Origin of the sequence: Castellaniella sp. S9 (assembly GCF_027257175.1) — a bacterium.
GTDB lineage: Bacteria > Pseudomonadota > Gammaproteobacteria > Burkholderiales > Burkholderiaceae_B > Castellaniella.
On record NZ_JAPFGD010000004.1, the window covers coordinates 337,585 to 392,345 of the forward strand.

A 54,761-nucleotide genomic window follows, 5' to 3' on the forward strand; every position below is an offset into this window, starting at 1 on the left:
TGCTGCACAACGGCACCTCCACCACCCGCGGCCGCTTCGACGTCGTCGAGGGCCGGGTATCCTACGATCCCGCCGCGCGCAGCGGCCAGGCCGATATTCGCATCGACACCGCCTCGATCGACAGCGGCTCGGATCCGTTCGACGAGCATCTGCGCAACGCCGATTTCCTGGACGTCGGCAAATTTCCCGAGGCGCGCTTCCAGTCCACCGCCTTCGTCTTCGAGGGCGAGCGCCTGGCCGCGGTCCAGGGGCGCTTGACCCTCCTGGGTGCGACGCACGAGGTCGAACTGCGCGCCGAGCGCTTCAATTGCTACCGGAACCCGCGCATCGACCGCGAGGTCTGCGGCGGGGATTTCCAGGCGGACGTCCAGCGCAGCCACTGGGGCATGGACTTCGGCCTGCCCGGCATCCCGGACGCCGTGCGCCTGGTCGTCCAGATCGAGGCCATCCGCCAATAGGCCGTCCGCCTATGGGATGATGCGCGGCCGGCCATCCGGCCGACGGCGTGACGGTTTGCTTTTTTGTTAAAATGGTGTGTTTTGCTTTCACGACCGTATTCAAATCCAGGAGATCCTCATGGCAGAAATCAAACGCACGCGCCGCAACACCCTCGAGCGGCGGTGCCTGGGCAAGGCTTTCAAGCGCCTTTTCGTGCGCTCGCCCAAGGGCGTGTTCAAGATGTTGGAAAAGGTCAAGCGCGCCTGAGCGTTTCGTTTTCATACAATTGAGCATCAGGGAAAACCACGGGCCGGCGGCCCGTGGTTTTTCTTTATGGCTATCATGGGACCAGCTCCAAGAGGGATTCTTTGGTATGGTCGGCTGGCGCCATCTTTTTTCCGTTGTCACACCCACGTTCAACCGCGCGCACACGCTGGCGCGCGTCTATCATTCGTTGCGCGAACAATCCTTCCAGGACTTCGAATGGGTGGTGGTGGACGACGGCTCCACCGACCAGACCCGGGCGCTGATCGAGGGCTGGCAGCAGGAGGCCAGCTTTCCCATCCGCTATGTGTGGCAGCCCAACCAGCACAAAAAGACCGCCTTCAACAACGGCGTGCGCCACGCCCGCGGCGAATGGCTGGTGGCCCTGGACAGCGATGACGCCCTGGATCCCAATGCCCTCTACAACATGGCGCGCGCCTGGGAGGACATCCCGCCGGCGCAGCGTGGCCGCTATGTGGCCATCACCGGCCTGTGCGCCCACCTCGACGGCCGCATCGTGGGCGACATGTACCCCGAGGACGCCCTGGATGCGACCTCGCTCGACATGACGTTCCGGTACCACGTGCGCGGCGAGAAATTCGGCTGCCTGCGCACCGACGTCCTGCGCCAGTTTCCCTTCCCCGAGGACATCCCGGGCTTCGTGCCGGAAAGCCTCGTCTGGCGCGCCATCGCCCGCGCGGGCTACCTGACGCGTTTCGTCAACCAGGTGTTTCGCGTCTATCACGACAGCGACGACAGCCTGTCGCGCCAGGGCCGCGGTGCCGAAAGCGCGCGCCATGCCCTGGGGTTGTGGCTGCTGGCCTACGATACCGTCGAATTCTGCCTGGCCTGGTTCCGCTACCAGCCCGGTTCTTTCTTCCTGGCCGCGGCGCGCTATACGCGATTCGCCCTGCACATGCGCGCCAGCGGCCAGCCGCGCCCCCAGGGCCGGCGCCTGACCCATACGGCCTCGCGGCTGCTGGTCTGCCTGATGTGGCCGGTGGGCGCGGGCCTCTATCTGCGCGACCGGCTCAGTGTCGTGCGCCGCGCCACCGCTACCTGTTGACCTGATCGCCGGGCGCGGCCGTCGCGCCGCCCGATGACGGCGCGTCAGTGCCGGACGCCGTCGTCATCCTCGTCCCAGCCGTCCTCATCATCGTCCTCGTCATCGGCGTGATCGTCGTCGTCCCCGTCCTCATCGTCGTCGTCCGCAGCGGACGGCGCCTCGTCCATGGCGAAGGGCAGCACATCGGCCAGGGTGTCCGTCCAGGCGACTTCCTCGCCGTCGCCGTCCACCTTGATGAAGCGCACGCCCTCGAGGCCGCACAGCTGGATCGCCCACAGGAATTCGCATTCCAGGGGCTGGTCGTCCTCCAGCGCCAGGCCGCCGCGGCTGCCCAGGAATCGCGCCCCGGGGCCGCCGGCCTGGACCACGCGCCGCTCGGCGGCGTCTTCGCCCGGCGCCAGCGGCACCGCGAACAGCACCCATTCGAACCCCTCCTCGGCCTCGGCGATGATCTCGGCGATGACCGGCTTGCCCATGTAGGCGCTAAGGGCGTCGGCGGTGCGGCCCAGGAGGCCGGCTTCGGTGTCGGTGAAGGTGAGGGGTGGCGTCATCGGGGCTCTTGTGCGAAAAAGGCGAGGAACTTCTTATTTTAGAGGCTCGCGCGGCGCCGCGCCGCGGACACCGGCTCCCAGGATGGCCGCTGGCCTACAATCGGGTGTTCCCGCGGCCGAATGGTTCGGCCCGCATTTTTGCAAGGTCACTTCACGATTCCCCTATGGCTCAGTACGTCTACACCATGAACCGGGTCGGCAAGATCGTGCCGCCCAAGCGCCAGATCCTGCGCGACATCTCGCTGTCCTTCTTTCCCGGCGCCAAGATCGGCGTGCTGGGGCTCAACGGCTCGGGCAAGTCCACGCTGCTCAAGATCATGGCCGGCGTCGACACGGACATCGAGGGCGAGGCCATCCCGATGGCCGGCATCCGGATCGGCTATTTGCCCCAGGAACCGCAGCTCGATCCCGAGCACACCGTCCGCCAGTCGGTCGAGGCGGGGCTGGGCGAGGTCTTCGACGCGCGCCGGCGCCTGGACGAGGTCTATGCCGCCTATGCCGAGCCCGATGCGGATTTCGACGCCCTGGCCGCCGAGCAGGCCGAGCTCGAGGCCGTGATCGCGGCGGCCGCCTCCAGCGGCAGCGACGACATCGAGACCCAGATGGAGATCGCCGCGGACGCCCTGCGCCTGCCGCCCTGGGACGAGAACGTCGGCCACCTGTCGGGCGGTGAAAAGCGCCGCGTCGCCCTGTGCCGGCTGCTGCTGTCCAAGCCCGACATGCTGTTGCTGGACGAGCCCACCAACCACCTGGACGCCGAGAGCGTCGAATGGCTGGAGGTGTTCCTGCGCCAGTTCCCCGGCACCGTGGTCGCCGTCACCCACGACCGCTATTTCCTCGACAACGCGGCCGAGTGGATCCTGGAGCTGGACCGCGGCCACGGCATCCCCTGGAAGGGCAACTACAGCTCGTGGCTGGAACAAAAAGAAGACCGCCTCAAGCACGAGGAGGCTGCTGAATCCGCCCGCCAGCGCACCATCAAGAAAGAACTCGAGTGGGTGCGCCAGAATCCCAAGGGCCGCCAGGCCAAGGCCAAAGCCCGCCTGGCGCGCTTCGAGGAGCTGTCCTCGCACGAATACCAGAAACGCAACGAAACCCAGGAGATCTTCATCCCGGTGGCCGAGCGCCTGGGCAACGAGGTCATCGAGTTCCGCAATGTGTCCAAGGCCTATGGCGAGCGCCTGCTGATCGACGATCTCAGCTTCAAGGTGCCGCCCGGCGCCATCGTCGGCATCATCGGCCCCAACGGCGCCGGTAAATCGACCCTGTTTCGCATGATCGCCGGGCGCGAGCAGCCCGATTCGGGCTCGGTCGACATCGGCCAGACCGTCCAGCTGGCCTACGTCGACCAGTCGCGCGACGCCCTGCCCGACGACCGCACCGTATTCGATGCGATCGCGGACGGCGCCGACCTGCTGACCGTGGGCCGCTTCGAGATGCCGTCGCGCGCCTACCTGGGCCGCTTCAACTTCAAGGGCGGCGACCAGAACAAGCTCGTCGGCAAACTGTCCGGCGGCGAACGCGGGCGCCTGCACCTGGCCAAGACCCTGATCGCCGGCGGCAACGTCTTGCTGCTGGACGAACCCTCCAACGACCTCGACGTCGAGACTCTGCGCGCCCTCGAGGACGCCCTGCTCGAATTCGCGGGTTGCGTCATGGTCATCAGCCACGACCGCTGGTTCCTCGACCGTATCGCCACCCACATCCTCGCCTTCGAGGGCGATTCCAAGGTGGTGTTCTTCGACGGCAACTACCAGGAATACGAGGCCGACAAGAAGCACCGCCTGGGCGAGGAGGCCGCCAAGCCGCGGCGCCTGCGCTTCAAGGCGCTGCGCTGATCGCGGCGGCCCGTCGCGGACGACCGCCCGCGACGGGCGCTGAACAGGAGACGCCATGAACACCCACGCCACGCTGGAAGCCCGCCATTGCATGCTGCTGGTGATCGACATGCAGGACAAGCTCCTGCCCGCCATCCACGACGCCGAGGCATTGCGCGGACGGGCCGCCCGCATCGCCCAGGCGGCGCGCCTGCTCGAGGTGCCGGTCTGGGCCACCGAGCACTGGCCCGACAAGATCGGCCCCACCCATGCCGACCTGGCGCCGCACATCGACCACATCGTCGCCAAAACCCATTTCGACGCCTGCCGCGAGCCCGGCTTCACCGACGATTTGCCTCGCCACCGTGACCGCGTGTTGCTCATGGGCACCGAAGCACACATCTGTGTGTTACAAACTGGCCTGGGCCTGGCCGCGGCCGGTTTGCGCCCCGCCTTGCTGGCCGATGGCATCGGCTCGCGCCGCGAGTCCGATCGCCTGGCCGCCTGCGAGCGTTGGCGGCACCACGGCCTGGAAATCCTCACCTCTGAAATGGCCTTGTTCGAATGGCTGCGGACGCCGGCCCACCCACGTTTTCGCGACGTCCTGGCTCTCGTCAAGTCATCCTGACGACGGATACAACTGTAGCGTCGGCTCACAGACCCTGGCGGGCATCTGGTTTATAAAAGAAGCATCGTTGTTGAATCGAGCTCGCCACGGGCCTTGAAGGAGAACGCAACATGAACATCAAGACACTCGGGAAGTATGGGGCGGCCGGCCTCATGGTCATCGCCATGGCCGGATGCTCTTCGTGGGACAACATGAGCCATCGCCAGAAATCCGCCGTGACCGGTGCCGGCATCGGCGGGGTGGCGGGTGCCGTCGTCACGGGCGGTGGCGTCCTGGGCACGGTCGGGGGGGCCGCCATCGGCGGCGTGATCGGCGACCAGGTCGGCAAGAACAAGTAATCGCACGGAGCCACGCCGCCTGCCGGCGGGGCTCTGACCGCAACGCGCCCCCGCACGGGGGCGATCGGAAACGCGCCCCCGCACGGGGGCGATCGGAAACGCGCCGTTCATGGCGCGTTTTTCGTGGGCGCGGGCAATACGCTTGTCGTGGCGGTGCGACAGTTCCGTTCGAGACCATCGGCTGCGGCCTGGATCCGCGCGTCGATCACTACATCAAGCCGGTCGAGCGCCACTGGCTGCGCCATATCGTGTTCGCCGACCTGCGTCCCTATGCCCACGTCCTGTTGGCGTCGCTGGTGTCGAACCTGATGGCGCTGGCGAGCATCATCTTTTCCATGCAGGTCTATGACCGGGTGTCCGCTTTCCGATGTATCCGGACGTGCAGATGGAACTGCCCGACTATGACGAGCCGTTCCAGCGCGACGGGGTCATGTCGCAGCCGCAGCGCTTCCGGCAGATCGTCCCGGGCCTGCCGGCGGCCGAGGTGGTGCGCCTGATCGGCCGGCCGCTGGAGAGCGGCGCGGCGGACGGCGCCTGGAACTACAACTTCACGTTCCGGCTGCCGCGTTCGCAGAACTACATGGTGTGCCAGTACAAGGTGGTGTTCGACGCCGATCAGCGGGTCGAGGAGGCCGCCTGGCGCCGCCATCAGTGCCTGGACATCGTGAACGGGGCGCAATAGGGGGGGGCGGGCATTCCCGGCTGCACCGGCGCGGCGCCCGCCGGCGCGTACAGGCTCCAACGGCCGCGAGGGCAATCCCGTGGCCCCACGACCATTATGGTCTCCGTCGAATAGTCAATATTAAGCAGGGGTTTTCCATAAGCCCATAATGTTGACACTTATTGTGCACAAAACATACGATCCTCTGACCGATACGCGACCTGGGGGCGGTCGGTCACGAGGGTCCATCCTCCGGCGCACGCCTGAAATCCCCCGCACAAAAAGAATCCGCAGCGCCTTGCGGATCCATTCGGAGACAAGCATGACGACAAGTCGCAGGACCGTCCTTCTTTCGCTGGCGGCCATGGCCGCCGCCCCCCGCGTGTATGCGCAATCCTCCAAGCCGCTGGACGTCGTCTTCCTGTACGACAACCCGATCGGCGACGTGGGCTGGGTGCGGCAACATGAAAACGGCCGCCTCGCCCTGGAAAAAGCCCTGGGCGGCAAGATCAAGACCCGCTACGTGCAGGTGGCCGCCGGCGCCGATTCCGAGCGCGTCATGCGCACCCTGGCGCAGGGCGGTGCCGACCTGATCTACGGCGTGACCTTCGGCTACATGACGCCCATGTCCAAGGTCGCCAAGCAGTTCCCCAAGACCATCTTCATGAACTGCCAGGGCTTCATGACCGGCAAGAACATGGGGGTGTACGCGGCGCGCACCTACCAGGGCTTCTACATGAACGGCTATCTGGCCGCCAAGATGAGCAAGACCGGCGTCATCGGCTTCATCGCCTCCATGCCCGTCCCGGAAGTCATCCAGGACATCAACGCCATGATGATCGCCATGCGCAGCGTCAACCCCGAGGCCGTGGCCAAGGTCACCTGGCTGAACACCTGGTACGACCCGGGCCGCGAGCGCGAGGCGGCCAATGCGCTGCTGTCCGACGGCGCCGACATCCTGATCTCCGAGCTGTCCTCGCCCGTGGCGGTCCAGGTGGCCCAGGAAAAAGGCGTCTACGCGGCGACCTTCCAGAGCGACATGTCCAAGTACGGCAAGTCGCAGCTGAGCTGTGCCTTGCTCGACTGGTCCCACTTCTATATCCGCAACACCCAGGCGGTCCTGGACAAGACCTGGACATCGCACAACGACTGGCTGGGCGTCAAGGATGACGCGGTCCGGATGATCGCGCTGCATGACGACATCCCGGCGGACGTCAAGGAACAGGTGCTCAAGCTCGAGGCTGGCTTCGCGGACGGCACGCTGCAGCCCTTCACCGGCCCCATCGTCGACCAGGACGGCAAGGAACGCGTCCCCGCGGGCACGACGCTCACCGACGAGCAGAAGCACAAGATCGACTGGCTGGCCGCCGGCATCCAGGGACGCCTGCCGTCCTGAGCAACCCGCCTTCCAGTGAGGGACGATCCGCATGACAGCAAACCTCGTACCCCCGGTGTCGGGCCCGCGGCTTGAAATCCGCGGCCTGACCAAGGCGTATCCAGGCATCGTGGCCAACGACCGGGTGGACTTGACCGTCCAGCCCGGCGAGATCCACGCCGTGCTCGGCGAGAACGGCGCCGGCAAGAGCACCCTCATGAAGAGCATCTACGGCGTGGTGCGGCCCGATGCCGGCGAGATCCGCTGGGAGGGCAAGCCGGTCACGATCCACAGCCCAGGCCACGCCCGGGAACTGGGCATCGGCATGGTATTCCAGCATTTCTCGCTGTTCGAGACGCTGACCGTGACCGAGAACGCGGCGCTGGCGCTGCCCGGCAAGCCCGACCTGAAGGACCTGGCGGCGCGCATCGAGGCGGTCTCGCGCCGCTATGGGCTGGCCATCGATCCGCGCCGCGCCATCCACACCTTGTCGGTGGGCGAGCGCCAGCGGGTCGAGATCATCCGCTGCCTGCTGCAGAATCCGCGCCTGCTGATCATGGACGAACCCACCTCCGTCCTCACGCCGCAGGCGGTGGACAAGCTGTTCGATACCTTGCGCCAATTGTCCGAGGGCGGCTGCAGCATCCTGTACATCAGCCACAAGCTGCACGAGATCAAGGCCTTGTGCAATGCGGTGACCGTGCTGCGCGGCGGCCGGGTGATCGGCACCTGCGATCCCCGGCAGGAAACCACGGCGACGATGGCGCGGCTGATGGTGGGCGCCGAGGTCCAGACCTGCGAAGCCTCGGAATCCAGCGTGGTGGGCGCCCCGGTGCTGGTGGTCGAGGGTCTGTCCAAGCCGGCCGACGATATATTCGGCACCGACCTCGAGGACGTGTCCCTGACGGTCCATGGCGGCGAGATCCTCGGCATCGCCGGGGTCTCGGGCAGCGGCCAGCAGGAACTGCTGGGCCTGCTCTCGGGCGAGGTCCAGGCGCGCGCTGCCGCCTCGATCCGGCTGCTGGGCGTGGATGCGGGGCATCTCGATGCCGCGGCGCGGCGCGGGCTGGGCCTGGGTTTCGTGCCGGAGGAGCGCCTGGGGCGCGGCGCCGTGCCCGGCATGTCGCTGCTGGAAAACACGCTGCTGACGGCGTTCGGCCAGGGCATGGTGGCCCACGGCCTCATCGACGAGCCGGTGGTGGACGCGTTCACGCGGCGCTGCATCGACGAGTTCGGCGTCAAGTGCATCGGCCCGCAGGCGCTGGCCGACAGCCTGTCGGGCGGCAACCTGCAGAAATTCATCGTGGGCCGCGAAATCCTGCAAGGCCCCAAGGTCCTGGTGGTCGCGCAGCCCACCTGGGGGGTCGACGTGCAGGCCAGCGCCTTCATCCGCCGTTCGCTGGTGGCGCTGCGGGATCGGGGGGTGGGCATCCTGGTCGTCTCCGACGACCTGGACGAATTGTTCGAGATCAGCGACCGCATCGCGGTGATCGCCGCCGGCAGGCTGTCGCCGGCCAAGCGGCGGCTGGATACGGACACCGAGGAAGTGGGACTCTGGATGAGTGGACTGTGGCCCGACGGCGGCGATGCGCGCGCCCCGGGCAAGACTGGCGAGGCGCGGCATGTGGCTTAAATTGGAACGCAGACCCCAGCCTTCGAAGGCCATGCGGTACGGGTCGCCGCTGATCACGCTGCTGTTGACGGCGGTCATCGGGACGGCCCTGTTCATTTTCCTAGGACGCGATCCGCTCGAGGCCTTCCACGCCTTGTTCGTCACGCCGCTCAGCAGCCTGTTCGGCATCGGCGAATTGCTGATCAAGGCCTCGCCGCTGATGCTGATCGCCATCGGCCTGACGATCGGCTTTCGCGCCAACGTCTGGAACATCGGCGGCGAGGGCCAGCTGGTCATGGGGGCCATCGCGGGCGGCGGCCTGGCCATTTATTTCCACGACAGCGACAGCCTGTTCCTGCTGCCGGCGATGGTGCTGGCCGGGGCGCTGGGCGGCGCGCTGTGGGCGGCGATCCCGGCGTTTCTGCGCACGCGCTTCAATGCCAACGAGATCCTCACCACCTTGATGCTGAACTACATCGCGCTGCTGTTCCTGGGCTATCTGGTCTATGGTCCCTGGCGCGATCCGGCCGCCTTCAACCTGCCGCAGTCCCGCGTGTTCGAATCCGCGGCGCTGTATCCCATCCTGATCGAGGGCACGCGGCTGAACGCCAGCCTGTTCGTTGCGCTGGCCGCCGTCGCCGCGGGCTGGTTCTTCATGCGCCGCTGCTTCCTCGGCTATCAGATGCGGGTCGCCGGCCTGTCGGATCCCGCCGCCCGCTACTCGGGCATCAAGTCCAGGCGCATCGTCTGGGTCAGCATGCTGATCGGCGGCGTGGCCTCGGGCGTGGCCGGCATCGGCGAGGTGGCCGGCCCGGTCGGCCAGCTGCTGCCGGTGGTCTCGCCGGGCTACGGCTTTGCCGCCATCATCGTCGCCTTCGTCGGGCGCCTGCATCCGGTGGGCATCGTGCTCGCCAGCCTGCTGATGGCCCTGCTGTACCTGGGCGGCGAGGCCGCGCAAATGAGCCTGAACCTGCCCGCGGCCATCACCGGCCTGTTCCAGGGCATGCTGCTGTTCATCCTGCTGGGCACCGAAGTCTTCATCACTTATCGGCTGCGCTTCACGGGCTTTCCCGCGCGCCGTACCGTCCAAGGAGCGACCGCCTGATGGAACTGCTGCTTCCGATCCTCATCGCCACGATTCCCGCGGGCACGGCCGTCCTGTTCGCCGCTCTCGGCGAACTCGTGGTGGAAAAATCCGGGGTCCTGAACCTCGGCGTGGAAGGCATGATGCTGGTGGGGGCGATCGCCGCCTTCGCCGTCGCCTCCACCACCGGCAACCTGTGGCTGGGCGTCAACGCCGGCATACTGGCCGGCATGGTGATGGCGCTGCTGTTCGCCTTCCTCACCCTGACCCTGATGGCCAACCAGATTGCCTGCGGGCTGGCGCTGACGATATTCGGCGTGGGCCTGAGCGCCTACGTCGGCCAGTCCTACCTGAACATCGTGCTGCCGGTCCAGCCCGAGATCGAGATCCCCTTGCTGTCTGACCTGCCGGTGGTGGGCCGGCTGCTGTTCGCGCACCAGCCGCTGGTGTACGTGTCCTGGTTCGTGTTCGCGGGCATCTGGTGGTTCCTGTATCGCAGCCGCTCGGGCCTGACCCTGCGCGCGGTCGGCGAGTCGCCGTCCTCGGCCCATGCGCTGGGCTATTCCGTGATCGGCATCCGCTACCTGGCGATCCTGTTCGGCGGCGCGATGGCGGGCCTGGGCGGCGCCTTCCTGGCCACGATGTACACCCCCATGTGGGTCGAGGGCATGACGGCCGGGCGCGGGTGGATCGCGCTGGCGCTGGTCGTCTTCGGCACCTGGCGGCCCGGCCGGGTCATGCTGGGCGCCTACCTGTTCGGCGGCATCACGGTGGCCCAGCTGTTTGCCCAGAGCCGCGGCGTGGCGGTGTCCTCGCACCTGCTGTCCATGCTGCCTTATATCGCCACGGTCGCGGTGCTGGTCGCGATCTCCAGCAACCCCGTGCGCATCCGCCTGCACACCCCGGCCTCGCTGGGACGCTTGTTCGAACGCACCTCGTAAGGCGGCGCTGACCCCGCCGTTCACATAGGAACCGCCATGAATACCGACATCCGCGACCTGCCCGCCGAAAGGACCGCCCCCACGCGGGAACAGATCATCCGCCACCTGCTGCGCAGCAACGAGGTCGCCAAGCGCGCCATCGGCCTGGGCTGCCATCCCTTCGGCGCCATCCTGGTCGCACCCGACCATGAAACCGTGCTGATCGAGCAGTGCAACATCGACACCGTGCACCATGCCGAGGCGGAGCTCGCGCGCATCGCCTCGCGCAACTTCCGGCCCGAATACCTCTGGCATTGCACCCTGTACACCTCGGTCGAGCCCTGCTGCATGTGCGCCGGGACCGCCTACTGGGCCAATATCGGCCGCGTGGTCTTCGGCCTGACCGAGGCCGAGCTGCTGCAGGCCACGGGCGACCACGACGAGAACCCGACGATGAGCGTGTCCTCGCGCTATGTCTACGACCACTGCCAGAAGGACGTCGAGCTGATCGGTCCGGTGCCCGAGGTGATTCCCGAGGTCGGCGCCTTGCAGCGTGAATTCTGGGCCAGCCGCTGAACGTTCAAAAACCGGATCGACGCATGAAATTCTTTCGTCCCGCCCACCTGTCAGAGGCCTTGAGCATCAAGGCGGAGTTCCCCGATTGCGTGCCGATCGCCGGCGGGACGGACCTGATGGTGATGATCAATTTCGATCGGCGCCGGCCGGCCGCGCTGATGGACCTGGGCGGCATCGCCGAACTGCGCGCCATCGACGAGGGCGCCGACGGCCGCCTGCGCATCGGCGCCGGCGTGACCTGCCGGCGGCTGCACGAGGACTATGCGGACGCATTGCCCGCGCTGGCCACGGCGGCCGGCACGGTGGGCTCGCCGCAGATCCGCAACCGCGCCACGATCGGCGGCAACCTCGCCACCGCATCGCCCGCCGGCGACACGCTGCCGCCGCTGGTGGCCGCCGGCGCGGTGGTGGAGCTGGCCTCGACCCGCGGGACGCGGCGCCTGCCCCTCGAGGAATTCCTCGTCGGCCCCAAGCGCAGCGCCCTGCGGCCCGACGAACTGATCGCGGCCATCGAGGTGCCGCGCCGCAGCGGCCCGCAGCTGTTCTCCAAGGTCGGCACGCGCAACGCCATGGTGATCTCGATCTCCAGCCTCGCCCTCGAGCTGCGGCCGGCGGCGCGCGAGATCCGCTGCGCCATCGGATCCGCGGCGCCCAAGGTCCTGCGGGTCGCGGGGACCGAGGCGCTGGCGGCGTCCTTGCCCTGGCCGGCGGACGGCGAGCCGGCGCGCGCCCTGGGCGGCGACCTGCTGCACGCGTTCGGCGAACTGGTGGGCGGGGCCTGCTCGCCGATCGACGACGTGCGCGGATCGGCCCGCTACCGGCGGCGTTCGCTGGAGGTGCTGGCGCGGCGCAACCTGACTTGGGCCTGGCAATCCCTGGGAGGAACATCATGCAACTGACATGCACCGTCAATGGCCGCGCCTATGCCGCCGAGGACGTCTGGGAGGGCGAATCCCTGCTGTACGTGCTGCGCGAGCGCTTCGGGCTCTACGGCTCCAAGAACGCCTGCGAGCAGGGCGAGTGCGGATCCTGCACGGTCCTGATCGACGGCGACCCCGTGTGCGCCTGCCTGGTCGCGGCCGGCCAGGCCGAGGGCGCGCACATCACCACGGTCGAGGGCGTGGCCGATGGCGGCGGATTGGCCGCCGTCCAGGCGGCGCTCACCGAAACCGGCGGCGTCCAATGCGGGTTCTGTACGCCGGGGATCGTGGTCGCGGCGCACGAGCTGCTGTCCCGCAACGCCGCGCCCAGCCGCCTGGACATCCGCGAGGCGCTGGCCGGCAACCTGTGCCGCTGCACGGGCTACGAACAAATCATCGAGGCGGTCGAGCGGGCGGCCGTGCGCATGAAGGCCGGGGCCTAGGCCAGTGCCGCGTCCCGCGCTATTTTCAAGGTAGAGAACCCATGGGCACATTTTCCAAGCAGGGGGCGGTCGACGCCCCGTCGTCCCGCCGCGGCCGGATCGGCGATTCCCCGGTGCGGCCCGACGCCGCGCCCAAGGTCACGGGCGGATTCGAGTACGCCTCCGACTTGACCGCGCCGGACATGCTGTGGGGGGCGACGCTGCGCAGCCCGCATGCCCATGCCCGCATCCTGGCCATCGATACCCGCGAAGCGCAGGCGCTGCCGGGCGTGCATGCCGTCCTGACGGCCGCGGACGTGCCCGGCCTGAACCGCCACGGCCTCGAACGGCCGGACCAGCCCGTCATCGCCGAGGACATCGTGCGCTACGAGGGCGAGCCCGTCGTCATCGTCGCGGCCACGCATCCCGAGATCGCCCGGCGCGCGCTCGAGGCCGTGCATGTCGAATACGAGGTGCTGGAACCCCTCATCGATCCCTGGGCGGCGGCCTTCGACCCGGACCTGCGCCGGATTCATCCGGACGGCAACATCGTGCGGCACATCCCCGTGCGGCGCGGCGACCTGGACGCCGCGCGGGCCGCATCGGACGTGGTGGTCTCGGGAGAATACGAGGTCGGCATGCAGGACCAGGCCTTCCTCGGCCCCGAGGCCGGCCTGGCGCGCGCCTTGCCCGGCGGCGGCGTCCAGCTGCAGGTCGCCTCGCAATGGATCCATTACGACCGCATGCAGATCGCGCGCGCGCTGGACCTGCCGACCGATCGCGTGCGGGTGGCGCTGTCGGGCATCGGCGGAGCCTTCGGCGGCCGCGAAGACCTGACCGTCCACGTGCATGCCTGCATGCTGGCGCTGCGCACCGGCCGTCCCGTCAAGATGATGTACAACCGCGAGGAATCCTTTCACGGGCACGTCCATCGCCATCCCGTGCGCATGCGCTACGAGCATGGCGCCAGCCGCGACGGCGTCCTCCAGTACGTCCGCGCCACCATCGTCTTCGACGGCGGCCCGTATGCCTCCTGCTCGCCCGAGGTCATCTTCAATGCGGCCGTGTACGGGGCGGGACCCTATGTGACGCGCGCGACGCGCAACGACTGCTACGCGGTGTTCACCAACAATCCGGTCTGCGGCGCCATGCGGGGCTTCGGCGCGGTCCAGGTGGCCGTCGGCTACGAGGCGCAGATGGACAAGCTGGCCCACGCCCTGGGCATGGATCCGGTCGACTTCCGGCAAAAGAACGCCCTGGCGCAGGGCGCCGTCATGCCGACCACCGGCCAGCCCGTCACGGCGCCGGCGCCCGTGGCCGAGATGCTGCAACTGGTGCGCGGCCTGCCGCTGCCGCCGTCCAGGGACGACGACCAGCGCAATATGCCGGGCGGCCTGGCCAGCACGACCCGCGGCGAGGGCGTCCGGCGGGGCGTGGGCTATGCGGTGGGCTTCAAGAACGTCGCCTTCGGCGAGGGCGCGGACGACCACTCGACCGCCAGCGTCCGGCTGGAACGGATCGGCGGCGAGCCCGTCGCCACCGTGGGCACCGCGGCGGCCGAGGTGGGGCAGGGCATCTACACGGTCCTTGGCCAGATCGTCCGCGAGGAGCTCGGCGACATCGAGGTGCGCTTCGAGACCGGCGACACGACCCTGGGCGACCCGGGCGCCACCTCCGCCTCGCGGCAGACTTACATGAGCGGTGGGGCCGTCAAGATGGCGTGCGAGCAGGTTCGCCAGGCGCTGCTGGCGCGCGCGGCGGGCCGCCTGCCGGCCGGCGCGGCCGGGCCGGTGTTCGACCGCGGCCGGATGGTGTCGCCCGGCATCGACATGCCGATGTCGGAACTGCTCGATACGCCGATCGTGGAAACGGCCAGGCACCATCACCGGCCGACCGAAACCCTGAATCCGGACAACGGGCAGGGCGCCGTCACCCTGCAGTTCGCATTCTGCGCGCACCGGGCGGTGGTCGACGTCGACATCGAGCTGGGGATCATCAAGGTGGTGGCGCTGGACGCCGTGCAGGACGTCGGCCGGGCGCTCAATCCGACGACCATCACGGGACAGATCCAGGGCGGATCGCTGCAGGGCATGGGGCTGGCGGTGATGGAGGAACTGCTGGTCCACGAAGGCAAGCTGCGCAATCCCTCGTTCACGGACTACCTCATTCCCACCATCGTCGATGCGCCGTCGATGCAGGTCCGCATCATCGAGCACCCCGACCAGGACGCGCCCTACGGCCTGCGCGGGGTCGGCGAGCCGCCGACGATCTCCAGCGTCGCCGCCGTCGCCGCGGCCGTGCGGGATGCGACCGGGCTCGCGCTTGCGCGCGTGCCGGTGCGCGCGGATGATATCGTGTTTGGCGACCCGGCCGACACCGCTCCCGCCGGCAAGGCTGCCGAGGTCGCCGCCATGCAGTAAGGCCCCGGCCGAAAAAAGAATGCATCCGACCGAATGAAACAGGATCTCGACCACCAGCGCCATGCCCTGCTCGAGGGCGCCCTCAGCGAATTTCACTCGCGCCACTCGGGTGGCGGCTCGCCCGCCAGCGAGGAAAGCGGCGAGGATCGCGTCTATCGGGTGTTGTTCGACAGCATCCTGGAACACCGCCTGGCCCCGGGCATGAAGCTCAAGGAGGTCCCCCTGGCCGAGGCCTTCGGCGTGACGCGAGGGGTGGTGCGCAAGGCCCTCGCGCGCCTGTCGGCCCTGAAACTGGTGAACCTGCGCGCCAACCGCGGCGCGGCCGTGGCCAATCCCTCCGGCAAGGAAGCCCAGCAGATCTTCGAGGCGCGGCGCCTCGTCGAGATCGCCCTGATCGAGCGGCTGGCCGGCATCGCCACGGCGCGGCAGGTCGAGGAATTGCGCCGCTTCGTCAAGGCCGAGCACGACAGCTACGACAGCGGCGACACCCGATCCGGCATCTGGCTGTCGATGGGTTTCCACATCAAGCTTGGCGAGTACGCCGACAACGCCGTGCTGTCGGAATTCCTCGAGCGCCTCGTCGTCCAGACGCCGCTGATCTTTCTCGTCGACGGTCACGGGCATCCGGGCAAGTCCTGCTCGGCGCGCGAGCACACCGAGATCATCGACGCCATCGCCGCGGGTGATCCGAAACAGGCGGCGGCCTGCATGGACGCGCACTTGCGGCACGTCGAGCACAGCGCGCAACCGCGCCGCACAGGGCCAAAATCCGAACTCTCGCAGTTGCTGGGCCTGGACTGAGACTCGCCGGTCGCTCGCCGGCGAGCCCATGATGCCCTAGCGTCCGGGCAGCGCGCAGGCCGAGTCGGTCAGGCCCGCCAGGGCCAGGCCGCCGTCCTTGGCGCTGCGCACGTCCAGCGCCTTGGTCACCGGGATGCCGTTTTTGACGGCGATGATCTCGGCCATGATGCTGACCGCGATCTCGGAGGGCGTCTTGCTGCCGATGAAGATCCCCACGGGGCCGCGCAGGCGATCCATGGCGGCCTCGCTGAGCTCGAAATGCTGGATCAGGCGCCGGCGGCGCGCATCCTGGTTGCGGCGCGAGCCGATGGCGCCCACGTAGAAGGCATCCGATTCCAGGGCCTCCATCAAGGCCAGGTCGTCCAGTTTCGGATCGTGGCTGAGCGCCACGATGCAGGTCCTGCGGTCCGGCCGGCAGGCGGTGACCGCGTCGTCGGGCATGTCGGTCACGACCGTGGCGCCCGGCACGGACCAGCCGCGCGTGTACTCGATGCGCGGGTCGCAGACCGTCACGGTAAAGCCCGAGAACAGCGCCATGGTGGCCAGGTATTCGGCCAGCTGGCCCGCGCCGATCAGCAGCATCCGGTAGCCCGGGCCGAAGGTGGCGGACAGCGTCCGGCCGTCCATGCGCAGGTCGGCGGGGGCCTCGGCCGCGGCCAGCGCCGCATGGCCGTCGGACAGGCGCAGCGTGCGGCGCATGAGGTGTCCGGATTCGAGGTGCCGCAACAGGTCGCGCAGGCCATCGGCCTGGGGATTGTATTCCACGACCAGTTCCAGCGTGCCGCCGCAGGGCAGCCCGAAGCGGTGCGCCTCGTCGGCGGTCACGCCGTACTTCAGCCGTTCAGTGCCGCCGCGGGCATGCCAGCGCGTGCCCTCGGCGCCGTCCGGGCGATGCCGCGCGATCAGGTCGTCCTCGATGCAGCCGCCCGACACCGAGCCGGTCACCGTGCCGTCCTGGCACAGCGCCATGATGGAGCCGATCGGACGGGGGGATGATCCCCAGGTGCGCACCACGGTGACGAGTATCGCCGCGAGGCCCCGGGCCCGCCAGTCGGCGAGCGTCTTCAGTACGATGAAGTCGATGTTTTCCATGGTCCGATCCGGCAATGCCGCATTCAAATGATTGTACACAAAAATTGTGCACAAATAGCCGGGTCCCCGCCCCGACTGCCATTGGGCGGTACACTGTCGGCCTTCATTCCGCCGCCGGCCCCTTCATGTTACTCACCCTGTTGAATATCGTCATTCCGGTCTTCGTCGTGGCCGCGGTCGGTTTCGTGTCCGGCCGCCACCAGCGGCGCCTGCCCGACATGACGTTCATCAACTACGTCAATGTGACGGTGTTCGTGCCGGCGCTGGTGTTCTCGGCGCTGGTCGGCAATCCCGTCGACCTGGTCCGGGGCTGGCCGCTGCTGGCGGCGGGGGTGCTGATCATCCTGCTGCCCGGCCTGCTGCTGGCGCTGGTGCGCCGGCCCGGCATCGCGCGGTCGGCCTACCTGATGGTGGGCATGTTCCGCAACACGGGCAACATCGGCATCCCGCTGATGATGCTGGCCTATGGCAAGCATCTGCTGGGCGACATCATCGTGCTGTTCGTATTGTCGAACGTGCTGCATTTCTCGATCGGCCTGTTCATCCTCAGCGGCGGGCGCAACCACTGGATGTGGCTGCGCAATCCCAATATCTGGGCGGCGGTGCTGGGGGTGGTGTTCAGCACGCGGCCCGAGGTGCTGCCGCAGTTCCTGCTGACCAGCCTGGAACTGCTGGGCCAGATCGCCGTGCCGCTGATGCTCTTCGGCCTGGGAGTGCGGCTGTCTCAGGACCGCATCGAACAACTGGGCCTGGCCTTGCGCATCAACGGCGCCTACCTGCTGGCCGGCGCCCTGGCCCTGGGCATCGTCCTGTGGCTGCTGCCGCTGACGCCTGAATGGACACGGCTGATCGCGCTGTCGGCGATGCTGCCGCCCGCGGTCCTGAACTACCTGCTGTGCGAACACTACAAGGTCGAACCGCGCGCCGTGGCCAGCGTGGTCCTGGTCGGCAACCTGTTGTCGATCGCCACCGTGCCGCTGGTCGTCTGGCTGACGCTGACGGTCTGAGGTGCGCGCCCCTGCCTTAGCCGCGGACCTCGGCCTGCGGCATCTCGATCTTGACCTCGAGCACCTCGAGCGAATCCTGCCGGTCGAGGTTGACCTTGATGTCGTCCGGGTTGATGTGCACGTAGCGCGAGATCACCTCGATCAGTTCCCTTTGCAGTTGCGGCAGGAAATCCGGTGTATTGCGGCCCGCGCCGCGCTCGTTGATCAGAATCAGTTGCAGGCGGTCCTTGGCGATGCTTGCCGAGGATTTCTTTTGGCCGCGCAGAAAATCCAGGAACGACATGATCATTTCCCCCCGAACAGGCGCTTGAGCAGGCCGGGTTTTTCGTAGTCGACGAAGCGCAGGGGCTTGTCCTCGCCCAGGTAGCGCGCCACCACGTCCTGGTAGGCCAGCGCCACGTCGCTATCGCGGATGTGGATGGCGGGAATGCCCTGGTTGGAGGCCTGCAGCACGGTTTCCGATTCGGGGATCACGCCGATCAGGCGGATGCGCAGGATGTCCTCGATGTCCTTGAGAGACAGCATCTCGCCGTCGGCGACGCGCTTGGGGTTGTAGCGCGTCAGCAGCAGGTGTTCCTTGATGGGTTCCTCGCCTTTTTCGGCGCGGCGGGACTTGGCCGACAGAATCCCCAGGATGCGGTCCGAGTCGCGCACCGAGGACACTTCGGGGTTGGTCACCACCAGCGCGTCGTCGGCGAAATACGAGGCCATCACCGCGCCGGTCTCGATCCCTGCGGGCGAATCGCACACGATGTATTCGAAATCCATGTCCGCCAGGTCCTTGAGGACCTTTTCCACGCCCTCCCGGGTGAGGGCGTCCTTGTCGCGCGTCTGGGACGCCGGCAGGATGTAGAGGTTTTCCAGCTGCTTGTCGCGGATCAGGGCCTGGTGGAGGGTGGCCTCGCCGTTGATGACGTTCACGAAGTCGTAGACGACGCGGCGCTCGCAGCCCATGATCAGGTCCAGGTTGCGCAGGCCGACGTCGAAATCGATCACCGCGGTCTTGTGGCCATGCATGGCCAGGCCGGCGGCGAAGCTTGCGCTGGTGGTGGTCTTGCCCACACCGCCCTTGCCGGAGGTCACTACAACGATGCGCGCCATGACGAATTATTCCCCTGTTGTCGAAATCATGTAATCGTAAAGCAAAACCCGCGCCGCCACGCGGTCATCTGTATGCGGCCGTGTCCCGGCGCAACAAATTGCTGTCCGGCGGCGCGCCCGCCTCATAGGGGGCGGATGCGCAGCGTGTCGCCGTCCAGCTGGACCAGCGCCGGCTGCTTGTGCAGATTATCGGACAAGCGCGTCTCGACCACGCGATAGACGCCCGCGATCGCCAGCAGTTCGGGATCCAGCTGGGTCGTCAGGATCATCGCCCGCGTGTCGCCGCGCGCCCCGGCCATGGCCTTGCCGCGCAGAGGCCCGTAGACGTGGATGTTGCCGTCGGCGATCACCTCGGCGCCCTGGCTGACCATGCCGATCACCACCAGGTCGCCGCCGCGGGCGTAGATCCGCTGGCCCGAGCGCAGCGGCTGGCGGATGACCAGGGTGGCGGCCCCGCCCTCGGCGGAGGACGCGGCCGCCGGCGTGCCTTCGGTGGGTGCATCGGCGGGCGCCTTGGCCGGGGGCGCATCGGCCTCGGCCGCGCTCGCGCGGGTCGGCTGGGCGGCGGCCGCCGCCTCGGCGGGATCGGCCGCCTTGGCCGGCGCCGGACGGCCGCCCGAGACCTCGACCGGCGCCAGGCCCGCGGCCAGGGCCTGGTCGCGCAGCGCGCCCTCGGCCAGCACGCCGATCGGGTGCAGCGTGTGGCGGCGCAGGGCGGCGATGAGCGCCGCCCAGTCGGGCGACTGGTCCAGGGCCTGCGCGTCCAGCACGACGGGCTCGTTCTCGTAGAATGCGCCGGCCTCGGTCATGCGCCGGTCCAGGGCGGCGATCAGCTCGCCGGTGTCGGCGCTGTGCAGCACGGCGCGCAAGGCATAGAGGGTGGCGCTCTTGAAGTCCAGGGCGATCTTGGGGGTGGTGCTCACGGTTCAGGCCCAGGTGTCGCGCAGGGTCACCGCGCGGTTGATGACGGGCCGCCGGCTGGTCGAGTCGACCCGGTCGGCCACGAAATAGCCCAGCCGCTCGAATTGCCAGGTGGCGCCGGGTTCGGCCTGGACGCCGGGCTCGAGCAGGGCCCGCACGACGCGGCATGAATCGGGGTTGATCGCCTGCAGGAAATCCTTGTCGCCGGCATCCGGGTGCGCCTCGGCAAACAGGCGGTCGTACAGGCGAACCTCGGCCGGCACCGCGCTGTCGGCGCTGACCCAGGTCACGGTGCCCTTGACCTTGACCGAGTCCGCGCCCGGCGTGCCGCTGCGGGTTTCGGGCAGGTATTCGGCGTGAACCTCGACCACGCGGCCCTCGGCGTCCTTGACGCAGCCCGTGCAGCGCACGATGTAGGCGTACTTCAGGCGCACCAGGTTGCCCGGGAACAGGCGGAAATATTTCCGCGGCGGGTCCTCGCGGAAATCGTCGCGCTCGATCCAGAGCTCGCGCGTGAAGGGGAAATGGCGCAGCGCGCCGTCCGGGTCGTGCGGGTTCAGCGGCGCCGAGCAGGGCTCGATGTGCCCGTCCGGGAAGTTGGTGATGACCAGCTTCAGCGGATCCAGCACGGCCACCGCGCGCGGCGCGACCGGATCCAGGTCGTCGCGCAGGGCTTGTTCCAGTGTGGCGTAGTCGATGCGCGAGTCCGCCTTGGACACGCCCAGGCGCTCGCAGAACAGGCGGATCGCGGTCGGCGTATAGCCGCGCCGGCGCAGGCCGGCCAGCGTCGGCAGGCGCGGATCGTCCCAGCCCGCGACGTGGCCGTCCTCGACCAGTTGGCGCAGCTTGCGTTTGCTGGTGACCACGTAGCTGAGGTTCAGGCGCGCGAACTCGTACTGGCGGGGCAGGGGAGGTTCCAGCTGGCCCAGTTCCACCAGGCGCTCGAGGATCCAGTCGTAGAAGGGGCGCTGGTCCTCGAATTCCAGGGTGCAGATGCTGTGCGTGATGCCCTCCAGGGCGTCCTCGACCGGATGGGCCCAGCTGTACATGGGATAGATGCACCAGGCGTCGCCCGTGCGGTGGTGGCTGGCGTGCCGGATGCGGTAGAGCACCGGGTCGCGCATATTGATGTTGGGCGAGGCCATGTCGATGCGCGCGCGCAGGGCCATGCTGCCGTCCGGGTGCAGGCCGCGGCGCATCTCGTCCAGCAGCGCCAGGGATTCGGCCGCCGGCCGGTCGCGCCAGGGCGAGTCTGTGCCGGCCTCGGTCAGCGTGCCGCGCGTGGCGCGCATCTGCTCGGGGCTTTGCGGGTCGACGTAGGCATGCCCCGCCTCGACCAGGGCCTGGGCAAAGCGGTACATATGCTCGAAGTAGTCGCTGGCGTAATAGAGGTGTTCCTGGCCGTCGTGCGTCCAGTCGAATCCCAGCCAGCGCACCATTTCGATGATGGCCTGGACGTATTCGTCCTCCTCCTTTTCGGGATTGGTGTCGTCGAAGCGCAGGTGGCAGGCGCCCAGGTAGTCGCGCGCCAGCCCGAAGTTCAGGCAGATGCTCTTGGCGTGGCCGATGTGCAGGTAGCCGTTGGGCTCGGGCGGGAAACGGGTGCGGATGCGGGCCGGATCCTCGGCGCCCTGGCGTCGGACCTCGGCCGGGCCCGGCCGGCCGGCCCACAGGCGGCCCGCGTTGCGGCCGGCCTTGAGGTCGTTGTCGATGATGGTGCGCAGGAAGTTGGAAACCGGCGCGGGCGGGGAATCGGTGGTCATAAGGTCGGGATGGATGCGCGCAAATGGCGGACAGGCTCTAAACTAGCGCACATTATGACGCAAACGGCATTGTTTCTGTCGCTGGCCCAGTTCCTGACGAGCCTCGGGTTCATGCTCGCGTTCCTCGCCCTCGAGCTCGGACTGGCCTGGGTGCTGTTGTATTTCCGCCTGCGCGCCCGCGCGGGCGGCGCCTCGTGGATGCTGGCCTACCGGTTCTGGGTCCGGGTGTATGCCTTGTCGCTGATCCTCGGCTTTGCCGCGGCCATCCCCGTCCTGCTGCAGCTGGGCACGCTGTGGCCCGATTTCATGGCGCGCGCCGGCGAGGTCGTCGGCCCGCTGGTCGCCGCCGCGGTGCTCACCGCTTTCGTCTTCAAGTCCTGTTTCCTGGGCGCCATGCTGTATGGCCAACGGCGCCTGTCGGATGCGGCGCATACGTTCATGGTGCTCATGGTGGCCGTGGGCGCCGGCCTGACCGCCTATTGGATCATGGCGCTGGTGGCCTGGACCCAGATGCCGATCGGCGCCTCGCTGGTGGATGGACGCTACCAGGTCCGCAGCTGGTTGCCGATCCTCGGCGGCCGCCTGGCGCCCACCCTGTTCGGCCTGCTGGCGGCCGGCGGACTGATGGTGGCCGCCGCCCTGATGCTGGCCGTCACCGCGGTGCGCACCCGCACGCGCCCCAGCGACGAGGGCGATCGCAGCGTCTATGCCACCGGCTTGTGGCTGCTGCTGGCCTGCATCCTCGCCCAGGCCGTCCTGGTCTCCAACCTCGGCCGCGTGCTGTTGCCGGCCCAGCCCGCGCGCGCCGCCGCGGTGGTGCCGCAATGGCACAGCACCGCGCCCGCCGACCTGACCGTGGCGGCCTGGCCGGACGCCGACGAGCAGGCCAACGACTGGGCGCTGGAATCGCCCTTCGAGGCGCCGGACTGGCTGGCGCGCGATCCCGCCGGCGCGGTGCGCGGCCTGGACCATTTCTCGGGCATGACGCCGCCCGTCCTCATCACGTACTGGTCGCTGCGCCTGGCGCTGTTCGCGGGGGCGCTGTTGGCGCTGCTCGCCCTGCTGGCCTGGTGGCGCGGCCGGCGGCTGGGCTACGAGCCCGACGGCCTGCGGCCATGGGGGCGGGGCGCCCTGCGCCTGTCGACGGCGCTGGCCTGCGCGATCCAGGTCGCGGGACTGGTGCATTTGTTCGTCGGGGCCGTGCCCTATGCCATCCACGGGACGGTGACCCTGCGCGAGATCGCCGCCGCGCCCGGCCTGGGCGCGCATGCGGCCGTCAGCGCCGCCTATGTCCTGGTGTACGCGGCGCTGCTGCTGGGCTTTTACCAATTGCTGCGCCACATCACGCGCTACGGCGTGGTGCCGGTGGCGCGGCGCAGGGGGCGCGCATGATCGAGTCGCTGGCCGCCATCCTGGGGCTGGGCGCCCATGATCCGGCTTTCTGGATGCCCCTGGCCTTCATCGCGGTGTTCTTCGTCATCATGGTGGCCGGCGTCGTCCTCGACGGCTTCGACATCGGGGTCGGCTGCCTCAGCCTGGTCGCGCCGCGCACCCTGCGCCCGCGCATGCTGGCGCTGCTCAGTCCGTGGCGGGACGCCAACGGCTTCTGGATGTTCCTCGGGATCGGCCTGTTCGCCGCGGCCTTTCCCTATGCGTGGCCCGACACCCTGGGGCGCCTGTATACGCCGCTGGCGCTGCTGGCCCTGGGCACGCTGCTGCGCTCGGCCTGCTTCGAGCTGCGCCTGCGCGCGCCGGTGGAACTGCAGGGACGCTGGCAGTTCGGCTTCGGCCTGGGGTCGCTGCTGACCGCCTTTGCGCACGGCGCCCTGCTGGCGCGCATCGTCGTCGGCTACGAGACCGGGCCGGGCTATACCGGCTTTGCCGTCCTCATGGGCGGCTGCGCCGTGGCCGCCTACAGCCTGCTGGGCGCCACCTGGCTGATGATGCGCGAGGGCGGCGAATTGCGCGCGCGCGCCGTGGCCTGGGCGCGGCGCGCGATCCGCTGGACGGCGGTGGCCGCGGTCGGCGTGTCGGTGGTCCTGGATTTTTCCAACGCCGGGGTGTTCCTGAAATGGGGCGACGGCAGCCACGGCTGGGTGGTCGGCACCACCTGGGGCCTGGTGCTGGCGTGCTTCGTCCTGGCCGAGATGGCCCTGCAGCGCATGATCGGCCACAGCTACCGGGCCTCGGCCGTGCCGTTCTGCCTGGTGCTGGCCTTGTTCCTGGTGATCCTGGGCGGCCTGGCCTACAGCTTTTTCCCCTACCTGGTCCTGGACGAGGTCACGATCTGGGATGCGGCCGCGCCCGTGGGCACGCTGCGCCTCAGCCTGTCGGCCACCGTGATCGCCCTGCCGGTGGCGCTGATCTTCAACCTGTGGGTCTATTGGCGCATGTTCGGCCGCTCCAGGCCGCCCGAGCCGCCCAGTTTCCCGGGATGATTTCGCGCGCCCGCGCCGGGCGCCGCGCCGCGGCGGGCTATGATAGAGGCCCGCGCAACCCTGTTTTCCTCCCCGACGCTTTCGCATGACCACCCCCCTGGAAACCCTGAGGCAGATCTTCGGCTACGAGTCCTTCCGGGGCGAACAAGGTCACATCATCGAGCACGTCGTCGACGGCGGCGACGCCCTGGTGCTCATGCCCACGGGCGGCGGCAAATCCCTGTGCTACCAGATCCCGGCCATCGTGCGGCCGGGTACCGGCGTGGTGGTGTCGCCGCTGATCGCGTTGATGCAGGACCAGGTCGACGCCTTGCTGGAACTGGGCGTGCGGGCGGCCTTTCTCAATTCCTCGCAGGACGCGGCCGAGGCCCGGCGCGTCGAGCGCGCCTACCTCCAGGGCGAACTCGACCTGCTGTACGTCGCGCCCGAACGCCTGCTGACGCCGCGCTGCATGGACCTGCTGGGGCAGGGCCGCATCGCCCTGTTCGCCATCGACGAGGCGCACTGCGTATCCCAATGGGGCCATGATTTCCGGCCGGAATACCTGGGCCTGTCGGTCCTGGCCGAGCGCTGGCCCGAGGTGCCGCGCATCGCGCTGACCGCGACGGCCACCGAGGCCACGCGCACCGAGATCGCCACGCGCCTGGCGCTGCAGGATGCGCCCCAGTTCGTCGCCAGCTTCGATCGGCCCAACATCTGCTACCGGATCGTCGAAAAGCACGAGGTGCGCCGCCAGTTGCTGGACTTCATCCGCGCGGAACACGCCGGCGAATGCGGCATCGTCTATGCCTTGTCGCGCGCCCGCGTCGAGCAGACGGCGGAATTCCTGTCGCGCAACGGCATCGCCGCCTTGCCCTATCACGCCGGCCTGGACGCCCAGACCCGCGCCGCCAACCAGGCGCGTTTCCTGCGCGAGGACGGCATCGTGATGGTCGCCACCATCGCCTTCGGCATGGGGGTCAACAAGCCCGACGTGCGTTTCGTCGCCCACATCGACCTGCCCAAGTCGATCGAGGGCTATTACCAGGAAACCGGCCGCGCCGGGCGCGACGGCCTGCCCGCCGACGCCTGGCTGGCCTACGGCTTGCAGGACGTGGTCCAGCAGCGGCGCATGATCGACGATTCCGAGGGCGACGCCCAGCACCAGCGCCGCCAGGTGCGCCAGCTGGACGCCATGCTGGCCCTGTGCGAGACCGTCAGCTGCCGGCGCCAGGACCTGCTGGCGTATTTCGGCCAGGCCATCCAGCCTTGCGGCAACTGCGACACCTGCCTGGAACCCCCCGCCGCCTGGGACGGCACGGTCGCCGTGCAAAAACTGCTGTCGGCCATCTACCGCCTGTGGCGCGAGCGCGGCCAGCGCTTCGGCGGCGGCCACTTGATCGACATCCTGCGCGGCCAGATGACGGACCGCGTGCGCCAGCACGGGCACGATACGCTCAGTGTCTTTGGCGTGGGCGAGACCCTGTCGGTGGACGCCTGGCGCGGCATCCTGCGCCAGGCCCTGGCCATGGGCCTGCTGACGGTCGATCTGGAAGGCTACGGCACCCTGGCGCTGACCGAGGCCAGCCGCGCCGTGCTGAAGGGCGAACGCACCCTGATGCTGCGCCCCGTGGACGCCAAGCGCGCCAAGCCCAGGCGCCAGCGCACCACCACGGCCGCCCAGCTGGACGCCCTGCCGCCCGACGCCCTGGCGCGCTTCGAGCACCTGCGCGCCTGGCGCGGGCGCACGGCCCGCGAACACAATGTGCCCGCGTATGTGATCTTTCACGACGCCACCCTGCGCGAGATCGCCTTGCGCAACCCCGACAGCCTGGACGCCCTGGCCGGCGTCAGCGGCGTGGGCGCGCGCAAGCTGGAGACCTACGGCGCCGACGTGGTGGCCTGCGTGCAGCAGATCCGCGATTAGCGCGTGTGAACAGGCCCTAGAACAGTTCCGCGTCCGGCCCGCCCGCCGGGGCCTTCAGCCCCAGGTGCTGCCAGCAGCGGCGCGTCGCCATGCGGCCGCGCGGGGTGCGCTGCAGGTAGCCATGCTGGATCAGGTAGGGCTCGATCACGTCCTCGATGGTGTCGCGCTCCTCGCCGATGGCCGCCGCCAGGCTGTCGACGCCCACGGGGCCGCCGTCGAACTTGTGCACGATGGCCTCGAGCAGCTTGCGGTCCATCAGGTCCAGGCCCTGCGGGTCGACCTCGAGCATGGCCAGCGCGGCCTGCGCCACCCCCACGTCGATGCGCCCGCCCGCCTTGACCTCGGCATAATCGCGCACGCGGCGCAGCAGGCGGTTGGCGATGCGCGGCGTGCCGCGCGCGCGGCGGGCGATCTCGGCGGCGCCCTCGGCGGTGGTGTCCGCCCCCAGCAGCCCGGCGCTGCGGCCGACGATGTGGGCCAGGTCCTCGGGGTTGTAGAACTCCAGGCGCGACACGATTCCGAAGCGGTCGCGCAGCGGATTGGTCAGCATGCCCGCGCGCGTCGTGGCGCCCACCAGGGTGAAGGGCTGCAGGTCGATTTTCACGCTGCGCGCGGCCGGCCCCTCGCCGATCATGATGTCGATCTGGAAGTCCTCGAGCGCGGGATAGAGGATTTCCTCGACCACCGGCGACAGGCGGTGGATCTCGTCGATGAACAGCACGTCGTTGCGTTCGAGGTTGGTCAGCATCGCGGCCAGGTCGCCCGGGCGTTCCAGCACGGGCCCCGAGGTCTGGCGCAGCTGCACGCCCATTTCATGGGCGATGATGTGCGCCAGGGTGGTCTTGCCCAGGCCCGGCGGGCCGAACAGCAGCACGTGGTCCAGGGCCTCGGCGCGGCCGCGCGCGGCGGCGATGAAGATATCCAGCTGTTCGCGCACCCGGGCCTGGCCCACGTAGTCGCCCAGCGTCCGGGGCCGCAGGGCGCGCTCGATCGAGTCCTCGGCCGGCGAGGCGATTTCGGGGGCGACCAGGCGGGCGTCGAAGGGCGAGCCGGACAGGGAATCGGGTTGGATGGCCATGGAAACGCTGTGTCGATATACAGTATCTTGCGTATGCTAACACCACTGCGCCCGCGTGCGTGGGCCGGCGGTGCGTCCCGGCGTGCGGCCGCCGGCGCTCAGCCGCGCGCCAGGGACTTCAGCGCCTGGCGGATGCCCTCGGACACGTCCAGGCCCTCGGGCAGGGCCTCCAGGGCCTTGCGCGATTCGGCGCTGGAATAGCCCAGCGCCAGCAGCGCGTGCATCACGTCCTCGCCGGCGCTGCCGGGGCGGCCCGCGGGGCGCGCGCCCGCGCCGGCGGCCTCCAGTTTGCCGCGCAGCTCCAGCAGCAGCCGCTCGGCGGTTTTCTTGCCGATCCCGGGCACCTTGACCAGGCGGCCGGATTCCTGGCGCTCGACCGCGTCGGCCAGGTCGTCCACGCTCATGCCCGACAGCAGCGACAGCGCGGTGCGCGCGCCGATGCCCGTGACCTTGATCAGGGCGCGAAAGGCCGCGCGCTCCTGCGGGGTGGAAAACCCATACAGCACGTGCGCGTCCTCGCGCACCGCGAGGTGGGTGTGCAGGCTGACGGTCTGGCCCACCGCCGGCAGCTTGTACAGCGTGCTCATGGGCACGTCGATCTCATAGCCCAGGCCGCCGGCCTCGATGCAGACCGTGGGCGGGGCGAGTTCCAGCAGGGTGCCGGTGATGCGGCCGATCATGGCGGGCTCCGGTGAAAAGACGATCGAAAAAGGGGCGGCGTCATGCGATCAGCCGGCCCCCGCGGATGCGCCGCCCGCCCTGGGCAGGCGCCTGCCCCAGGTCGCCGAGGCGCCGGGCCAGGGGTTCGTAATGGGCGTGGCAGATGGCGCAGGCCAGGGCGTCGGCCGCATCCGGGGCCGGGTCGCCGTCCAGCGACAGCAGCCGGCGCACCATGGCCTGGACCTGTTCCTTGGCGGCGCGCCCATGGCCGACCACGGCTTTCTTGATCTGCAGGGCCGTGTATTCATGCACCGCCAGGCCGCTGTCGGCCAGCGCGCACAGCGCGGCTCCGCGCGCCTGGCCCAGCAGCAGGGTGGACTGCGGGTTGGCGTTGAGGAACACCTTTTCCAGGGCGGCCACGTCGGGCCGCGCATCGCGCGCCACCTCGCGCAGATTGTCGAGGATGACCTTGAGGCGTTCGGCCAGGGCGGTCGCCGGGGGCGCCACGATGGTGCCGCTGGCGACGTAGCGCAGCGCCGCGCCGTGGACCTCGATCACGCCGAAGCCGGTGCGCCGCAGGCCGGGATCGATGCCGAGGATCCGCATGGGTGTCGACAGGCCTAGTGGCGGAAGTGGCGCACGCCGGTGTAGACCATGGCGATGCCGCGCTCGTCGGCCGCGGCGATCACCTCGTCGTCGCGGATGCTGCCGCCGGGCTGGATCACGCAGGTCGCGCCGGCATCGGCGACCACGTCCAGGCCGTCGCGAAACGGAAAGAACGCATCCGAGGCGACCGCCGAGCCGGCCAGCGTCAGGCCGGCGTTCTCCGCCTTGATCGAGGCGATGCGCGCCGAGTCGATGCGGCTCATCTGGCCCGCGCCCACGCCCAGGGTCATGCCCTGGCCGGCGAACACGATGGCGTTGGACTTGACGTGCTGGGCCACGGTCCAGGCGAACAGCAGATCGCGCATCTGGTCCTCGGTGGGCGCCTGGCGGGTCACGACGCGCACGTCCCCGGCGCCCAGCGGCGCGCTGTCGGGCGTCTGGACCAGCCAGCCGCCGCCCACGCGCTTGACGTCGTAGGGGTTGTGGCCCGTGCCTTGCGGCACCTCCAGCACCCGGACGTTCTTTTTGGCCGACAGCAGGGCCAGGGCGCCGCCGGTGTAGGCCGGCGCCAGCAGCACCTCGACGAACTGTTCGCTGACGGCCTGCGCGGCGGCCTCGTCGACCGGCGCGTTGAAGGCGATGATGCCGCCAAAGGCCGACGTCGGGTCGGTGCGGAAGGCCTGGCGATAGGCCGAGTGCGCGTCGGCGCCCAGGGCCACGCCGCAGGGGTTGGCGTGCTTGACGATCACGCAGGCCGGCGTCTGGAAGGCGCGCACGCATTCCCAGGCGGCGTCGGCATCGGCGATGTTGTTGTAGGACAGTTCCTTGCCCTGGATCTGGCGGTAGCCGGCCAGCATCCCCGACGGGGCCTGGACGTCGCGGTAGAAGGCCGCCTGCTGGTGCGGGTTCTCGCCATAGCGCAGGACCTGTTCGCGGCGCATCTGGATCGTCAGGGTGCGCGGCCAGTCCTCGCGCTCGGGGGTGGCCTCGGGCGCGGGCTCGCGCGCGGCCAGGCTGCCCAGGTAGCCGGCGATCGCGCCGTCGTAGGCCGCCGTGTGGGCATAGACCTTGGCGGCCAGCTCCAGGCGCAGGCCGTACGAGGGCCGGCGTTGCGGGCCGTCCATTTCGGCCAGCACGCGCGCATAGTCGGCCGGATCGATCACCACCGTCACCCCGCCGGCCGGCGAGCCGTGGTTCTTGGCCGCCGAGCGCAGCATGGCCGGGCCGCCGATGTCGATGTTCTCGATCGCGTCGGCCAGGACGCAATCGGGTTTGGCGATGGTCTGCTGGAACGGGTACAGGTTCACCACCAGCAGGTCGATGGGCGGGATGTCCTGTTCGGCGAGGGTGCGCATGTGCTCGTCGCTGTCGCGGCGGGCCAGCAGGCCGCCGTGGATGCGCGGGTGCAGGGTCTTGACGCGGCCGTCGAGGATCTCGGGCGAGCCGGTGTGGGCGGCCACCTCGGTGACCTCGAGGCCCGCCTCGGCCAGCAGGCGCGCGGTGCCGCCGGTCGACAGGAGGCGCACCCCCCGCTGGGCGAGGGCGCGGGCGAAGTCGACGACGCCCGACTTGTCGGATACCGAGATCAATGCGGTCTGGATGCTCATGGGATGTCTGGAGTGTGGAATGAAAAATCGGTGGGCGCGCGGGGCATGCCGCGCCGTGCCGGCGCTAGGCGGACAGGCCGTGGGACAGCAGTTTCTTGCGCAGGGTGCCGCGCGTGATCCCCAGCATGTCGGCGGCCCGCGACTGGTTGCCCGCGGTGCGCTCGAGGGCCACCAGCAGGACGGTGCGTTCGACGCACTGGGTCACCATCGACATGACGTTGTGCGGCTGGGAATCGCCCAGGTCCTCGAAATAGCGATCCAGTTGATCGCGCACGGCTCGTTCCAGTGGTGTGGTGCTCATCATGCTCGCGGGGTGAAAGGTGTCAGTGTCGAGTGGGGGCGCTTGCCGCCAGGGCCGGTGTGTCGGCGGCGCGGTCGTCGAACCAGCGGGCCAGCGCCGCGGTTTGCTCGCCGGCGGTCTCCAGGGCCATGACGCCCGGCAGCAGCGTATCGGCCCCCGGCAGCTCGCCCAGGTACCAGCCGATGTGCTTGCGCGCCGAACGCACGCCGGTGTGTTCGCCGTAGAAGGTGTAGTGATCCTCCAGGTGCTCCAGCAGGTGCTCGCGCAGTTCGCCGTAGGTCGGCGCGGGCAGGTGCCGGCCGTGCCGCAGGTAATGCGCGATCTCGCGAAAGATCCACGGGCGCCCCTGCGCCGCGCGTCCGATCATGATCGCGTCGGCCCCAGTGTAGTCCATCACCTGGCGCGCCTTCTCGGGCGTGTCGATGTCGCCGTTGGCGATCAAGGGAATGCGGATGGCCGCGCGCACCTCGCGGATGGTGTCGTATTCGGCCTCGCCCGCGTACAGGTCGCAGCGGGTGCGGCCGTGCAGGGCCAGGGCGGCGATGCCGCAGTCCTCGGCCAGGCGCGCCACGCGCACCGCGTTGCGGCTGTCGCGGTCCCAGCCGGTGCGGGTCTTGAGGGTCACCGGCACGCCCAGCGGCATGCAGCTGGATACGACGCGATCCAGGATGCGCGCGATCAGGTCCTCGTTGCGCAGCAGGGCCGAGCCCGAGGCCACGTTGCAGACCTTTTTCGCCGGGCAGCCCATATTGATGTCGATGATGCGCGCGCCCTTGCGGATGTTGAACACCGCCGCCTCGGCCAGCATGTCGGGATCGGCGCCGGCGATTTGCACCGCCACCGGATCGGGCTCGCCCGCGTGGTCCAGCCGGCGCGAGGTCTTGACGCTGTCCCACAGGCGGGGGTTGCTGGCCGCCATTTCCGACACCGCGTAGGCCGCCCCCAGCGCCTTGCACAGCCGGCGGTAGGGCCGATCGGTGACGCCGGCCATCGGCGCCACGCAAACGGGGTGGGGAAGGGTCCAGGAACCAATGCGCATGGCCGGCATTTTAACCCCGCTGCCCCTGCAGCAAATGCCGCGCCAGCGGCGCGCGCAGCGCCGGCAGCAGGTCCAGCGCGGCCAGGGCCGCCCCGCCCAGGTGGCGCGTCAGCGGATTGCCGGTGGCAAAGACCCGCGGCAGCGTGTCGGTGACGGCCAGCGTCAGGCCCCGGTCGAGGCGGCGCCGCCGGGCGAAATGCGCCAGCACGGGCTGCACGTCGTCCTGCGGCCGGGCCAGCCACGGCGCCAGGGTGCCGGCCAGTTGCGCCGCGTCGCGCAGGCCCAGGTTCAGGCCCTGGCCGGCGACCGGATGCAGGGTCTGGGCGGCATTGCCGACCGTGGCCACGCCGGTGCCGCGCAGGGCCGGCCCCGCATGCATCGACAGCGGAAAGACATGCACCGCGCCCACCTTGCGCAGGGCGCCCAGCCGTTGTCCGAAGGCGCGCTGCAGTTCGGCGCCGAAGGCGGCGTCCGCCATCGCCTCGAGGGCCTGGGCCCGGGCCGGCGGGACGCACCAGACCAGGCTGTACAGGTCGGCGCCGTCGGGGTGGGGCAGCAGGGCCAGCGGGCCGTGCCGGGTGAATCGTTCAAAAGCGCGGCCGGCTTCGGGCCGGGCCGCGCGGATGGTGGACAGCACGGCATGCTGGCCGTATTCGCGGTGCACGCCATGCGGGCGTTCGCCGTCCGAGATCAGCACGGCGTGCGCGTCCAGGTCGGCCTCGCCGGCGCGCAGCCGCACCGGCCGCCCGGGCTGGGGCCGGCCGGGGCGCTCCAGGATGCGGCGGATGCCGCTGCCGGCCGCCGCCGCGTGCAGCGCCGCCAGGACCGCGTCGTAGGACACGACGCAGCCCAGGCGCGGCACGCCCAGGTCGCGGCGGTCGATCAGGGTGCGGCCCAGGTGGCCCGCCTGCGAGACGTGCACGGTCAGGATCTCGGCGGCATGCGCCGGCCAGGCCCCCAGGGATTCCAGCAGCGTGCGGCTGCCGTGGTTCAGGGCGAGGGTGCGCGGATCGATGGCCTCGCCGGCGGCGCGCGGCGCCGGCTGCGGCCCCAGCAGCGCGATGCGGCCGGGATCGGGGGCGCGCCGCGCCAGGCACAGGGCCAGGGCGCAGCCCACAGGGCCGGTGCCGACGATCATGAGGTCGTATGCGGGGGAAGTCATGGCGGCTTGTCGCGGGATGAGCGTGAGCGGGCGGAATCCGCCATTTTAGTGGACTCGGCCGCCGCCCGCGCCCCGCGATCCGCAGGCCCGGGAGGCGCGGCCAAATGCTTTAAACTAAAGGGATTGCGTTTTTTCCACGGATGATTGCCTTGATGGATGTGCTCGGCTGGCTGCGGCCCTGGGAGTTTTCGCCCACATTCGTGCTGGTGTTCCTGGCGGCCGCGGCCCTGTTCGTGCGCGGCCGCCGCGTGCACCACGTCGGCGCGGTGCGCCAGTGGCTGTTCTGGGCCGGCATGATCCTGCTGTACCTGTCGCTGCACACCCGCGTCGACTACTACGCCGAGCGCATGTTCTTCATCCACCGCATCCAGCACCTGGTCCTGCACCACCTCGGGCCGCTGCTGGTGATGGCCGCCTATCCGGGCCAGGTGATGCGCGCGGGCCTGCCCCTGGCCTGGCGCGCGCGCCTCGCCCAGGCGCGCCGCGACAGCGCCACGGTGCGCCTCCTCGAGGCCCTGGCCACCAACCGTTTCCTGATCCCGCTGCTGTTCGTCGTCCTGGTGCTCGTCTGGCTCGAGCCCACCGTCCAGTTCTACTCGATGCTGGATTGGCGCATCTACCGCTTCATGAACTGGTCGGTGGTGATCAGCGGCTGCCTGTACTGGAACCTGATCCTCGACCGGCGCCCGCGCCCGCCCGCCGCCATGGGGCCGGGCGGCCGGATCCTGTCGCCCATCCTCACCATGGTCCCGCAGATGATCGCCGGCGCCGTCATCACCTTCACCGAACGCGACATCTATCCGGTGTTCGACCTGTGCGGCCGCGCCCTGTCGAATTTCAGCGCCGTCGACGACCAGATCATCGGCGGCCTGATCATGTGGGTCCCGGCGGGCCTGATCGAAACCATCGGCCTGCTGGTCGCCCTGGGCACCCTGATGCGCCTGTCCGGGCGCAACCGCCTGCCGCAGCCGCGGCGCCGGCAGCGGCCCGCGCCGGCGCGCAGTGGCAGTGCATGAGCATGTCATGAGAAGGACGGCGCGCACCCTGTGTCTGGCGGCGGCCCTGGCCGTGCCCTGCACGCTGCCGGCCCAGCCGACCGGCCTGCCCAGCATGGGCGCGGCCTCGGGGGATGCGCTGTCGCCCCCGGTCGAGCGCCTGCTGGGCGACGCCATCATGGAGCAGGGCCGCCATGATCCCACCTACATCGCCGACCTCGACATCAACCAGTACCTGACCGGCCTGGGCCGCAGCCTGGCGGCGCACGCGCCGCAGGCGCTGGAACAGCGCATCACCGTCTTTCCGGTGCGCGATCCCCAGATCAACGCCTTCGCCATGCCGGGCGGCTACATCGGCATCAACAGCGGCCTGGTGGTCGCCGCGCAAAGCGAATCCGAACTCGCCGCCGTGCTCGCCCACGAAATCGGCCACGTCATGCAGCGCCACATCGCGCGCGGGATCTCGCAGCAGTCGCAGGGCACCGGCATTCTCGTCGCCAGCATGGTGGGCGCCCTGCTGGCCGCGCTGGCGGGGCAGGGGGACCTGGCCATGGGCGTGGCCACCTTCGGCCAGGCCGCCGCCATCGACCGCCAGCTGGGTTTTTCACGCAGCGCCGAACAGGAAGCCGACCGCGCGGGCCTGCAGATGATGCGCCGGGCGGGCTTCGATCCGCGCGGCATGATCGAGATGTTCCGCCGCCTGATGAACGCCTCGCGCCTGAACGAGGGCCAGGGCGGCGGCTATGCCTCCACCCATCCGCTGTCCATCCAGCGCATGTCCGATATCGAGAACCGCGTGCGCGAGCTCGCCCCCCAGGCCCATGCCGACAGCGCCGATTTCTGGTTCTCGCGCGTGCGTTTGGGCCTGATCCAGTCGCGCTCGAACGCGGATCGCCAGCGCATGGTGCTGAACCTGCGCGCCGATGCCACCCAGGCCACCGGCGTGCGCCGCGCGGCCGCCCTGTACGGCCTGGCGTGGCTGGACTGGCAGGCCAAGGACACTGCCGCCGCCGGCCGGCAGCTGGCCGAGGCGCGCCAGGCCGGCGCCGCGCCGCTGCTGGATATCCTGGCGATCCAGCTGGAACGCGCGCAAGGCGGCGACGCCCTCGAGGCCGCCGCCGCGGCCTGGCGCCGCTGGCCGCGCAGCCAGGGCGTGGCGATGGCCTATGCCCAGGCCCTGCAGGCGGCCGGCCGCGATGCCGAGGTCGTCGATTTCCTGCAGGATCGGGTCCGCCAGTGGCCCGCGGTCCCGGATTTCCAGAAACCGCTGGCCGACAGCCTCGAGCGCATCGGCCGCAAGGTCGAGGCCCGCGAGGCCATGGCCCGCTATCACGAGGGCACCGGCGCCCTGGCCACCGCGGTCGAACTGCTGCAGCAGGCGCGCACCCTCAGCACCGATTTCTACGAACAGTCCCGCATCGACACCCGCATCCGCGGCCTGCGCGAGGAACTCGACACCCGCCGCGCCCTGCTGGAGCGCTTCAAGTCATAGTGTCGAAATACCGCGCCAGGCGCGCCGGCAGCCACAGCAGGTTGCCGGGAAAGGCGCCGGTGACGAAGGCCGTGTGGCCGCCTTGGGCGGGCTGGTGCAGCAGCACGGCGTCCGAGGCGTCGCGCGTCCCGGGCAGGGACGCCTGAGGCACGAACGGGTCGTTGCGCGCATTGAGGATCAGCGTCGGCACGCGGATGCCGGGCAGCGCCGGCAGGCTGGAGGCGCGCGTCCAGTAGTCCAGCGCGTTGCGGTATCCGTGCATGGGCGCGGTGTACAGATCGTCCAGATCGCGCAGGGTGCGCATCTGCTGTGTGCGCATCACGTCGACCGAGCCCGGGAAGCTGTCGGCCTTGGCGAGGATCTTGCGGCGGATCGTGTGCAGGAAATACCGGCAGTACAGGTGGCGGCCCAGGAACGTATCCGACAGCCTGCGCCCGCAGTTCGGCAGATCCATCGGCACCGACACCGTGGCGGCGGCCTCCAGGGGGATGCAGCCCACACCGGCTTCGCCCAGGTATTTCAGCAGGGCGTTGCCGCCCAGCGACACCCCCGCGGCGCGCCAGCGCGCGCCCGGCAGGCGGCGGCGCGCATGCTGCAGCAGGCTTTCGATTTCCTGTGTGTCGCCCGAGTAATAGGCCCGCGCCATGCGGTTGGGAAAGCCCGAGCAGCCGCGAAAGTGGGCGATCGCCACGACCCAGCCGCGCGCCCGGAAATAATGCGCGATCGATTGGCTGTAGTGGCTGAGGCTGCCGCCCTCCAGGCCGTGGAACAGGATCAGCGCATCGCACTCGCCGGGCAGTCCGCCCCAGTCCTCGTCGCGCATCCAGCGCCGCGCGCCCGTCAGGGCCAGCTCGGCCTCGCGCGGCGCGGCCGAGCCGTCGGGCAGGTGTCCGGCGCGCAGCCCCGGGCCGCACCAGTCCAGGTCGAGGAAATCGCCGTCGGCGGTTTCCATGCGCTCGCGCACGAAATGGACCCGGGGGTGCTGGGCGAACAGGGCGCCGTACAGGGTCTGGACGTGGCCCCCCGGCAGCCAGCCGGGCACCGGGCATTGGCCGGGGTCGATGCGCGCGCCCACTAGTGCACGGTTTGCGAGTCGCCCCGCAAATCGAACAGTTCGGCCTGGCGGGGGGCGCTGGACGTGTGGTGCACCACCATCCGCCAGCCTTGCGGCCCTTTGTGGTAGATGTTGGTGGTATAGAAACTGAGGGTGTCCTTGCCGCGCGGCGTATCGACCATCAGTTGTTCGATCAGCACGTGGACGGAGCTCATGACCCCCGTCATCACGGTGGCCTGCATGGGGAAGGCGGCGATCGGGCCGTTGGCGAGGATGTGCTCCCAGGCCTCCTTGACGGCCGCCTGGCCGATCACGCGCAGGCCTCCGGGGTGGATGCAGACGACGTCGTCCTCATCGCCCCAGACGCGCATCATCATCGCCAGGTCGCCCTGGCGCATGGCTTCGTAGAACGCGTACTCGGCTTCTTCGGGAGTCGGGAACATGGTTGCTGCCGCATCGCGGGGCGCCGGGCGCGGCCCGGCCCACCCCTTAGTGGTGGCCGAGGATTTTTTCGCCTTCTCGCAGCGCATACCGCGCGCTGCAATACTGGCACTTGGCGACGCCGGTCTTGGCGACCTCGATGTAGATGCGGGGGTGCATGCTCCATAACGGGGCCTTCGGACCCGGGCAGTAGAGCGGCAGGTCCTCTGCGCCGACGTAGATGATGTCCTGTTCCTGGGCGTTGGGTGCGCTGCTCATGTTCAGACCTTGGCGAGCCAGTGGTGGAATTTCGGGGTCTTGCCGCTGACGGCGTCGAAGAACGCCTTTTGCAGCTGGCCGGTGATCGGCCCGCGCTCGCCGATGCCGATCTGGCGCCCGTCGATCTCGCGGATGGGCGTGACCTCGGCGGCGGTGCCGGTAAAGAACGCCTCGTCGGCGATGTACAGGTCGTCGCGCGTGAGGCGGCGCGTCACGACCTGGATGCCCAGTTCGGCCGCCAGCTGGTGGATGGTGTTGCGGGTGATGCCGGTCAGCGCCGAGGCGATCTCGGGTTCGTACAGCACGCCGTCGCGCACCATGAAGATGTTTTCCCCGGAGCCTTCGGCCACGAAGCCCTCGGTGTCGAGCAGGATGGCCTCGTCGTAGCCGTGGTCCAGCGCCTCGGCATTGGCCAGGATGGAGTTCGCGTAGGTGCTGGCGACCTTGGCGCGCGGCATCGTGACGTTCACGTGTTGGCGGGCATAGGACGAGACCTTGACCCGGATGCCCTGGCGCAGGGCGTCCTCGCCCAGGTAGGCGCCCCAGGGCCAGGCGGCGATGGCGACGTGGACTGTGGCGCCGCGCGGCGACACGCCCATTTTTTCCGAGCCATAGAACACCAGCGGCCGGATATAGCAGGATTCCAGTTCATTGCGGCGCACGACCTCGATCTGGGCCTCGGAGATCGCGTCCTGGGAATAGGGGATCTTCATCTGGTAGATGTGGGCCGAATTGAACAGGCGGCGGGTGTGGTCCGCCAGCCTGAAAATCGCCGTGCCGTGGTCGGTCTTGTAGGCCCGCACCCCCTCGAATACCGCCAGCCCATAGTGCAGCGAGTGCGTCAGCACGTGCGTGGTGGCCTCGCGCCAGGGAACCATTTTGCCGTCATACCAGATAAAGCCGTCGCGGTCTGCCATGGACATCGCGTTCTCCTTCGATGGGAAGACAATTATTGTACCAATTGCCCGGCGTCCGGCTAAGCGCGCTAAAATGGAAAGGTTATAGACGCGCGCGACCTCATACTGCGGCGCGCGCCACAACCTCACCAGATGACAGACACCCTCCCCACCGACTCCCCCGCCGCGCAATCCGTTCCCTTTTCCAGCTTTGGCCTGCACCCGGGCATCATGCAGGCGGTCGAGTCCACCGGCTATGTTTCGGCCACCCCGATCCAGGCCGCGGCGATCCCGCTGGTCATGGCCGGGCGCGACGTCATGGGCGCCGCCCAGACCGGCACCGGCAAGACCGCCGCGTTCTCGCTGCCCATTCTTCACCGGCTCATGCCCTTCGCCAGCCACAGCGCCTCGCCGGCGCGCCACCCGGTGCGCGCGCTGATCCTGACGCCCACCCGCGAACTGGCCGACCAGGTGCACGCCAACGTCGCCCTCTACAGCAGCTGCGTGCCCCTGCGCACCGCCGTGGTGTTCGGCGGCGTCGACATCCGGCCGCAGCGCGACCTGTTGCGCCAGGGCTGCGAAATCCTCATCGCCACCCCGGGCCGGCTGCTGGACCACATCGAACAACGCAACGTCAGCCTGGCCCAGGTCGGCATGCTGGTGCTGGACGAGGCCGACCGCATGCTCGACATGGGCTTCCTGCCCGACCTGGACCGCATCCTGCGGCTGCTGCCCGAGGGGCGCCAGGGCCTGCTGTTCTCGGCCACCTTCAGCCCCGAAATCCGCAAGCTCGGCCGCACGTTCCTGCGCAGCCCGGTCGAGGTCGAGGTCGCGCGCCCCAACGCCACGGCCGACAACGTCACCCAGATCGCCTATCCGCTGGCCGGCGACGACAAGCGCCGGGCCGTGGTGCACCTGGTCAAATCGCGCAACCTGAACCAGGTCATCGTGTTCTCCAACACCAAGATCGGCTGCAGCCGCCTGGCGCGCCAATTGGTGCTGGACGGCGTGCGCGCCGAATCCATCCACGGCAACAAATCCCAGATCGAACGCATGAAGGCACTCGACGCCTTCAAGGCCGGCACCCTCGAGGTCCTGGTGGCCACCGACGTCGCCGCGCGCGGCCTGGACGTCGCCGGGGTGCCCTGCGTCATCAACTACGACCTGCCCTACAACGCCGAGGACTACGTCCACCGCATCGGCCGCACCGGCCGCGCCGGCGCCTCGGGCGAGGCCATCGCGTTCTTTGCCCCCGACGAGGAACGCTACCTGCTCGACATCGAAAAACTCATCAAGGTCCGCATCCCGCGCGGCGAACTCGAACTGCCGCGCGCCTCGCGGCGCCGCCCCGTCGGCAGCCACCGCGGCGCGGCGCGTCCCTGGCACGACGAGGCCCCGGTCGACGAGTTCTTTACCAAGCCCTACGTGCCCGCGCCGCACGCCGCGGAATCGGCATCCGACCAGCCCCGCCGGGCCGCCGTCGTGCCTGCGCGCCGTCCGGTGGGCGTGCTGCTGGGCGGCGGCGCCCACAAGCTGTCCTAGTATCCACCCCGGTCCGGCGCGTCCGCGCGCCGATCAAAACCCCGCCAAGTCCCCCGGCCCCTCATCGGTGGGCGCCATCGATCCGGCCGAGCGCACCAGGCGCTCCAGGTGCTGGATGTGCGGCAACTGCGTGCCCCAGAATCGCGTCCCCTCGCGGTCCTGCACCAGCAGGGTCGGGAAATTCTCGACGTCCTCGTCGCCCAGCCATTCCGGATCGTCCTCGATGTCGATCCAGATGAACAGGGCCTCGGGCATGCGCCGCGCCAGGTCCTCGAAGGCGGGCCGGTATTGCGTGCAGGTGTCGCACCAGGCGGCGCAATAGCAGGCAATGCGCAAGCCCGTGTGGCTGGCGAGGCGGGCGCGCAAGGCGGCCAGATCGGTGCGGGGATTGAAGACGGTCATGCAGACAGCGGTCGGGTTGTTTGTCTATGATAATTGTATTGTCAGAATGGGAACCTACGCATGACCCGACACGACCTGGCCTTGCTCGAACGCGGCCGCCCCTCCGGCCTGGGACTGGTGGCCCAGGCTTTTCGCCGCGCCCTGGTCAGCCAGCTGCATCCGCGCATGCTGGCGGCCCTGTTCCTGCCCTTCGTCATCGCCTTCCTCGGCGCGGCGGTGCTGCTGTGGCTGTTCTGGGATCCCCTGACGGCCTGGCTCAACGGCGAGGCCGCGAACTGGGGCCTGCTCAACACCATCGACGGCTGGCTGGTGGCCGCGGGCCTGTTTTCCCTGAAGCTCTGGCTGGTGCCCATCATGGCGGCCGGCATCCTGCTGCCCATGGCCGGCATCCTCGGCCTGGTGATCGCGGCGGTGTTCGTGATGCCGCTGGTGCTGCGGCACTTGGAACACCGCGAATACCAGGGCCTGGGGCGGCAGGGCACCAACACCGTGGTGCTGGGGATCTGGAACGCCGCCTGGGTCGGCCTGCTGTTCTGCCTGGGCTGGCTGGTGACCATGCCGCTGTGGCTGATTCCGCCGCTGGCCCTGGTGCTGCCGGTGTTCTGGTGGGCCTTCGCCTTTGCGCGCATGCTGCGCGTCGATGCCATCATCGAACACGCCAGCGCGGCCGAACGCCGCCTGCTGTGGCGGCGCTACAATCGCCACTTCTGGCTGATGGGCGTGTGCCTCGCGCTGATCAACCTGATCCCGCCCGCCTGGCTGGTGATTCCGGTGTTCTCGGCCCTGGTGTACGCGCATTTCTGCCTCGACGCCCTGCGCCGGCTGCGCGCCGAAACCGTCATCGATCTCTAGGCCACCACATCCGCCACCATGACCCAGCCCCCGAAAATCCGCCTGATCGCCATCGGCGACGAGATCCTGTCCGGCCGCCGGCAGGACAAGCATTTCTCAAAGATCATCGAACTGCTCTCGGTCCGCGGCCTGGCGCTCAATGCCGCCGAGTTCATCTCGGACGACGAGGACGAGATCACCGCCTGTCTGACGCGCAGCTTCGCCACCGGCGACATCGTATTCTGTTGCGGCGGCATCGGCGCCACGCCCGATGACCGCACCCGCCAGGCCTGCGCCCGCGCCCTGGGCGTGGGCCTGGCCCTGCATCCCGAGGCCGAACGCCTGATCGGCGAGCGTTGCGCCGACATGGCCGCGCGCGGCCAGGGCAGCGCCGACATGAGCACCCCGGAAAACCGCCAGCGCCTGCAGATGGGCGTGTTCCCCATCGGCGCCCAGATCGTCCCCAACGCCTACAACAAGATCCCCGGCTTCTTCGTCCGCGACCACACCTTCATGCCCGGGTTTCCCGTCATGGCCGAACCCATGATGACCTGGACGCTGGACACCCGCTACGCGCACTGGCACCATCAGGTCCAGCGCATCGAGCATTCCTTCCTGGTCTTCGGCCTGCCCGAATCGCGTATCACCCCCGCCCTCGAGGCCCTCGAGCTGCGCTGGGCCGGCGTCAAGGCCTTCAGCCTGCCCAGCGTGGGCGGCGAGAGCGGCGGCCCGCACATCGAACTGGGCGTCAAGGGGCCGCCCGACCCGGCCGCCGAGGCCCTGGCCTACCTGCGGGCCGAGGTCGTGCGCGTCGGCGGCCAGCTGACGCCGCCGCCGCGCGACTAGGGGCGATCGAGGGGGAATGCGGTCGCTGGAGGTGAAAAAAAGCTTGCCAGCGGCATGGATATTTCATAGTATGGAATTGTTGCATTGCATCAAGCTCACGCCATGGCACGCCTCCAGCCCCTCTCGACGCACTCCCCGGAATCCTTCGCCAACGGCGCCACGACAGCCGCGGGCATCGACCACCACGGCCCCGTCACCATCCAGGTGCTGGACCGCGCGATGCGCATCCTCGACGTCCTGGCCAGCCAGCGCGACCCCGTCGCCCTCAAGGACCTGTCGGCGGCGACCGGCCTGCATGCCTCCACCGCGCACCGCATCCTCAGCGACCTGACCGTCGGGCGCTATGTCGAGCGCGTCGACAGCGGCCTGTACCGCCTGGGCATGCGCCTGCTGGAACTCGGCTCGCTGGTCAAGGGACGGCTGGACGTGCGCGCCGCGGCCATCGGCCCCATGCGCGACCTGCACCGCCAGACCGGCCAGACCGTCAACCTGTCCCTGCAGCAAGGCGACGAGATCGTCTACATCGAGCGCGCCTGGAGCGAGCGCTCCGGCATGCAGGTCGTGCGCGCCATCGGCGGCCGCGCGCCCCTGCACCTGACCTCGACCGGCAAGCTCTTCCTCTCGATGTGGGACCAGCGCAATGTGCGCAGCTACGCCATGCGCACCGGCCTGGCCGGCACCACCCGCAACAGCATCACCGAACTCGACCTGCTGGAGCGCGAACTCGCGCTGGTGCGGCGCCACGGCTATTCGCGCGACAACGAGGAACTGGAACTGGGCGTGCGCTGCATCGCCGCCGGGGTCTACGACGACACCGGCGCCTTGCTGGCCGGCCTGTCGCTCTCGGCGCCCGCCGAGCGCATGCGCGACGACTGGATCCCCGTGCTGCTGAACACCGCCGCGCACATCTCCGAGGCCCTGGGCTACGAGGCGCCGCACTGATCCGGACACACCCGCTTGCACTATTTGCTGCAACGCAACAAAAAAATGTTGACATGCCTGGGGATTCGCGTAGAATTTCAATTGTGCAGTGCAACATTGAAGGCGCCGGATGACTATCCAAGTGCGGCCTTCGCCACTTACTAGGAGTCCACCATGAGCGCTACCCCCCAAACCCTGCTGGCCGGCCAGAAAGCCGCCCTCGACAACCTGCTGGCCGTCCAAGGCACGTTCTTCAGCGGCTTTGAAAAGCTGGTCGACCTGAACCTCAAGGCCTCCAAGGCCGTTTTCGAGGACGTCGCCGCCAAGTCCCAGGAAGCCATCGAACTGAAGGACGCCCAGGAAATCCTGGCCTTCACCTCCTCGCTGGTTCGTCCCGACCAGGCCGTCGCCTACAGCAAGCACGTCTACGAAATCCTGTCCGACGTCCAGGGCGACCTGAACAAGCTGGCCGAGGCCCAACTGAACGAAGGCCAAAAGCAAGTCTCCGACGCCATCGAGCAGATCTCGCGCAACGCCCCCACCGGCTCCGAAGGCGCCGTGGCGCTGCTGAAGTCCTCGCTGGCCACCGCGACCAACGCTTATGAAACCGTCACCAAGGCCGCCCGCCAGGCCGCCGACGTCGCCGAGTCGAACATCAACGCCGCGACCAACGCCACCCTGAAGGCCGCCGCCGACGTTGCTCAGACGACCACCAAGGCCGCGCCCCGCGCCCGCCGCGCCGCCGCCAACTGATAGACCCCCGTCGATCGGGCCGGACTCCGTAGCCGGCCCCGATCGATCGCAGCACCTTCCCCGAGGTTCCCCCTCGGGGATTTTTTTTGTGTGTCCGGCAGGCGCGCTAATGAGGCTTCGGGGCGCCGAACTTTTCGGCATACAGGTCGCGAACCCAATCAATGAATACGCGCACCCTGGGGGAGAGCTGACGATGGAATGGGTACAGTGCGCAGACAGGCACTTCGGGACACGACCATTCCGAGAGCACTTGAACCAGGCGCCCGGCCCGCAGATGTTCCTCCAGCCTTAAACGAGGCACCTGGATCAGCCCGCAGCCCGCCAGCGCCGCGCTCGTGTAGCACTCTGCATCGCTCACTGAAATCCAGCCGCTCACCTCGAATTCCGTCACCTCGCCATCGACAATGACTTTGAAGGGATAGCGGTTGTCATTGCCCGGCGCGAAAAAGCCGATTCCCTGGTGCTTCGTCAATTCACGCGGATGTGTCGGGGTGCCGTTGCGCGCCAGGTATTCGGGGCTTGCGCAGATGATCTCCGGCATATCCGCCAGCTTTCGAACCACCAGCGATGAGTCGCGGGGTTGACCGGCCCGCACCACGCAGTCGATGCCTTCCTTGACCAGGTCCACCAAACGGTCGCCGCTGCTGATGACGACGTCAATTCGAGGGTAGCGTTCCCTGAACTGGCCAATGCGCGGCAGGATGATCGTCGTCGCATGTGCCCCATGGAGGTTCAGCCGGAGCGTCCCATGGGGATTGGCAACGTGGGTGCTCAGGGCCGTTTCCGCGTCCTCCAGGTCGGCCAGGACACGCTGGGAGCGTTCGTAGAATGCCTGCCCGTCCAGCGTGGGCCTGACTTGCCGCGTGGTTCGATCCAGCAGGCGCGCGCCCAGCCGCCTTTCCAGTTCTTTGATCGCATGTGTCGCCGTGGCGCGCGGGATGTTCAGTGCACGCGCGGCTTCGGTGAAGCTGCCCAGCTCCACGATTCGATTGAAGAGCTGCAAAGCATGAAAGCGGTCCATGTGGGTCCGATTGTTGAGATTTTTTGAATTGACCAGTTAATTTCACCCCATTTATCCATCGGGGGTCAATCGACATCATAGAGTCCAGGCCCACGGCCCGCCGCTTCCGCGGCTCATCCTCAATCACATCAAGGAAACCATCATGACCACCAGCAGATCGCCCGCCACAGCATCGCCTGCCCGCACGGCCATCGTGACCGGTGCCTCCCGGGGTATCGGGCGCGCCATCGCCCTGCGCCTCGCCGAGGACGGCTTCAAGATCGCAGTCAATTACTCGGGCAATGCAGCCAAGGCGCAGGAAGTCGTCTCGTCCGTCCGGGCGACGGGCGGGGAGGCGATCGCCGTGCAGGCCGACGTGTCCCGTGCGGAAGATGTACAGCGGCTCTTTGCCACAACCCTGGAAGCCTACGGCACCCTCGGTGTCGTGGTGCATAACGCCGGTGTGATGCCGCTGGCGCTGATCGCCCCCGACAGCATAGAGGCATTCGATCGCATTGTTCAGATCAATCTGCGCGGTGCCTTCCTGGTGTTGGGGCAGGCCGCTCAGCACATCCAATCCGGCGGCCGCATCATCGCACTGTCGACCACTGTGATCGCCAAGTCCTTCCCTCGGTACGGCCCCTACATAGCGACCAAGGCCGGTGTCGAAGGGCTGGTGCATGTCCTGGCCAACGAGCTGCGCGGCCGAAGCATCACAGTCAATGCGGTGGCGCCCGGCCCCGTCGCCACCGAACTGTTTCTGGACGGCAAGACCGACGAACAGGTCGCCCAGCTTGGCAAAGTCCCCCCCTTGGAGCGCCTGGGCCAGCCCGAGGACATCGCGCGCGTGGTGTCGTTCCTGGTGGGCGCCGATGGTGGCTGGATCAACTCTCAGGTCGTGCGCGCCAACGGCGGGTTCGCCTGAGCGCGGGAACCCCGGCATTGGCGGTCAGTGCGCCCATGCATGCCGGCATTCGTGCCGCCGGAGGGACTCCGACGGCCTATTCGGTGGCGAGGCTCACCGGGATCTTGAGATAGCGCATGCCATTGGATTCCGCGTCCGGCAGGCGGCCCGCGCGGATGTTGACCTGGATGGACGGCAACAGCAGGGCGGGCGCCGACAGCGTCGCGTCGCGGCGCTGGCGCATGTCGGTGAATTCCTCGGCGCCGACACCGTCATGCACGTGGACGTTGTGCCGGCGCTGCTCGGCGACGGTCGTTTCCCAGGCGTACTCGCTGCGTCCCGGCGCCTTGTAGTCATGGCACAGGAATAATCGCGTCTCGGGCGGCAGCGCCAGCAGCCGGCGGATCGACTGGTACAGCGTTTGCGCGCTGCCGCCGGGAAAGTCGGCGCGCGCCGTGCCGTAGTCCGGCATGAACAAGGTGTCGCCGGTGAACACCGCATCGTCGATCCGGTACGACACGCAGGCCGGGGTGTGGCCGGGCGTGTGCAAGACCTCCACGGCCAGGTCGCCGATGTGGAAGGTCTCGCCGTCGCGAAACAGCCAGTCGAACTCCTTGCCGTCGCCCGAGACGTCGTCCAGATTGAACTTCCGGCGAAAGATCCGCTGGACTTCGCGGATGTGCTCGCCGATGGCCACGGGCGCCGCCGTGCGCGTTTTCAGATAGTGCGCCGCGCTGAGGTGATCCGCATGCGCGTGGGTCTCGAGTATCCACGCGATCTGCAGTCCGCCGGCCTGCGCGGCCGCCAGGATGCGATCCGCCGAGGTGGTCGAGGCCTTGCCGCTGGCGTGATCGTAATCTAGCACCGCGTCAATAATGGCCGCCTGGCGGGTGGCCGGATCCGAGACCAGATAACTCACCGTATTGGTGGCCTCGTCAAAGAAAGCCTGGATGTCCGCGGAAGCATGCATGGCGTGTCCGTCAAAGAGTTCATCGACGCCTCAAGGGTAGCAAAGTCCGCGCCTGGCTATCGAACCGTGCTGCAGGCCTCCGACAGCGCCTGCGCGAACATCTTGACCAATTCGCCCGCGTGGGCGCTCTTTTCGGGGGTCATCTCGGAGCGCAGATGGCTGATGGCCACCGCAGCGTGGGGCTGCAAGCCGTTCTGGACACGGACCGGCGCGCCGACCGACCACATGTGGTCGCGGGTTTCGCCGTCGTCGATCGAGTAGCCGCGGTCCCGGATGGACGCCATCTGGCGCAGCAGCGCGTCGACGTCGGCGACGCCGTTTTGTGTCAGCCGCACCAGTTCGTGCTTCTCGTAGAAGGCCCGGATCTCCTGGTCGCTCATCAGGCTGAGCAGGGCCTTGCCGGTGGCGGTGCAGCAGGCCGGCAGGCGCATGCCGGCATTGAACGTGATCCCCAGGGCCAGCGGGCTATTGCGGCATGCGATGTAAATCACATCCGGGCCGTCGGGCACGGCCAGGATGGCCGCCTCCTGGCTGTGGGCGATGCGGTGGTCCCAGATCGCATAGAACTCGGCCGGGAGCTCCGAGCTCTGATTCCGGGCGTTGGCCAGCTCGACCAGGCGCAACCCCAACCGATAGGTATTGTCCGGCCGCCGCTCGAGGAATCCGGCGTTCACGAGTTCGGCCAGCAGGCCGTGCGCCGAGCTTTTGGCGATGCCCAGTTCGTCGGCGATATCGGTCATGTTCACGGGCCGGCCGGCGCGCGCCACGACATCCAGAATCCCGAGTCCGCGCGTCAGCGCCGGCGCCAAGCCTCTTTTTGCAGACGTTTTTTCTTGCGCAACCATATTTGCTGTCATTGATTTCGTTCGTCGCTGCCCCTGATGGCGGCGTCCAATTATCCCCGCCGGGCCGATGGTGCCGGGCCAGAACAGGGGAAAACCCTGATATTGGCGTGTAAAACGATTATGCCATAATTCTATCCATCGAACTCAGTTCGATATATAGAAATTCTGTCGCAAACGGCCCGTCGCCCGGCGCGGGCGCGGGTCGCGGCATCGAAGGCGGGCTTTGCAAGCCTGCGCACGGTGCCGGCGGGCGTGAACCGGAGACTCACGCGGATCAAGGTATTGAGGCCCGCAGGGCATTCAACCAACAAGGAGGAAGTCATGATTTTCAGAGCTACTGTCTTATCGGCCGCCATCCTCATGGGCGTGGCCGGCACCCCGGCACACGCCAAAGACACGGTGAAGATCGCGTTCATCGGCCCGCTGTCGGGCGGCAATTCCGCCACCGGCGTCGGCGGCCGGAACTCCGCCGAAACCGCGGTGCGCGTCAGGAACGAAAAGGGCGACTCGAAGTACAACTACGAGCTCGTCGCGCTGGATGACGAGTGCAAGCCAAACGTCGGCGTCCAGGTCGCCACGCGCGCCGCGACCGACCGCCACATCATTGCCGGCATTACGCACTTTTGTTCCGCGGTCGCGATCGCCACGGTCGACGTCTACCACCGCTTCGGCTTCCCCGTCGTTGTCTGGGGCGCGATCCTGCCGGACATCACGTACGCCCAGGATTACAAGGAAGTGCACCGCGTCAACGGCTCGATGCTGGACGAGACGGAAGTCGCCACGAATTCCCTCATCGAGATGGGCTACAAAAAGTGGGTCGTCATTCACGACACCACCGACTACGGCAATATGCTGAACAAGATGTTCCAGGAAAAGGCGCCCAAGAAGGGCGGCGAAATCGTGGGGTCTTTCGGCGTCGGCGCCAACCAGCAGGATTTCTCGGCTGAACTGCTGAAGATCAAGGACATCAACCCCGACGTCGTCCTCTTCGCCGGCCTGACGCCCCTGGGTGTCCGGGTCCGCTCGCAGATGGAGCACTTCGGCGTCGACGTCCAATTCGCCGCCGTATCGGGCATCATGTCGACATCCTATTTCGATGCCCTGGGCCAAACGGCGGAGGGCACCCTGTCGTTCCACAATGCCGCGCCCTTGACCGCGATGCCGGGCGGCAAGGCCTTCCTGGAAAACTATGGCAAGGCCAATTACAGCAATCCGCCCGAGCCCTACGGGCCCTATGCCTATGTGGCCGCCGACCTGATCATGTCCGCCATCGAGCAGGTGGGTCCCGACCGCAAGAAGGTCCAGGCCATCCTGAACGACACGAAGGACTATCCCAGCATCGCCGGCCCCATCAATTTCGATGACCACCGAAACAACAGCGTGGCCTCCACGCGGTATGTCGCGCAGGACGGCGACTGGGTCCGGTGGGAGGACAGCGAATACGCAAGCGGCAAGCGCCAGCTGAAAGGCCGCTGAATCTTAGAGTCAAGGAGCGCTTCCTCATGGGTAGTCTCGTAGAGTTTGTTTTCTACGGCGCCGTGCTCGGGATCATGTACGCGTTGATCGCCGTCGGGTTCACCCTGTTTTTCGGGGTGCTCGACGTCATCAACTTCGCGCATGGCGACGTCCTGACGGTGGGTGCATTTTCCGGGCTGGTGGCCTACCTGGGCCTGGGTGTCCTCGGGGTGGACCTGCCGCTCGTCCTGCAACTGGTGACCGTCGTCCTGGCCGCGTGCGTCATGACGGCGGCCGCCGGCGTGTTGATCGGCAAGGTCTTCGTCGTGCCGATGCGCGATGCGCCGGCCTTCAACATCCTGTTGATGACCTTGATGATCGGCACGGTGTTTCGCGAGGCGATCCGCCTGTTCTATCCGCAAGGCGCAAACCCCAAGGCCTTCCCGGCGTTGATCTCCAAGGCGGCGGTCGACGTCGGCGGGGTCTTCATACGGCTGGACAGCATCGCCTTGCTGGTGCTGGGGCTGGCCGTGGTGTTTCTGACGAGCTGGCTGATCAACCACACCAAATTCGGCCTGGCGATCCGTGCCGTCGCACAGGATGCCGATACCGCGCAGGTGATGGGCATCCCGTTCAAGCGGACGGTATTCGCCACCTTCGCCCTGGGGTCCATCCTCGCGGGCATTGCCGGAATCATGCACGGCATCTACTACAGCGAGATCAACTTCAATTCCGGGCTGTTCCTGGGCTTGATCGGGTTCTCGGCCGCCGTGGTCGGGGGGCTGGGCAGCATATGGGGCGCCATCATCGGCGGCTTTACCTTTGCCGCCCTGCAGACGGTCTGGGTGGTCCTGTTCCCGGACGCCAGCAGCTATCGGGATGTGTTCTCGTTCGCCGTCATCATCGTCATCATGGCCCTCTTTCCCACCGGCATCATTGCCGAGCGATACAGCGAAAAGGTGTAAGCATGAGCGTGCTTCGTTTCTGGCCTTCCCTGGCAATACTTGCCCTTGCGGCGATCTGGACGCTTTGCCTGCTGCTGGCTGAGGACCAATGGATGATCTGGTCGGCCCTGGCCGTGGCGGCGGTCGCGATTCCGGCGGCCATGCGCACGGGGGCCGGCGCCGGGCTGGGCGCCGCCCTGAATGAGTCCGGACGGTTCTTTGCGCTGCTGATCTCCGCCCTGATCGTCATGATCGCCCTGGTCATCCACGACGGCCACTATCCCCTCATGATGCTGGCCTCCGTCCTGATCTATGGCCTGGTCTGCATCGGTCTCACCATCCAGTTCGGCTATGCCGGGGTGATCAACTTTGCCGGCGCGGCGTTCTTCGGCATCGGCGGCTACACCGCCGCCGTGCTGGGCACGTCCGGGGTGCCGTCGCTGCTGATCGTGCTGCTGGGCGGCGTGATCGCGGCGCTGATCGGCGGGTTCATCATTTTGCCGATCCTGCGCACGCGGGGCCATTACTCCGCGCTGATCACCATTGCGTTTGGCCTGCTGTTCCAGATATTTCTCGAAGTCAACGAAACCCTGGGCGGGCCGCAGGGGCTGAAGGTCGAAGGCGCCGCCATCGCCGGCTGGTCGCTGCTGGACGGGATATCGCTGGCGGGCTACGACGCCTCGTTCTACCTCAATTACGTGCTGCTGATCGCGGCGATCTTCACGGCCGTGTTCATCCTCACCCGCAACCTGGAAAGGAGCTGGATCGGGATCAATCTCGATGCCGTGCGCGAGGACGCCATCGGTGCGTCGGTGTTCGGGATCAACGTGACGGCATGGCGCATCTTTGCCTTCATGCTGGGGAACTTCGTGATCGGGATCGCGGGCGCGCTGTTCGCCATGATGCAGAACTTCATCGCGCCGTCCAATTTCTCGTTCTCCGATTCCTTGCTGATGCTGTCGATCATCGTCATCGGGGGCATCGGCAATCTCTGGGCCTTGCTGCCGGCGGCGATCATCGTGATCCTGATCCCCGAAAAGCTGCAGGAGATCGGTGAATACCGGATCCTGATCTTCTCCGTGCTGGTGGCGCTCGTGCTTCGCTTTCGCCCCACCGGCCTGTTCCCCCGGCCGGTGCGCCAGTTCAAACGGGAGGTCGAACAATGAGCACGCTATTTTCCGCGCGTGACGTCACGGTCAAGTTCGGCGGACTGGTGGCGGTGGACGCCCTGTCGTTCGATATTTCGGAAGGCACCATCACCGGCCTGATCGGGCCCAACGGATCCGGCAAGACGACATTTTTCAACGCGGTCACGGGACTGTGCCGATTGGCCGGGGGCAGCATCTCGATCGGCGGCCAGGACATATCCGGCCTGTTGTCCCGCGAGGTGTATGGCAAGGGCATTACGAGGACGTTCCAGCGCTCGCGGCTGTGCCTGTCGCTGTCGGTCTTCGACAATGTCATGATCGGCCGGCAGAACGGCTTGCCGTTCGGCCTGCTCGACAACCTGGTGCGGCGCCGGCGGTTCAGGAAGGAACTCGTCGGCCACCACCACCGCGTCGCCGGCCTCCTGAATACATTCAGCGAAAGCCTCGCCCAGCGGATCTTCGAGCCTTTGCACAGCCTCAACATGATCGACCGGCGCCGCATAGAGGTGTGCCGGGCCTTGATTGCCGAACCCAAACTGCTGCTGCTGGACGAGCCGTCCGCGGGCATGACGCCCGATGAAACCCAAGAGTTCATGGACGACATCCTCAAGGTTCGCGCGAACAATCCGAGGATGAGCATCATCATCATCGAGCATGAAATGGAACTCATGCAGCGGGTGGCCGAACATTGCATCGTGCTCAACCACGGCCGCAAGGTCAGCGAGGGCACGTTCGACGATGTGGTCAGCGATCCATGGGTTCAGGAAGCCTATCTGGGGGAAGCATGAGCGGACACCTCGTCACCAATGATATTTGTGCCGCCTACGGCAGTGCGCGCGTCCTGTCGGGCGTGTCCATCGAGGCCAAGGAAGGCGCCATCACCTGCATACTCGGGGCCAACGGCGCCGGCAAGACATCCCTGATCCGGGCGATTCTGGGGCTGCTGCCGACCTCGCAGGGCACGGTCTCGCTGGACGGCGCGCCGCTGGACCGGCTGGAGACGCACCGGCGGATCGAGCGGGGCATCGGTTGCGTGCCGGAAGGCCGCAAGCTCTTTCCCAAGATGACTGTCGAGGAAAACCTCCATGCCGGCGCGTTCCTCGTCAAAGAACGCGCCCTGGTCGCCGAGCGGCTCGAGCGCGTCTATGCGACCTTTCCGCGCCTGGCCGAACGCAAGCAGCAATTCGCCGGCACCATGTCCGGCGGCGAGCAGGCCATGGTCTCCATCGGCCGCGCCCTCATGAGCGATCCCAAGATCCTGCTCATCGACGAGCCCTCCCTCGGCCTGTCGCCCGCGCTGGTCCGGGATTCGTTCGGCATCATCGGCAGCGTCAACAAGACCGGCGTGTCGATCCTGCTGGTCGAGCAGAACGTGCGCCAGACCTTGGCCATCGCCGATTACGGCTACGTCATCAGCCAAGGCACGGTCGTCGCCCAGGGGGCGGCCGACCAGCTCATGAACGACGAAAAAATGAAGGCCGCCTATTTCGGCCGGACCCGCTAGCCGGATTCGCCGCGCTTGCACCATCACTTGACCCACGCTGTCGCGGTTGGGTACCGGACAGCCATGATTCTAGGAGAAGCCCAATGACCGACGTCAACATCAAACTCGCCAAGGTTCGGCAGTTCCATCTCTTCGAGCGCGAGACGCTGCGCGAGGCGGGCGTGGCCGTTACCGCCGTGTCCCGCCATGTGGTTGCCGGCGTGGTGTTCGAGAACCCCCTTGCGGGCAAGGGCGCCGCATCCGCCGAGGACCTCGACCGCATGGCCGAGATCTCGCTGGAGCTCGGGGCGGAACTGAGCCGCCGGGCGCTTGCCAGGATGACTGACGTGGGCCGGCCACGCGCCTACGGAAAGGCCGTCATCGTCGGCACGGACGGCGATGCCGAGCACGGGGCGGCCCTGATCCACCCGCGCATCGGCCTGGCCATGCGGCGCACCCTGGGCGCGGGGCCCGCGCTGATCCCCGGAAACGCCAAGGTGGCGGGGCCGGGTGCCTCGATCGACCTCATCTTCGGCGGCGCCGAGGATGCCTGGGACTACGATGCCATGGACGCCACGACCGTCAGCATTCCGGGCGGCCCCGGCCCTGGCGAGATCGCGCTGTTCGTCGGCTTCGGCACCGTGCGCGCGAATGCGCGCATCCAGGGTGCCAGCGCCGATCAGGTCGCCAATCTGGTCGCCGAGATCCGCGGCGCGACGGCATAGCGTCCGCCGGACGATATCAACGGCGGCGCCGGCACGGCGCACAAGCCGACACCCCGAGGCCACCCCTCGGGGGTTTTTTTCCCCTAAACCTTTCTTTCCCGGGGAAAACACACCGTATACTCGTGCGGAACGTCGATGAACCCCGCTACGCCGCACGCCAACATGCGCCCGAATTCCCGCAACGACCCGCCGACCGGCAGGCCGGCGGCGTCCACCCGCCGCTCGATCCTGTTCCTGGGCTTGCCGATCCTGTTGATCCTGGGCGCCGTCATCTGGTTTGCCAGCCGGCCGCGCGTCGTGGCGCCGCCGGCGGCCGGCGGCGATGCCGCCGTGCCGGTGCGCATGGCCACGGTCCAGCAGCGCGACGTCCCCATCCGCATTCTGGGCGTGGGCAATGTGCAGGCCTGGGCCAGCGTGACGGTGCAGGCGCGCATCGACGGCCAGCTCGAGTCCGTCGGCTTCACCGAGGGGCAGGACGTCGTCCAGGGCCAGCTCATCGCACAGCTGGACGATCGCCTGCAAAAGGCGCAGCTGGACCAGGCCCTGGCCCAGCAGGCGCGCGACCGCGCCGCGCTGGACTATGCCCAGCAGGACCTGCGCCGCTACGAAACCCTGGTCAAGCGCGACGCGATCACCGCCCAGACCCTGGACGCCCAGCGCGCCCAGGTGGCGCAGCTGCAGGCGGCCCTGCTGGCCGATGCGGCGCAGGTCGCGGCGGCGCGCACCCAGCTGTCCTATACCCGCATCACGGCGCCTATCAGCGGACGCACCGGCGCGCGGCTGATCGATCCCGGCAACATCGTGCGCGCAAACCTGGTCGAGGGCATCGTGGTCATCAATCAGATCGATCCGATCGCAGTCACCTTCACCGTGCCCGACAGTGTCTTTGCCGAGGTCGACCAGGCCTTGCGCGAGGGCCGGACGCCGCGGGCGCTGGCCTACGCCAGCGGCGGCGACCAGCCCCTGGCCGAGGGCGAGGTGGTGCTGGTCGACAACCGGATCGATCCGCAAAGCGGCACCTTGCAATTGAAGGCGCGCTTCGACAATCCCCGGCACGCGCTGTGGCCCGGCCAGTACGTGGACATGCGCCTGATCCTCGGCCAGCGGCGCGGCGCCCTGGTCGTTCCCTCGCGCGCGGTGCAGCGCGGCCCGGACGGCCCGCTGGTGTACGTGGTGGACGAGGGCGGCATTGCCCATGTCCGGCCCGTCCAGGTGGCCCTGATCCAGGATGAAATGGCCTTGATCGACCAGGGCCTGTCCGCGGGCGAGCGTGTCGTCACCGAAGGCCAGTACAAGGTCCGCCCCGGCGCCCGCGTGGCGCAGATCGCCGCACCGGCCGCCGCCGCGCCCGCGCCGACGCCCACCTTGGCCGGCGCCGATCCGCGGGCGGCCGGCCCGGCCAGCACAGAGGCGGCCGATCCCGAGGCCGCCCCGCTGGCGGGCGCCGCGATGGGCGACGCCCTCGTGGACGACGCCGCGGCAGGCGCCGCCCGCCCGGCCGCCCCCGCGGGCGACGCGGCCGGATCGGGCCAGGCCCCCGGAGCCCGGCCGTGAATTTCTCGGCGATCTTCATCCGGCGGCCGATCGGCACCTTGCTGCTGGCGATCGCGCTGTTCCTGGTCGGGGCGGCGGTGTTCCCGCTGCTGCCCGTGGCCTCGCTGCCGCAGGTCGATTTCCCCACCATCCAGGTGACGGCGAAACTGCCCGGCGGCGATCCCGAGACCATGGCCACCAGCGTCGCCCAGCCGCTGGAGCGGCAGTTCTCGACGATCGCCGGCCTGGCGCAGATGACCTCGGAAAACGCCGCCGGCTCGACCCGCATCACCTTGCAGTTCGAGCTGAACCGCGACATCGACGGCGCCGCCCTGGACGTGCAGACCGCGATCAATGCGGCCGCCCGCCAACTGCCCGCCAACCTGCCCAACCCGCCGACCTTCCGCAAGGTCAACCCGGCGGATTTCTCGATCCTCATCCTGACCATCCAGTCCGACGTGCTGCCGATCACCGAGGTGAACGACTACGCCGACAATATCTTTGCCCAGCAGCTCTCGCAGATCGAGGGCGTGGGCCTGGTCAACATCTGGGGCCAGCAAAAGCCCGCGATCCGCATCCAGGTCGACCCGGTCAAGCTCGCCAGCCTGGGCCTGGATCTCGAGGCCATCCGCGGGGTGATCGCCACCACCACCGTCAACCAGCCCAAGGGCATGATCGACGGGCCCTCGCAGAGCTATTCCGTCTACACCAACGACCAGATCCTGTCGGTGGAGCCCTGGAACGACGTG

Annotated in this window: 57 protein-coding genes (2 of these 57 only partly in view); 36 read left to right on the forward strand and 21 right to left on the reverse strand. The window is 68.4% G+C overall.

The window, feature by feature from the left end:
- The 3 genes from OOZ48_RS08655 to OOZ48_RS08665 all read left to right on the forward strand — a co-directional run.
- On the forward strand, window positions 1-458 hold the 3' portion of the coding sequence (locus OOZ48_RS08655; protein WP_269497356.1) for a YceI family protein. Its footprint begins 106 nt before the window's first position; 458 of the gene's 564 nt are visible here — the last part of the coding sequence; its start codon lies off the left edge, out of view; its stop codon occupies window positions 456-458.
- A gap of 118 nt (window positions 459-576) precedes the next feature.
- Window positions 577-705 carry a hypothetical protein gene (locus OOZ48_RS08660; protein ID WP_257791477.1) on the forward strand — a complete coding sequence of 43 codons (129 nt, stop codon included), beginning with the start codon at window positions 577-579 and terminating at the stop codon, window positions 703-705.
- 106 nt (window positions 706-811) lie between these two features.
- The gene (locus OOZ48_RS08665) at window positions 812-1,768 is read left to right on the forward strand and encodes a glycosyltransferase family 2 protein (protein ID WP_269497357.1); all 957 of its coding nucleotides are present in this window, start codon (window positions 812-814) and stop codon (window positions 1,766-1,768) included.
- 44 nt (window positions 1,769-1,812) lie between these two features.
- Here the strand turns inward: OOZ48_RS08665 and OOZ48_RS08670 are convergent, their stop codons facing one another.
- Window positions 1,813-2,319 carry a hypothetical protein gene (locus tag OOZ48_RS08670; RefSeq protein ID WP_269497358.1) on the reverse strand — a complete coding sequence of 169 codons (507 nt, stop codon included), beginning with the start codon at window positions 2,317-2,319 and terminating at the stop codon, window positions 1,813-1,815.
- Window positions 2,320-2,483: 164 nt separating this feature from the next.
- On the opposite strand from OOZ48_RS08670, the gene ettA reads away from it, so the two are divergent.
- From ettA to OOZ48_RS08735, 13 genes are all read left to right on the forward strand, one after another.
- The gene (gene ettA / locus OOZ48_RS08675) at window positions 2,484-4,157 is read left to right on the forward strand and encodes an energy-dependent translational throttle protein EttA (protein WP_269497359.1); all 1,674 of its coding nucleotides are present in this window, start codon (window positions 2,484-2,486) and stop codon (window positions 4,155-4,157) included.
- 55 nt (window positions 4,158-4,212) lie between these two features.
- Entirely contained in the window at window positions 4,213-4,764 is a 552-nt protein-coding gene (locus OOZ48_RS08680; RefSeq protein ID WP_269497360.1) for an isochorismatase family protein, read from the forward strand.
- A gap of 110 nt (window positions 4,765-4,874) precedes the next feature.
- Entirely contained in the window at window positions 4,875-5,102 is a 228-nt protein-coding gene (locus OOZ48_RS08685; RefSeq protein ID WP_269497361.1) for a glycine zipper 2TM domain-containing protein, read from the forward strand.
- A gap of 385 nt (window positions 5,103-5,487) precedes the next feature.
- The gene (bamE, locus tag OOZ48_RS08690) at window positions 5,488-5,784 is read left to right on the forward strand and encodes an outer membrane protein assembly factor BamE domain-containing protein (RefSeq protein ID WP_269497362.1); all 297 of its coding nucleotides are present in this window, start codon (window positions 5,488-5,490) and stop codon (window positions 5,782-5,784) included.
- A gap of 301 nt (window positions 5,785-6,085) precedes the next feature.
- Window positions 6,086-7,159 (forward strand): BMP family ABC transporter substrate-binding protein, encoded by a 1,074-nt coding sequence (locus tag OOZ48_RS08695; RefSeq protein ID WP_269497363.1) that lies wholly within the window; start codon window positions 6,086-6,088, stop codon window positions 7,157-7,159.
- Between the two features lie 31 nt (window positions 7,160-7,190).
- Window positions 7,191-8,771 carry an ABC transporter ATP-binding protein gene (locus tag OOZ48_RS08700; RefSeq protein WP_269497364.1) on the forward strand — a complete coding sequence of 527 codons (1,581 nt, stop codon included), beginning with the start codon at window positions 7,191-7,193 and terminating at the stop codon, window positions 8,769-8,771.
- A 31-nt stretch (window positions 8,772-8,802) separates the two neighbouring features.
- Window positions 8,803-9,855: an ABC transporter permease gene (locus OOZ48_RS08705; protein ID WP_442867557.1), complete on the forward strand. Its 1,053-nt coding sequence runs from the start codon at window positions 8,803-8,805 to the stop codon at window positions 9,853-9,855.
- The gene (locus tag OOZ48_RS08710; RefSeq protein ID WP_269497366.1) at window positions 9,855-10,775 is read left to right on the forward strand and encodes an ABC transporter permease; all 921 of its coding nucleotides are present in this window, start codon (window positions 9,855-9,857) and stop codon (window positions 10,773-10,775) included. The genes OOZ48_RS08705 and OOZ48_RS08710 overlap by 1 nt, the downstream gene beginning before the upstream one ends.
- 36 nt (window positions 10,776-10,811) lie before the next feature.
- Window positions 10,812-11,330, forward strand: coding sequence for a nucleoside deaminase (locus OOZ48_RS08715; RefSeq protein ID WP_269497367.1), 519 nt, complete (start codon window positions 10,812-10,814; stop codon window positions 11,328-11,330).
- A 23-nt stretch (window positions 11,331-11,353) separates the two neighbouring features.
- Window positions 11,354-12,229, forward strand: coding sequence for an FAD binding domain-containing protein (locus OOZ48_RS08720; RefSeq protein WP_269497368.1), 876 nt, complete (start codon window positions 11,354-11,356; stop codon window positions 12,227-12,229).
- Window positions 12,220-12,693, forward strand: coding sequence for a (2Fe-2S)-binding protein (locus tag OOZ48_RS08725; protein WP_269497369.1), 474 nt, complete (start codon window positions 12,220-12,222; stop codon window positions 12,691-12,693). The genes OOZ48_RS08720 and OOZ48_RS08725 overlap by 10 nt, the downstream gene beginning before the upstream one ends.
- Window positions 12,694-12,734: 41 nt before the next feature.
- Window positions 12,735-15,092, forward strand: a complete 2,358-nt coding sequence (locus OOZ48_RS08730) for a xanthine dehydrogenase family protein molybdopterin-binding subunit (RefSeq protein WP_269497370.1) — start codon at window positions 12,735-12,737, stop codon at window positions 15,090-15,092.
- A gap of 33 nt (window positions 15,093-15,125) precedes the next feature.
- On the forward strand, window positions 15,126-15,893 hold the full coding sequence (locus OOZ48_RS08735) for a GntR family transcriptional regulator (protein WP_269497371.1): 768 nt from the start codon (window positions 15,126-15,128) through the stop codon (window positions 15,891-15,893).
- A 36-nt stretch (window positions 15,894-15,929) separates the two neighbouring features.
- Here the strand turns inward: OOZ48_RS08735 and OOZ48_RS08740 are convergent, their stop codons facing one another.
- Window positions 15,930-16,985, reverse strand: coding sequence for an XdhC family protein (locus OOZ48_RS08740; RefSeq protein WP_269497372.1), 1,056 nt, complete (start codon window positions 16,983-16,985; stop codon window positions 15,930-15,932).
- A 125-nt stretch (window positions 16,986-17,110) separates the two neighbouring features.
- Here OOZ48_RS08740 and OOZ48_RS08745 point away from each other — a divergent pair, with 125 nt between their 5' ends.
- Complete coding sequence (locus OOZ48_RS08745) at window positions 17,111-17,992, forward strand: AEC family transporter (protein WP_269497373.1); 882 nt, start codon at window positions 17,111-17,113, stop codon at window positions 17,990-17,992.
- A 16-nt stretch (window positions 17,993-18,008) separates the two neighbouring features.
- Here the strand turns inward: OOZ48_RS08745 and minE are convergent, their stop codons facing one another.
- From minE to OOZ48_RS08765, 4 genes are all read right to left on the reverse strand, one after another.
- Window positions 18,009-18,275, reverse strand: coding sequence for a cell division topological specificity factor MinE (gene minE / locus OOZ48_RS08750; protein WP_269497374.1), 267 nt, complete (start codon window positions 18,273-18,275; stop codon window positions 18,009-18,011).
- Between the two features lie 2 nt (window positions 18,276-18,277).
- Window positions 18,278-19,093 carry a septum site-determining protein MinD gene (minD, locus tag OOZ48_RS08755; RefSeq protein ID WP_269497375.1) on the reverse strand — a complete coding sequence of 272 codons (816 nt, stop codon included), beginning with the start codon at window positions 19,091-19,093 and terminating at the stop codon, window positions 18,278-18,280.
- A 122-nt stretch (window positions 19,094-19,215) separates the two neighbouring features.
- On the reverse strand, window positions 19,216-20,016 hold the full coding sequence (gene minC, locus OOZ48_RS08760; protein ID WP_269497376.1) for a septum site-determining protein MinC: 801 nt from the start codon (window positions 20,014-20,016) through the stop codon (window positions 19,216-19,218).
- A 3-nt stretch (window positions 20,017-20,019) separates the two neighbouring features.
- On the reverse strand, window positions 20,020-21,777 hold the full coding sequence (locus OOZ48_RS08765; RefSeq protein ID WP_269497377.1) for a glutamine--tRNA ligase/YqeY domain fusion protein: 1,758 nt from the start codon (window positions 21,775-21,777) through the stop codon (window positions 20,020-20,022).
- A 54-nt stretch (window positions 21,778-21,831) separates the two neighbouring features.
- Between OOZ48_RS08765 and OOZ48_RS08770 the strand changes: the two genes are divergently transcribed.
- The 3 genes from OOZ48_RS08770 (at window position 21,832) to recQ (ending at window position 26,121) form a co-directional block, all read left to right on the forward strand.
- Complete coding sequence (locus OOZ48_RS08770; protein ID WP_269497378.1) at window positions 21,832-23,169, forward strand: cytochrome ubiquinol oxidase subunit I; 1,338 nt, start codon at window positions 21,832-21,834, stop codon at window positions 23,167-23,169.
- Window positions 23,166-24,215, forward strand: coding sequence for a cytochrome d ubiquinol oxidase subunit II (locus OOZ48_RS08775; protein ID WP_269497379.1), 1,050 nt, complete (start codon window positions 23,166-23,168; stop codon window positions 24,213-24,215). The genes OOZ48_RS08770 and OOZ48_RS08775 overlap by 4 nt, the downstream gene beginning before the upstream one ends.
- Window positions 24,216-24,300: 85 nt before the next feature.
- The gene (gene recQ / locus OOZ48_RS08780; protein ID WP_269497380.1) at window positions 24,301-26,121 is read left to right on the forward strand and encodes a DNA helicase RecQ; all 1,821 of its coding nucleotides are present in this window, start codon (window positions 24,301-24,303) and stop codon (window positions 26,119-26,121) included.
- A 16-nt stretch (window positions 26,122-26,137) separates the two neighbouring features.
- Here the strand turns inward: recQ and ruvB are convergent, their stop codons facing one another.
- The 7 genes from ruvB to OOZ48_RS08815 all read right to left on the reverse strand — a co-directional run bounded on the left by ruvB (window position 26,138) and on the right by OOZ48_RS08815 (window position 32,574).
- Window positions 26,138-27,199 carry a Holliday junction branch migration DNA helicase RuvB gene (ruvB, locus tag OOZ48_RS08785; protein WP_269497381.1) on the reverse strand — a complete coding sequence of 354 codons (1,062 nt, stop codon included), beginning with the start codon at window positions 27,197-27,199 and terminating at the stop codon, window positions 26,138-26,140.
- Between the two features lie 98 nt (window positions 27,200-27,297).
- Entirely contained in the window at window positions 27,298-27,879 is a 582-nt protein-coding gene (ruvA, locus tag OOZ48_RS08790; protein WP_269497382.1) for a Holliday junction branch migration protein RuvA, read from the reverse strand.
- A 40-nt stretch (window positions 27,880-27,919) separates the two neighbouring features.
- A complete protein-coding gene (ruvC, locus tag OOZ48_RS08795; RefSeq protein ID WP_269497383.1) occupies window positions 27,920-28,465 on the reverse strand; it encodes a crossover junction endodeoxyribonuclease RuvC in 546 nt (181 codons plus the stop codon).
- 14 nt (window positions 28,466-28,479) lie between these two features.
- The gene (purH, locus tag OOZ48_RS08800; protein ID WP_269497384.1) at window positions 28,480-30,072 is read right to left on the reverse strand and encodes a bifunctional phosphoribosylaminoimidazolecarboxamide formyltransferase/IMP cyclohydrolase; all 1,593 of its coding nucleotides are present in this window, start codon (window positions 30,070-30,072) and stop codon (window positions 28,480-28,482) included.
- 64 nt (window positions 30,073-30,136) lie between these two features.
- Window positions 30,137-30,376: a helix-turn-helix domain-containing protein gene (locus OOZ48_RS08805; protein ID WP_442867558.1), complete on the reverse strand. Its 240-nt coding sequence runs from the start codon at window positions 30,374-30,376 to the stop codon at window positions 30,137-30,139.
- Window positions 30,377-30,395: 19 nt separating this feature from the next.
- Window positions 30,396-31,412: a tRNA dihydrouridine synthase DusB gene (dusB, locus tag OOZ48_RS08810; protein ID WP_269497386.1), complete on the reverse strand. Its 1,017-nt coding sequence runs from the start codon at window positions 31,410-31,412 to the stop codon at window positions 30,396-30,398.
- A gap of 10 nt (window positions 31,413-31,422) precedes the next feature.
- Window positions 31,423-32,574, reverse strand: a complete 1,152-nt coding sequence (locus OOZ48_RS08815) for an FAD-dependent monooxygenase (protein WP_269497387.1) — start codon at window positions 32,572-32,574, stop codon at window positions 31,423-31,425.
- A gap of 143 nt (window positions 32,575-32,717) precedes the next feature.
- Between OOZ48_RS08815 and OOZ48_RS08820 the strand changes: the two genes are divergently transcribed.
- Window positions 32,718-33,590, forward strand: a complete 873-nt coding sequence (locus OOZ48_RS08820) for a cytochrome c oxidase assembly protein (protein WP_269497437.1) — start codon at window positions 32,718-32,720, stop codon at window positions 33,588-33,590.
- Between the two features lie 7 nt (window positions 33,591-33,597).
- The gene (locus OOZ48_RS08825) at window positions 33,598-35,061 is read left to right on the forward strand and encodes a M48 family metalloprotease (protein ID WP_269497388.1); all 1,464 of its coding nucleotides are present in this window, start codon (window positions 33,598-33,600) and stop codon (window positions 35,059-35,061) included.
- Here the strand turns inward: OOZ48_RS08825 and OOZ48_RS08830 are convergent.
- Genes OOZ48_RS08830 through OOZ48_RS08845 form a run of 4 tightly spaced genes read right to left on the reverse strand, consistent with a single transcriptional unit; the run spans window position 35,051 to window position 37,737 of the window.
- Window positions 35,051-36,136: a YheT family hydrolase gene (locus OOZ48_RS08830; RefSeq protein WP_269497389.1), complete on the reverse strand. Its 1,086-nt coding sequence runs from the start codon at window positions 36,134-36,136 to the stop codon at window positions 35,051-35,053. The two genes, OOZ48_RS08825 and OOZ48_RS08830, sit on opposite strands and share 11 nt — an antisense overlap.
- Window positions 36,136-36,558: a YybH family protein gene (locus tag OOZ48_RS08835; protein ID WP_269497390.1), complete on the reverse strand. Its 423-nt coding sequence runs from the start codon at window positions 36,556-36,558 to the stop codon at window positions 36,136-36,138. The genes OOZ48_RS08830 and OOZ48_RS08835 overlap by 1 nt, the downstream gene beginning before the upstream one ends.
- Window positions 36,559-36,604: 46 nt before the next feature.
- A complete protein-coding gene (locus OOZ48_RS08840) occupies window positions 36,605-36,814 on the reverse strand; it encodes a zinc-finger domain-containing protein (protein ID WP_269497391.1) in 210 nt (69 codons plus the stop codon).
- 2 nt (window positions 36,815-36,816) lie between these two features.
- The gene (locus tag OOZ48_RS08845; protein ID WP_269497392.1) at window positions 36,817-37,737 is read right to left on the reverse strand and encodes a branched-chain amino acid transaminase; all 921 of its coding nucleotides are present in this window, start codon (window positions 37,735-37,737) and stop codon (window positions 36,817-36,819) included.
- Window positions 37,738-37,863: 126 nt separating this feature from the next.
- Between OOZ48_RS08845 and OOZ48_RS08850 the strand changes: the two genes are divergently transcribed.
- Window positions 37,864-39,252 (forward strand): DEAD/DEAH box helicase, encoded by a 1,389-nt coding sequence (locus OOZ48_RS08850; protein WP_269497393.1) that lies wholly within the window; start codon window positions 37,864-37,866, stop codon window positions 39,250-39,252.
- A 33-nt stretch (window positions 39,253-39,285) separates the two neighbouring features.
- Here the strand turns inward: OOZ48_RS08850 and OOZ48_RS08855 are convergent, their stop codons facing one another.
- Window positions 39,286-39,654 carry a thioredoxin family protein gene (locus tag OOZ48_RS08855; protein WP_269497394.1) on the reverse strand — a complete coding sequence of 123 codons (369 nt, stop codon included), beginning with the start codon at window positions 39,652-39,654 and terminating at the stop codon, window positions 39,286-39,288.
- A 60-nt stretch (window positions 39,655-39,714) separates the two neighbouring features.
- Here OOZ48_RS08855 and OOZ48_RS08860 point away from each other — a divergent pair, with 60 nt between their 5' ends.
- The 4 genes from OOZ48_RS08860 (at window position 39,715) to OOZ48_RS08875 (ending at window position 43,005) form a co-directional block, all read left to right on the forward strand.
- Window positions 39,715-40,506, forward strand: a complete 792-nt coding sequence (locus OOZ48_RS08860) for an EI24 domain-containing protein (RefSeq protein WP_269497395.1) — start codon at window positions 39,715-39,717, stop codon at window positions 40,504-40,506.
- Between the two features lie 18 nt (window positions 40,507-40,524).
- The gene (locus OOZ48_RS08865; RefSeq protein ID WP_269497396.1) at window positions 40,525-41,331 is read left to right on the forward strand and encodes a competence/damage-inducible protein A; all 807 of its coding nucleotides are present in this window, start codon (window positions 40,525-40,527) and stop codon (window positions 41,329-41,331) included.
- Between the two features lie 102 nt (window positions 41,332-41,433).
- A complete protein-coding gene (locus OOZ48_RS08870) occupies window positions 41,434-42,273 on the forward strand; it encodes an IclR family transcriptional regulator (protein WP_269497397.1) in 840 nt (279 codons plus the stop codon).
- 153 nt (window positions 42,274-42,426) lie between these two features.
- A complete protein-coding gene (locus tag OOZ48_RS08875; protein WP_269497398.1) occupies window positions 42,427-43,005 on the forward strand; it encodes a phasin family protein in 579 nt (192 codons plus the stop codon).
- Between the two features lie 106 nt (window positions 43,006-43,111).
- Here the strand turns inward: OOZ48_RS08875 and OOZ48_RS08880 are convergent, their stop codons facing one another.
- Window positions 43,112-44,026 carry a LysR family transcriptional regulator gene (locus OOZ48_RS08880; protein ID WP_269497399.1) on the reverse strand — a complete coding sequence of 305 codons (915 nt, stop codon included), beginning with the start codon at window positions 44,024-44,026 and terminating at the stop codon, window positions 43,112-43,114.
- 142 nt (window positions 44,027-44,168) lie between these two features.
- Here OOZ48_RS08880 and OOZ48_RS08885 point away from each other — a divergent pair, with 142 nt between their 5' ends.
- The gene (locus OOZ48_RS08885) at window positions 44,169-44,930 is read left to right on the forward strand and encodes an SDR family oxidoreductase (protein ID WP_269497400.1); all 762 of its coding nucleotides are present in this window, start codon (window positions 44,169-44,171) and stop codon (window positions 44,928-44,930) included.
- 76 nt (window positions 44,931-45,006) lie between these two features.
- On the opposite strand, the gene OOZ48_RS08890 is transcribed toward OOZ48_RS08885, so the two are convergent.
- Complete coding sequence (locus OOZ48_RS08890) at window positions 45,007-45,879, reverse strand: MBL fold metallo-hydrolase (RefSeq protein WP_269497401.1); 873 nt, start codon at window positions 45,877-45,879, stop codon at window positions 45,007-45,009.
- A 56-nt stretch (window positions 45,880-45,935) separates the two neighbouring features.
- Window positions 45,936-46,724 carry an IclR family transcriptional regulator gene (locus OOZ48_RS08895; RefSeq protein WP_269497402.1) on the reverse strand — a complete coding sequence of 263 codons (789 nt, stop codon included), beginning with the start codon at window positions 46,722-46,724 and terminating at the stop codon, window positions 45,936-45,938.
- Between the two features lie 321 nt (window positions 46,725-47,045).
- On the opposite strand from OOZ48_RS08895, the gene OOZ48_RS08900 reads away from it, so the two are divergent.
- From OOZ48_RS08900 to OOZ48_RS08935, 8 genes are all read left to right on the forward strand, one after another.
- Window positions 47,046-48,200 (forward strand): branched-chain amino acid ABC transporter substrate-binding protein, encoded by a 1,155-nt coding sequence (locus OOZ48_RS08900; RefSeq protein WP_269497403.1) that lies wholly within the window; start codon window positions 47,046-47,048, stop codon window positions 48,198-48,200.
- Window positions 48,201-48,226: 26 nt separating this feature from the next.
- Window positions 48,227-49,144, forward strand: a complete 918-nt coding sequence (locus tag OOZ48_RS08905; RefSeq protein ID WP_269497404.1) for a branched-chain amino acid ABC transporter permease — start codon at window positions 48,227-48,229, stop codon at window positions 49,142-49,144.
- Between the two features lie 2 nt (window positions 49,145-49,146).
- Entirely contained in the window at window positions 49,147-50,289 is a 1,143-nt protein-coding gene (locus OOZ48_RS08910; protein ID WP_269497405.1) for a branched-chain amino acid ABC transporter permease, read from the forward strand.
- Complete coding sequence (locus tag OOZ48_RS08915) at window positions 50,286-51,059, forward strand: ABC transporter ATP-binding protein (protein WP_269497406.1); 774 nt, start codon at window positions 50,286-50,288, stop codon at window positions 51,057-51,059. The genes OOZ48_RS08910 and OOZ48_RS08915 overlap by 4 nt, the downstream gene beginning before the upstream one ends.
- Complete coding sequence (locus tag OOZ48_RS08920; RefSeq protein WP_269497407.1) at window positions 51,056-51,775, forward strand: ABC transporter ATP-binding protein; 720 nt, start codon at window positions 51,056-51,058, stop codon at window positions 51,773-51,775. The genes OOZ48_RS08915 and OOZ48_RS08920 overlap by 4 nt, the downstream gene beginning before the upstream one ends.
- An 83-nt stretch (window positions 51,776-51,858) precedes the next feature.
- A complete protein-coding gene (locus OOZ48_RS08925) occupies window positions 51,859-52,479 on the forward strand; it encodes an amino acid synthesis family protein (protein WP_269497408.1) in 621 nt (206 codons plus the stop codon).
- 135 nt (window positions 52,480-52,614) lie between these two features.
- A complete protein-coding gene (locus OOZ48_RS08930; RefSeq protein ID WP_269497409.1) occupies window positions 52,615-54,033 on the forward strand; it encodes an efflux RND transporter periplasmic adaptor subunit in 1,419 nt (472 codons plus the stop codon).
- A protein-coding gene (locus OOZ48_RS08935; RefSeq protein WP_269497410.1) for an efflux RND transporter permease subunit crosses the window boundary here: on the forward strand, window positions 54,030-54,761 show its start. It continues 2,460 nt past the right edge of the window; only the first 732 of its 3,192 coding nucleotides appear in the window; it begins with the start codon at window positions 54,030-54,032; its stop codon lies off the right edge, out of view. The genes OOZ48_RS08930 and OOZ48_RS08935 overlap by 4 nt, the downstream gene beginning before the upstream one ends.

Coding starts and splice junctions, on each gene's coding strand:
- OOZ48_RS08770 (WP_269497378.1), top strand. CDS start 21,832: ATGACGCAAACGGCATTGTTTCTGTCGCTGGCCCAGTTCCTGACGAGC.
- purH (WP_269497384.1), bottom strand. CDS start 30,072: ATGAGCATCCAGACCGCATTGATCTCGGTATCCGACAAGTCGGGCGTC.
- OOZ48_RS08925 (WP_269497408.1), top strand. CDS start 51,859: ATGACCGACGTCAACATCAAACTCGCCAAGGTTCGGCAGTTCCATCTC.
- OOZ48_RS08815 (WP_269497387.1), bottom strand. CDS start 32,574: ATGACTTCCCCCGCATACGACCTCATGATCGTCGGCACCGGCCCTGTG.
- ettA (WP_269497359.1), top strand. CDS start 2,484: ATGGCTCAGTACGTCTACACCATGAACCGGGTCGGCAAGATCGTGCCG.
- OOZ48_RS08855 (WP_269497394.1), bottom strand. CDS start 39,654: ATGACCGTCTTCAATCCCCGCACCGATCTGGCCGCCTTGCGCGCCCGC.
- OOZ48_RS08920 (WP_269497407.1), top strand. CDS start 51,056: ATGAGCGGACACCTCGTCACCAATGATATTTGTGCCGCCTACGGCAGT.
- OOZ48_RS08870 (WP_269497397.1), top strand. CDS start 41,434: ATGGCACGCCTCCAGCCCCTCTCGACGCACTCCCCGGAATCCTTCGCC.
- OOZ48_RS08915 (WP_269497406.1), top strand. CDS start 50,286: ATGAGCACGCTATTTTCCGCGCGTGACGTCACGGTCAAGTTCGGCGGA.
- OOZ48_RS08825 (WP_269497388.1), top strand. CDS start 33,598: ATGAGAAGGACGGCGCGCACCCTGTGTCTGGCGGCGGCCCTGGCCGTG.
- OOZ48_RS08875 (WP_269497398.1), top strand. CDS start 42,427: ATGAGCGCTACCCCCCAAACCCTGCTGGCCGGCCAGAAAGCCGCCCTC.
- OOZ48_RS08880 (WP_269497399.1), bottom strand. CDS start 44,026: ATGGACCGCTTTCATGCTTTGCAGCTCTTCAATCGAATCGTGGAGCTG.
- OOZ48_RS08840 (WP_269497391.1), bottom strand. CDS start 36,814: ATGAGCAGCGCACCCAACGCCCAGGAACAGGACATCATCTACGTCGGC.
- OOZ48_RS08700 (WP_269497364.1), top strand. CDS start 7,191: ATGACAGCAAACCTCGTACCCCCGGTGTCGGGCCCGCGGCTTGAAATC.
- OOZ48_RS08860 (WP_269497395.1), top strand. CDS start 39,715: ATGACCCGACACGACCTGGCCTTGCTCGAACGCGGCCGCCCCTCCGGC.
- OOZ48_RS08765 (WP_269497377.1), bottom strand. CDS start 21,777: ATGACCACCGATTCCCCGCCCGCGCCGGTTTCCAACTTCCTGCGCACC.
- OOZ48_RS08715 (WP_269497367.1), top strand. CDS start 10,812: ATGAATACCGACATCCGCGACCTGCCCGCCGAAAGGACCGCCCCCACG.
- ruvB (WP_269497381.1), bottom strand. CDS start 27,199: ATGGCCATCCAACCCGATTCCCTGTCCGGCTCGCCCTTCGACGCCCGC.
- OOZ48_RS08735 (WP_269497371.1), top strand. CDS start 15,126: ATGAAACAGGATCTCGACCACCAGCGCCATGCCCTGCTCGAGGGCGCC.
- OOZ48_RS08930 (WP_269497409.1), top strand. CDS start 52,615: ATGAACCCCGCTACGCCGCACGCCAACATGCGCCCGAATTCCCGCAAC.
- minE (WP_269497374.1), bottom strand. CDS start 18,275: ATGTCGTTCCTGGATTTTCTGCGCGGCCAAAAGAAATCCTCGGCAAGC.
- OOZ48_RS08720 (WP_269497368.1), top strand. CDS start 11,354: ATGAAATTCTTTCGTCCCGCCCACCTGTCAGAGGCCTTGAGCATCAAG.
- OOZ48_RS08665 (WP_269497357.1), top strand. CDS start 812: ATGGTCGGCTGGCGCCATCTTTTTTCCGTTGTCACACCCACGTTCAAC.
- OOZ48_RS08775 (WP_269497379.1), top strand. CDS start 23,166: ATGATCGAGTCGCTGGCCGCCATCCTGGGGCTGGGCGCCCATGATCCG.
- minD (WP_269497375.1), bottom strand. CDS start 19,093: ATGGCGCGCATCGTTGTAGTGACCTCCGGCAAGGGCGGTGTGGGCAAG.
- OOZ48_RS08905 (WP_269497404.1), top strand. CDS start 48,227: ATGGGTAGTCTCGTAGAGTTTGTTTTCTACGGCGCCGTGCTCGGGATC.
- OOZ48_RS08685 (WP_269497361.1), top strand. CDS start 4,875: ATGAACATCAAGACACTCGGGAAGTATGGGGCGGCCGGCCTCATGGTC.
- OOZ48_RS08670 (WP_269497358.1), bottom strand. CDS start 2,319: ATGACGCCACCCCTCACCTTCACCGACACCGAAGCCGGCCTCCTGGGC.
- OOZ48_RS08845 (WP_269497392.1), bottom strand. CDS start 37,737: ATGTCCATGGCAGACCGCGACGGCTTTATCTGGTATGACGGCAAAATG.
- OOZ48_RS08885 (WP_269497400.1), top strand. CDS start 44,169: ATGACCACCAGCAGATCGCCCGCCACAGCATCGCCTGCCCGCACGGCC.
- OOZ48_RS08705 (WP_442867557.1), top strand. CDS start 8,803: ATGCGGTACGGGTCGCCGCTGATCACGCTGCTGTTGACGGCGGTCATC.
- OOZ48_RS08835 (WP_269497390.1), bottom strand. CDS start 36,558: ATGTTCCCGACTCCCGAAGAAGCCGAGTACGCGTTCTACGAAGCCATG.
- OOZ48_RS08710 (WP_269497366.1), top strand. CDS start 9,855: ATGGAACTGCTGCTTCCGATCCTCATCGCCACGATTCCCGCGGGCACG.
- ruvA (WP_269497382.1), bottom strand. CDS start 27,879: ATGATCGGCCGCATCACCGGCACCCTGCTGGAACTCGCCCCGCCCACG.
- recQ (WP_269497380.1), top strand. CDS start 24,301: ATGACCACCCCCCTGGAAACCCTGAGGCAGATCTTCGGCTACGAGTCC.
- OOZ48_RS08865 (WP_269497396.1), top strand. CDS start 40,525: ATGACCCAGCCCCCGAAAATCCGCCTGATCGCCATCGGCGACGAGATC.
- bamE (WP_269497362.1), top strand. CDS start 5,488: ATGGAACTGCCCGACTATGACGAGCCGTTCCAGCGCGACGGGGTCATG.
- OOZ48_RS08850 (WP_269497393.1), top strand. CDS start 37,864: ATGACAGACACCCTCCCCACCGACTCCCCCGCCGCGCAATCCGTTCCC.
- OOZ48_RS08745 (WP_269497373.1), top strand. CDS start 17,111: ATGTTACTCACCCTGTTGAATATCGTCATTCCGGTCTTCGTCGTGGCC.
- OOZ48_RS08895 (WP_269497402.1), bottom strand. CDS start 46,724: ATGGTTGCGCAAGAAAAAACGTCTGCAAAAAGAGGCTTGGCGCCGGCG.
- OOZ48_RS08725 (WP_269497369.1), top strand. CDS start 12,220: ATGCAACTGACATGCACCGTCAATGGCCGCGCCTATGCCGCCGAGGAC.
- ruvC (WP_269497383.1), bottom strand. CDS start 28,465: ATGCGGATCCTCGGCATCGATCCCGGCCTGCGGCGCACCGGCTTCGGC.
- dusB (WP_269497386.1), bottom strand. CDS start 31,412: ATGCGCATTGGTTCCTGGACCCTTCCCCACCCCGTTTGCGTGGCGCCG.
- OOZ48_RS08740 (WP_269497372.1), bottom strand. CDS start 16,985: ATGGAAAACATCGACTTCATCGTACTGAAGACGCTCGCCGACTGGCGG.
- OOZ48_RS08890 (WP_269497401.1), bottom strand. CDS start 45,879: ATGCATGCTTCCGCGGACATCCAGGCTTTCTTTGACGAGGCCACCAAT.
- OOZ48_RS08680 (WP_269497360.1), top strand. CDS start 4,213: ATGAACACCCACGCCACGCTGGAAGCCCGCCATTGCATGCTGCTGGTG.
- OOZ48_RS08730 (WP_269497370.1), top strand. CDS start 12,735: ATGGGCACATTTTCCAAGCAGGGGGCGGTCGACGCCCCGTCGTCCCGC.
- OOZ48_RS08660 (WP_257791477.1), top strand. CDS start 577: ATGGCAGAAATCAAACGCACGCGCCGCAACACCCTCGAGCGGCGGTGC.
- OOZ48_RS08900 (WP_269497403.1), top strand. CDS start 47,046: ATGATTTTCAGAGCTACTGTCTTATCGGCCGCCATCCTCATGGGCGTG.
- OOZ48_RS08910 (WP_269497405.1), top strand. CDS start 49,147: ATGAGCGTGCTTCGTTTCTGGCCTTCCCTGGCAATACTTGCCCTTGCG.
- OOZ48_RS08695 (WP_269497363.1), top strand. CDS start 6,086: ATGACGACAAGTCGCAGGACCGTCCTTCTTTCGCTGGCGGCCATGGCC.
- OOZ48_RS08805 (WP_442867558.1), bottom strand. CDS start 30,376: ATGATGAGCACCACACCACTGGAACGAGCCGTGCGCGATCAACTGGAT.